Raw genomic sequence first — 57,231 nt, forward strand, 5'->3', positions numbered from 1 at the left:
GGGGACGGGTCTGTGGGGCGGTAGGGGTGTGCCGGACGTAAAGCGAAGCAGTCCGGCACACCCCTACCGCCCCACAGACCCGGCACCGCGGCCGACAAGCCCCGCGCAGCGGCACCGCAGCGGACCCGCGCCGCAGGCGCGAAAAACAGCAACCCCCGCGGCGGGGAAGCCGACAACGTGGGAGGCAGCCAGCCGCAGGCGCCAACGCCAACGCCAAAACAATTGGTTGACGACAGGCACACCCGCCTGTTCCACTGGCTCCATGCGACCTCAGCAACCGCTGGTCACCCGGGACCACATCGACTTCGGTCGCGTGTGGTCCGCCTCCTGTCGCCTCTGACGTCCCGGTGCCGCACCGGGCGGTCCTCCGCCCCCGTGCCCACCGTCATGCCCCCTGATGCCGGTTCTCCCGCGCATCCCGCATGAACATGCCTCCCGCACGGACGACGTCGCGCCCTCCGCACGTCAGTGCGTCCCGCATGATCGACGAGAAGACGAGGCCGCACCCATGCCTGTCGAGTTCCTCGGCATAGCCGCCACCCACGACGGATCCGAAGTCACCCCGCGCTCCGGCGCCTCCTTCGACAAGGACTACACCCTCAAACTCGCCCGCGCCCACGAGGATTACGGCTGGGACCGGGTCCTGTTCGCCTACGGGTCGGGCTCCCCCGACCCCTCCCCGGCCGCCGCCTACGTCGCGGCACACACCGACACGCTCCAACTGCTGGTGGCGCACCGCCCCAACGTCTCCTACCCGACCTTCGCCGCGAAGACCTTCGCCACCCTGGACCGGATCAGCGACGGCCGGCTCGCGGTGCACTTCATCACCGGCGGCAACGACCACGAGCAGCGCCGCGAGGGCGACACCCTCTCCAAGGACGAGCGCTACGCCCGCACCCGCGAGTACATCCAGATCGTCAAGCGGGCCTGGACCAGCCGGCAGCCCTTCGACCACGAGGGCACCCACTACCGCTTCTGGGACTTCGTCTCCGACACCTTCCCCGTCCGACAACCGCATCCGCAGGTGTCGTTCGGCGGCTCCTCGCCGGCGGCGTACGCGGCGGGCGGCGCCGAGGCGGACATCTACTGCCTGTGGGGCGAACCGCTGGCGCAGACCGCCGAGCAGATCGCCTCGGTCAAGGCGGCCGCCGCGGCGGCCGGCCGCACCGACGCGCCCAGGATCCAGGTGGCCTTCCGGCCGATCATCGCGCCCACCGAGGAACTGGCCTGGGAGAAGGCGCACCACACCCTGGCCCGGATCAAGGCCCGCACGGCGGGCGGCGCCCTCAGCCGCCGGCACCCGTTGACGAACCCGCAGAACGCCGGCTCCCAGCGGCTGTTGGCGGTGGCGGCGCGGGGCGAACGGCACGACCGGGCGCTGTGGACGCCGACCGCAGCGGAGACCGGCGGCGCCGGCAACTCCACCGCCCTGGTCGGCACCCCGGAGACCGTCGCCCAGGCACTCCTGGACTACTACGACCTGGGCGTGACCATCCTCTCCGCCCGCGGCTACGACCTGCTCGACGACGCCGTCGACTTCGGCCGGCACGTCATCCCGCTCGTCCGCGAGGAGGTCGCAAAGCGCGACGCGGAACGGGCCGGGAAGGCAGCCGAGGAGCAGACCGCGCAGCGCACGGCGTCCTGACCGCCGTTCGTACCGAACGCGCCGGGCCGCGCCGCCGGAACCTCCCGTTCCGACGGCGCGGCCCGGCCGCCCGTCAGCCCACCGACGAGTACGCCACGACCCCGCGCAGCACCCCGTCCATCGCCTTGCGCGCGGACCGCGCGACCGTGCCCTCGGGCGGTGCCGCCGCCGCGATCTGCCCCAGGACGTCCACCAGCTGCTTGCACCAGCGGACGAAGTCGCCGGCCGGCATGTCCGCCTCGCCGAGCACCTCGTCCAGGCCGAAACCGGAGGTCCAGCGGTACGCGGCCCAGGCGAAGCCCAGATCGGGCTCGCGCTGGCCGACGCCCTCCGCCTGACTGATCCGGTGCTGCTCCTCCAGGGCGTCCAGCCGGCCCCAGATGTGCACCATCTCCGCCAGCGCGGCCTGCGCCTTGCCGGCCGGCAGCTTCGGCGCGACCGCGTCGTCCGCCTGCCGCGCCTCGTAGACCAGCGCCGAGGCGCAGGCCGCCAGCTCCGCGGGGGTGAGCCCCTCCCAGACGCCGGCCCGCAGGCACTCGCTGGCCAGCAGGTCCAACTCGCCGTAGAGCCGGGCCAGTCGGCGGCCCTCGTCGGTGACCGTGTCGCCTTCCAGGTAGTCCAGCTCGGTCAGCAGCGCGCAGATCCGGTCGAAGGTGCGGGCGATGGTGTTCGTCCGGCCCTCGATCCGGCGCTCCAGCTGGTGGGTGTCCCGCCGCAGCCGGTGATAGCGCTCCGCCCAGCGGGCGTGGTCCTCGCGCTCGTCGCAGCCGTGGCAGGGATGGGCGCGGATGTCCTTGCGCAGCTGGTTGATCTCGCGGTCGTCGGCCGCCTCCGAACGGGGCCGGCGGTGCCGGTCGGGCACCAGATGACCGGCCTTGGTACGCAGCGCGGACGCCAGATCGCGGCGCGACTGCGGACTGCGGGCATTGAAGGTGCGCGGGATCCGCATCCGCTCCAGGGCCGTCACCGGCACCGGGAAGTCCATCGAGGCGAGCCGCTTGACCTGCCGCTCGGCGGTGAGCACCAGCGGCCGGGGGCCGTCCTGGGCGTCCGGGCCACGGTGGCGGTCGGTCCGCCCCGCCGGCATGCCCGGGTCCAGCACCAGCGCCAGCCCGGCGTACTTGCCCGTCGGCACATGGATGACATCGCCCGGCCGGAGCTTCTCCAGCGCAGCGGCGGCCGCCGCCCGCCGCTGCACCGCGCCCTGCTTGGCGAGTTCGGTCTCCCGGTCCTTGAGCTCCCGCCGCAGCCGGGAGTACTCCTCGAAGTCGCCGAGGTGGCAGACCATCGCCTCGCGGTAACCGTCCAGGCCCTCCTCGTTGCGCTGCACCTGGCGGGTGATCCCGACGACCGACTTGTCGGCCTGGAACTGCGCGAACGACATCTCCAGCAGCTCCCGCGAGCGGTGCCGCCCGAACTGCGAGACGAGGTTGACCGCCATGTTGTACGACGGCTTGAAGGAGGACCGCAGCGGGTACGTCCGCGTCCCGGCGAGACCGGCCAACGCGGCCGGATTCATCCCCCGCTGCCACAGCACCACCGCATGGCCCTCGACGTCGATGCCGCGCCGCCCGGCCCGACCGGTCAGCTGGGTGTACTCGCCGGGGGTGATGTCGGCGTGCTGCTCACCGTTCCACTTGACGAGCTTCTCCAGCACCACCGAACGCGCCGGCATGTTGATGCCCAGCGCCAGCGTCTCGGTCGCGAAGACGGCCTTGACCAGGCCCTTGACGAACAGCTCCTCGACGACCTCCTTGAACGTGGGCAGCATCCCGGCGTGGTGCGCCGCGATGCCCCGCTGGAGCCCCTCCAGCCACTCGAAGTAGCCGAGCACGTGCAGGTCGTCGTCCGGGATGCCGGCCGTGCGGGCCTCGACTATCCGGCGGACCTCCTCGCGCGCCTCGGCGTCGTTGAGCCGCAGGCCGGAGTGCAGGCACTGCTGGACGGCCGCCTCGCAGCCGGCCCGGCTGAAGATGAAGGTGATCGCCGGCAGCAGCCCCTCGTTGTCCAGCCGGTCGATCACCTCGGGCCGGCTCGGCGTCCAGATCCGGGCGCGCTGCCGCCGCTCCCGCTCCCGGTCGGCCTCGCGCAGATTGCGGCCGCGCCGCTTGTCCCGGCCGAACGTCGGCCGGCTGTTCTCCATCCGCGCCAGCCGCTCCAGATCGGGATTGACCTCCCGGCGCCCGCCGGCGGCCCCGTCCCGCTCCTCGAAGAGGTCGTAGATCCGGCGCCCCGCGAGGACGTGCTGCCACAGCGGCACCGGGCGGTGCTCCGAGACGATCACCTCGGTGTCCCCGCGGACGGTGTCCAGCCAGTCGCCGAACTCCTCGGCGTTGGAGACCGTCGCCGACAGCGACACCAGCGTCACCGAATCGGGGAGGTGAATGATCACCTCTTCCCAGACCGCACCGCGGAACCGGTCGGAGAGGTAGTGCACCTCGTCCATGACCACATAGCCCAGGCCGGCCAGCGACTGCGAACCGGCGTAGAGCATGTTCCGCAGCACCTCGGTGGTCATCACGATCACCGGGGCCTCGCCGTTGACGCTGTTGTCGCCCGTCAACAGGCCGACCTTCTCGGGGCCGTAGCGCCCCACCAGGTCCTGGAACTTCTGGTTGGACAACGCCTTGATGGGCGTGGTGTAGAAGCATTTGCGGCCCTGCGTCAGGGCCAGGTGGACGGCGAACTCGCCCACGATCGTCTTGCCGGATCCGGTGGGAGCGGCGACCAGCACACCCTTTCCGGCCTCCAGGGCCTGGCACGCCTCGACCTGGTACGGATCCAGGTCGAAGTCGTACAGCTCCCGGAACGGCGCGAGTGCGGTGGCCTGCTCGGCCGCACGGACTTTGGCGGCGGCATAGCGCTCAGCAGGGGACATGTCCTCGGTCATCGTGCTTACGAGACTACCGGCCACCTCTGACAACGACCCGATCTTTACGGCGGCCCACCGCCCGGCCGCCCGAACCGTCCCGGACATGCGGACGGCCCCCGCGCTCCATGAGCACGGGGGCCGCCAATTCCGCTTAGCGGTACGTCACTTCACGTGACCTCGCGACTACCCGCCACCTCAGGTGATGTCGTCGTAACCGCGGCGCTCACCGTCGCCGCGCTCGCCGCCGGCCTGCCCCGGCAGCATCCGCTGGGACGCGACCGGTTCGATCTCACCGACCTCGGACGGGGTCAGGTCGAGCTCGGACGCCTCGTCGTCGGCCAGCCCCCCGTCCGGATCGGACCGGCCGCGCCGGCGGTCGTTGAGGAGGCAGATGCCCACCGCGCCGAAGTACAGCGCCACGATCGGCAGGGTCAGCAGCGACATGGTCAGCGGGTCACCGCCCGGCGTCGCGAGCGCCGCGAAGATCGTGATGCCCAGCACCATGAACCGCCACCAGCTCAGGACGCGCTTGCCGGTGAGCACCCCGCCGAGGTTGAGCAGCACCAGCAACAGGGGCAGTTCGAAGGCGCAGCCGAAGACCAGCACCATCCGCGTGACGATGTCGATGAAGTCGTCGGCGGGGAAGAGGTTGGTCCAGTCCTGGGGCGTCAGCCCGACCAGTGCACCCGCGGTGGTCGGCAGCACCGCGTAGGCGAGGTAGGCACCACCGAGGAAGAGCGGTACGCCGGCGGCCACGAAGGTCAGCGCGTACTTCTTCTCGTGCCGGTGCAGGCCCGGCGCGAGGAACGCCCAGAGCTGGTAGAGCCACAGCGGACTGGAGAGCACCAGGCCCACCGTCAGCGACAGCTTGAGCATGATCGTGAACGGCGCGAACAGGCCGTTGGCGGTGATCTGCGCACATGGGTGCGGATGCGATCCGACGCCGGCGCCCCCCTTGCAGCCGACCGCGTCGACGACCGGGCCGGTGATGAAGTGGGCGATCGGCTCGTACTGCCACATGGCGAGAGCGGTGATCACGAGGATCGCCAGCACCGATTTCAGCAGCCGGTTGCGCAGCTCACGGAGATGGTCCCCGAGGGGCATCCGCCCCTCGGGGTCCTTGTGCTGCTTGCGGGCAGACTTGGGCAACCCACGTCCTCGTCTCGTGCGTCAGCCGCGCCGACGGTGTCGGTGCGGCCGGATCGGCTCGGTCAGCTCTGGTTGGTGCGGTTCGGCTCGGCCACGGGGCGCGAGCTGGTCACGTCACCGGGCGCAGCCTGAATCGTACGAGGTGCCGCCTGCGCGGCGTCGGCCGGAGCCTGGGACGCGGCGCCGCCCTCTGCCGCCTTCTCCGCCTCGCTCTCCTTCTTCATCGCCTTGGCCTCGCTCTTGAGGATGCGGGCCGACTTGCCGAGCGAACGCGCCATGTCGGGCAGCTTCTTCGCACCGAACAGCAGGAAGATCACGGCGATGATCAGCAGGATCTCGAGGGGCCTCAGGTTGGCTAGCATGTGCGACTACCTTCTCGCCTTGGGCGGCGCGTCCTGTGGTGCCTGCCGATGGGGGTCGGACCGGCGTCCTGGTGGTGCCTCGATCGTAACGTTCGGCGGTGAACGTCCGGCAATCCCCGTGCATACTCCGGATTGCCCACTCCACCGGGCCGCCTGAACCGCCCAGCAGCCTACCGTCCGGGCGCCCGCGGCAGCAGAGGTCGCGCCGCCGTCAGGTCCGATCCTGCCCCACGTCGTGCATCCGGGAGGCCAGCGGCACCGCGGCCCGCTCCAGGTCCTCCGCGGCCCGCTGGATCCGCTCGCTCGCGGTGCCGACCTCCCGGGCCAGTCGCCGCACCTCCGCGAAGACGCGGACGGACAGGACGCCGAGGACGGCGATCCCCAGGAACCCGAGGGCGACAGCGATCATGGGCCAGAGCATGGGACCGAGCCTATCCGGTCCGTCCCGATCAGCCGATGTGCAGCCGCAGCGTGCGCACCCCGCCACCGGTGAGCAGTTCCACGATCCGCTCCCCGGCCGGCCTGCGCACCGGGCACTCGCAGTCGGGGCAGGTGAAGGAGTAGAAGGTGGTGCGGCGGCTGGCGCCGATGGCCAGCCGGAAGGCGTCCGAGGCCAGTTCGAAGCGCCCACGGCACCGCGGGCAGGCCGCCTTGAAGAGCACCGGCGCGGTCATGTCCGCCAGAGTGGTCGTCGCCATCGTGGTCGTCATCCTTCGCTGCCTCCTACGGTCATCGGTGCGCCGGCCCGCCTCCAGGGCGGGCCGGTCTCACTCGCCGTACGCCGCGAGCGCCTGCCGGGCCGCCTCCCGAGCGCTCTGCGCGAGCGCCGGCGGCGACACGATCCGGCCGTCCCCGCCCAGCCGCAGCGCCAGCCGCCGCAGCGACGCCGGGTCAGGCGTGCGCAGCGTGATCCGCAGCCCCCCGTCGGGGAGTTCCTCGGCGCTGTCGTGCGGGTAGTACTCGGCGACCCACCGGCCGCCGGGCCCCACCTCGACGGAGACCTCGGGATCCTCGGCCGCCGGCTGCACCAGCCCCTCCGACAGGTCGCGCAGCTCGACCGGCGGCGGGTCGGCGGGCGCGTCCAGCAGCCTGATCTCGGCGACCCGGTCGAGCCGGAAGGTGCGCCGGGCCTCGGAGAGCCGGCACCACGCCTCCATGTAGGTGTGGCCGACGGCGAACAGCCGGATCGGGTCCACCTCGCGCTCGGTCAGCTCGTCCCGCGCCGGGGAGTAGTAGCGCAGCCACAGCCGGCGCCGCTCGGCGATGGCGCGGTCCACGTCGGCGAAGACCCCGCCCTCGGACTCGAAGGTCACCGCCAGCCGCGAGCTGGCCCCGGCCACCTCGCCGGCCGCCGCCTCCAACTTGGCGGTGGCCCGCAGCAGCGCCTGCCGGTCGCCCTCGCGCAGCCCCGGGAGGGTCGCCACCGCGCGGGCGGCGACCAGCAGCGCGGTCGCCTCGTCGGCGGCCAGCCGCAGCGGCTCGGCCACGTCGTCGGGGTTGTGCCACCAGATCCGGTCGCCGTCGGTGTCGATGTCCATCAGGTCGCCGCCGCGGAAGCTCGTCCCGCACATCGGCAGCACGTCGAGGTCGGCGATCAGCTCGTCCTCGGTGATGCCGAAGGCGCGCGCGACATCGCTGACGCGGGCGCCGGGGCGCTCGCGCAGATACGTCACCAGCGACAGCATCCGGCGGGTCTGGTCGATCGCGTTCACAGCCATGGTCCCGTTCCCCTTCAGCCCTTGGCCACCGCGCGCAGCCGGTCGACGACCTCGGTGCGCAGCTCCGCCGGCTCCAGTACGACCACATCGGGCCCGAACTCCACCAGCCAGGCGTCCAGCCCGTGGCCGTAGGGGATCTCCAACTCGTCCCAGCCGCCGTCCAGTTCGCGGACGGACAGCGCCCGGGCGCGCAGCGGATAGCCGTGCCCGGCGCGCAGCCTGATCCGCGCGGTGCCGGTCGCGGCCTCCCCCGCCCAGCGCTCGACGGTCTCCCGCACGGTGACGTGGTCGGGCACCGGAGCGGTGAACTTCCCCTGCCGGGAACGGACCTTGCCGGTGATCCGGGACAGCCTGAAGACCCGCTCGGCGCCACGGTCGCGGTCCCAGCCGGCGACGTACCAGTGGCCGCGCCAGCACTCCAGGATCCACGGTTCGAGGTGGCGCTGCTCGGGGCGGGCGGCGTTGGACTTGCGGTAGTCGAAGACGACCGGACGGCGGTCCCGGCAGGCCAGCATCAGCGGTTCGAAGGCCGCCTCGTGGGTGGGGATGCGGGGCTCCAGCGCGCTGTGCGGCTGCCCGGCCTCCACGTCGTCGCGGTCCCCGGCCAGCGGCATCCCGGCCGCCCGCAGCTTCTGCAGCGCGCCGCTGGCCGCCCCGGCCAGCCGGGCCTGCTGCCAGACCTTGGCAGCCAGCCCGAGGGCCGCGGACTCCTCGGCGTCGAGGGTGATCGGGGGCAGCCGGTTGCTGTCGCGGCGGGCGAGGTAGCCGACCTCGCCGTCGATGCCGTCGACGGTCTCGATGACCAGCCCCAGCTCGCGCAGATCGTCCTTGTCCCGCTCGAACATCCGGTTGAAGGAGTCGTCGGACGCGTTCCCCGGGCCGAACGCGTCCCGGTACGCCTCGATCGACGACCGCAGCTCGTACTTGGTCAGCGGGCGTCGCGTCCCCAGCAGGCACAGCGCCAGATTCATCAGCCGCTCGGCCTTGGCAATCGCCATCGACGCCCTCTCTCGTTAGCTCCCAACGGGTGACCGTACCGCCCTGTGTGCGTACCGCAAAAGCGGAGGGTCCGCACCGCCGGGCGGTGCGGACCCTCGGGACGTCCTGCGGGGTCGCTCAGACGGAGACCAGGTCGCAGACGAAGATCAGCGTCTCGTTGGCCGCGATCCGGCCACCGCCGGCGCCGCGCTCGCCGTAGGCGAGGTGCGGCGGGATGGTCAGCCGGCGCCGGCCGCCGACCTTCATGCCCTGCACGCCCTTGTCCCAGCCCGGAATGACCTGGCCGACACCCAGCTGGAACTGGAGCGGCTTGCCGCGGTTCCAGCTCGCGTCGAACTCCTCACCGGTGCTGTAGGAGACGCCGACGTAGTGCACGGAGACCATGTCCCCGGCCTTGGCGACCGGCCCGTCGCCCTCCCACAGGTCCACGATCTCCAGGTCGGTGGGAACCGGGCCCTCGGGGAAGTCGATCTCGGGCTTGTCGATGCTCACGTATGTGCTCCTACTTGCGAATCTTTTCGATTACCTGGTCAGTCTCGCAGATCCCGCGAGCCCCAGGTCAGACCGTGCCGACGATGTCCACCACGAAGACCAGCGTGTTCTTCGCCAGCTCGTGCTGCGGGCTGGCGCCGTAGCCCAGCTTCGGCGGGATCACGATCGCCACGCGGTCCCCGACGTGCTTGCCGACCAGTGCCTTGTCCCAGCCCTGGACGACCTGCCCGGTGCCGATCTGGAAGGCGGTCGCCCCACCGTGGTCCCACGACGAGTCGAACTTCTTCCCGTCCTCCCACTTGACGCCGGTGTACTGGGCGATCAGCCCGTCGCCGGCCTTGACCTCCGGGCCCTTGCCCTTGATCAGCACCTGCTCCTTGAGGTCGGTGGGCGCCTTCTCCCCCTCGGGGATGGTGATCGTCGCGGCCTTGTCGTCCGCGGCCTTCACCTCGGGCATGCCGTCCTCCGGCTCCGCCTGGGTGCCCTCGGCCTTCGCCTTCTTGTCCACCTTCTTCGCGCCGACCACGTCCACGACCCAGACCAGGCCGTCCTCCGGCTTGATCCCCGACTGCGGGTTGAGGCCCTCGCCGATCAGCGCCTTGGCGGTGCCCTCGACCTCGAAGCGGCTGCCGACCTTCTGCCCGACCGCGGCGGTCAGCACCTTCGGCGGCAGCATCTGCTGCGTCATCTGGTCGGTGACCTCGGTGACGACCTGGGTGCGCGCGGCCCCCGGCTTGGTGCCCGGCTGCGGCGTCCAACTGCTGCCGAGGTTCTGGCCCTTCATGGTCTGCGCGGAGAAGTCCAGGCGGACCAGGTCGCCCTTGTTGACGGCGGCGCCCTTGCCCTCGATCAGGGTCTTGGTGACGGCCTTGTCGGCCGGCTTGGCGTCCTTGGGCACGGAGATCGTCGGCTTCGCACCGGCCTGGCCCGTCACCTTGACCACGGCACCGCCGGAGCCGCTGTCGCCGTCGGAGCCGCAGGCGGCGGTGAGGAGCAGAACGGGCACGGCCAGCGCGGCAGCGGCGGCGCGACGGGTGTGCGTGGCGAACGGACGGGGGAAGCGGCCCCCGGAAGAATTCAGCATCTGTCCAACTCGGGCTCGTGGGGAAGATGGGCAATGCCCGCCACTCTACGACCTGTCCCTGTGACCGCTTCTGTTAACACAGCAGCGGTTGCCGACAGCAATGCGCCGGGAGCATTCCTGCTCCCGGCGCATCGGTGCGCATTTGCGGACGCTCACATGCCGGCGATCAGCTTCTCCACCCGATCGTCGACGGAACGGAACGGGTCCTTGCACAGGACCGTGCGCTGCGCCTGATCGTTGAGCTTCAGATGCACCCAGTCGACCGTGAAATCACGGCGCTGCTCCTGGGCCCGGCGAATGAAGTCGCCGCGCAACCGCGCCCGCGTGGTCTGCGGCGGAACGGACTTGCCCTCGAAGATCTTCACGTCGTTGCAGATCCGCGCCGCCTGCCCCTTCCGCTCCAGGAGGTAATAAAGACCTCGGCGGCGATGGATGTCGTGATACGCGAGGTCTATCTGCGCCACCCGCGGGTGGGACATGCTGATGTTGTGCTTCGCGCGATACCGCTCGATCAGCTGATGTTTCATCACCCAGTCGATCTCGGTGGCGATCCGGTCGAGTTCCTGGTCGCGAACGGATTCGAGGGTGCGGCCCCACAACTCCAGGACGCGTTCGACCAGACCGGTGCGGATTCCGCGGCGGTCGCAGAAATCGACGGCCTTTTCGTAGTATTCCTGCTGCACTTCGAGCGCGGACGCCTCGCGCCCGCTGGCCAGCCGCACCTTGCGCTGGCCGGTGGTGTCATGACTGACCTCCCGGATCGCCCGGATCGGGTTCTCCAGCGTCAGATCGCGCATGACGGTGCCCGCCTCGATCATCCGCAGCACCAGGTCGGTGGCTCCGACCTTGAGCATCATCGTGGTCTCGGACATGTTGGAGTCGCCGACGATGACGTGCAGCCGGCGGTAGCGCTCGGCGTCCGCGTGCGGTTCGTCCCGGGTGTTGATGATCGGCCGGGAGCGGGTGGTCGCCGAGGAGACGCCCTCCCAGATGTGCTCGGCGCGCTGGCTGACGCAGTAGACCGCGCCGCGCGGCGTCTGCAGCACCTTGCCTGCGCCGCACAGCAGCTGCCGGGTGACCAGGAACGGGATGAGGATGTCCGCGAGCCGGGAGAACTCACCGTGCCGGGCCACCAGATAGTTCTCGTGGCAGCCGTAGGAGTTTCCCGCCGAATCGGTGTTGTTCTTGAAGAGATAGACGTCGCCCGCGATTCCCTCCTCGTGCAGGCGGCGTTCGGCGTCGACGAGCAGACCTTCGAGAATGCGTTCGCCGGACTTGTCGTGGGTGACCAGTTCGGTCACGTTGTCGCACTCGGGAGTTGCGTATTCCGGGTGTGACCCCACGTCCAAGTACAGGCGGGCGCCGTTCCGCAGGAAGACATTGCTGCTGCGGCCCCATGACACGACACGGCGGAAGAGGTACCGCGCCACTTCGTCAGGCGACAGTCGGCGCTGTCCCCTGAACGTGCACGTGACGCCGTACTCGTTCTCCAGCCCGAAAATGCGGCGGTCCATGACTGAACATTACGCCTGATGGCCTGCTCTGAAACCGGGTTCGACAGCCCCGTTTCGATCATTTTCCGTCCCGGTGGACGCCTGCCCGGTCGCCACCGGATCCCCGAGGAATCGCTTCATCGACAAAAGCACCAGCAGCGCCGCGACCCCGGCGGCCCCCGACACCGCGAATCCCGCGGCCGGCCCGCCCCCCTGCACCGCCGGCCCGCCGGCCGAGGCACCCGCCGCCGCCCCCACCCCGAACGCCGTCACCAGCCACGAAAACGCCTCCGTCACCGTGCCCTTGGGCGCATGCCGGTCCACCACCACGAACGCGCAGGCCAGCGCCGGCGCCAGAAACAGCCCGGCGACACCCGCCAGCACCGTCATACCTGCCACCCCGGGCGTCAGGGAGAGCGGCAGATACCCCAGCGCCAGCAGGGCGACGAGCAGCCGCAGTCGGGGCTCCGGGCGTCCCGGCCACTGCCGGGCCCCGTAGACCAGGCCGCCGATCAGCGCACCCGTCGAGAGCGCCGAGAGCAGATAGCTGGCGACCCGCCCGCCGTGCCGGTCCCCGTACGCCACGGCCGACACCTCGATCGACCCCAGCGCCAGCCCGACGAAGAGGAAGGCACCGATCAGCACCAACATCCCCGGCGAACGCAGCGCCCCCAGCCAGTGCGCCTCCCTGGGCGCGCTGCGCCACTCCCGGGACGGCCTGGAGACCACCACGGACAGCGCACCGAGCACCCCGATCGCGTTGATCACCAGCAGCGCGGCCCCGGCCGACCACGCCGCGACGCACAGCGTGACCAGCAGCGGACCGGCCGCGAACATCACTTCCTGGGCCACCGCGTCCAGCGCGTACGCGGCGTGCACCTGGTCCGCCCGTCGCAGCACCCCGGGCCACAGCGCCCGCAGCCCGCCCTCCAGCGGCGGGGTGAAGAGCCCGGCGATCATCACGGCGGCACAGGCGGGCCAGCGCGGCTCCATGCCGACGGTGACGAGCAGCGCCATCCCCAGCGCGGAGAGCCCAGCGGCGGGCAGCATCACCCGCGGCTGCCCGAAGAGATCCACCGCGCGGCCGAGCAGCGGCTGGCCGATGGCGCTGCAGACGCCGTAGACCGCACAGAGCCCACCGGCCAGCACATAGCTGCCGCCCTGGGCACGGACGAAGAAGAGCACCGCCAACGACGCGGTGGCGTTCGGCAGCCTGCCGACCAGGGTCCCCAACAGGAGCCGAGCGGCGTACCGGGTCCTGAGCAACTCCGCATATCCCGCGGCCACGCCTACCCCTCTCCGTCCGGCCCACTGCCGGAAGTGTTACGTATAACGTGCGGCGTCATACGTACCATGGCGACAGTCCGCGGGTCCACCCCGCAGCGCCGGCCCCAAGGAGTGACGCACCCGGTGACCAGCAACGAGGCCACCGCGCCCGCCAGCCGTCCGACGGCCGCCCGGGCCACCAGCCGCGATGTCGCCCGCGCCGCCGGCGTCTCGCAGGCCGCCGTCTCGCTGGTCCTCGGCGACAAGTGGCGCGGCCGGGTCTCCCCCGGCAAGGCCGAGGCGGTCCGGGCGGCCGCCCGCGACCTCGGCTACCGCCCCAACCTCGCCGCCCGCAGCCTGCGCACCGGTCGCACCCGCACCGCGCTGCTCGTCGTCCCCGCGCTCACCACCGAGTTCTTCGCCCGGGTCTTCACCGGCGCCGCCCGGATCGCCGCCGCCCACGACTTCGGTGTGGTCCTCTACCCCTCCCCCGAGGGCACCGGCCCGGCCCGCGACCCCTTCGACTCCGCCTCCGCCGCACTGGACGGCGTCATCGCCTCGTCGATGGCGGCCGACGCGCTCGCCGCGCTGCGCACCGCCGGACTGCCGCTGGTGATGCTCGACAGCGACCCCGACGGCGGCGCCGCCTCGGCCGTCGTCAACCTCGATATCGCCGACGGCGTACGGCAGTTGGCCGCCCACCTCACGGGCCTGGGCCACCGCCGGATCGCCCATCTCGCGGCCGATGTGGACTCCTGGACCTTCGCCGTCCGCGCCCGGGAGCTGACCGGCGCCCTGGCCGGCGTCCCCGGCGCGGTCCTGCGCCGGCAGCCCACCGCGCTCAGCGTCGACGCCGGTCTGCACGCCGCACACGCCGCGCTGACCGCCCCGGGCCCCCGCCCCACCGCGCTGCTCTGCGACGACGACATCATCGCCGCCGGTGCCTGCAAGGCGGTGCGCCGCCTCGGGCTGCGGATCCCCGAGGACATCTCGGTCACCGGCTTCGATGACCTCGCCCTCGCGCTCGCCGTGGAGCCGGAGCTGACGACCGTTCGACTGCCCGCCGAGGAGTTCGGCGAGGCCGGGATGCGGGCCCTGATGGCCGCCCTGGACGGCACCCCGGCCGACGCCGCCACCCTCCCCGTCACCCTCGTCCCGCGCGGCTCCACGGCACCGCCGCCGGACACCGCGCACAACACCGCGCGCCCCGGCGGGCGTTGACCCACCGGGGCGCGCGGTCCGGGCGACCGGCCCGGAAGCGGTATGCCGCGTTCCTCAGTCCTCCGCGGCGCCGGACTCCGTCTCGCCGCCGTCCGCCTCCGGCGTGCCGGCGGCGTCCTTCCCCGCGGCGGCGTCCTCGCCGTTCCCGGCGGGACCCGAGGACTCCCCCTCGCCCTCGCCGGACGCGCCCTCCTCCTTCTCCGCCGCGGCGTGCTCGTCCAGCAGCCGGGCCAGCTGACGCCCCAGGATCCGCTTGAACTTCCGCTTCTGCGGACGGGTGCGGTCCAGCACCGCGACCTCGAGGTGCTCGGCGGTCAGCGTCCGCTCGCCGCCGTTGGTGTCCCGGGAGAGCGACTCGACCGCCAGCCGCAGCGCCTCCGCCAGGGACATCCCGTCGCGGTGGCGCTGGTCGAGGTAGCTGCTGATCTGGTCGGCGTTGCCGCCCACCGCGACCGAGCCGTGCTCGTCCACGATCGAGCCGTCGTGCGGCAGTCGATAGATCTGGTCGTCCTCGGGGGCGTTGCCCACCTCGGCGACGATCAGCTCGACCTCGTAGGGCTTCTCGGCCGCGCTGGAGAAGATCGTGCCGAGCGTCTGGGCGTAGACGTTGGCCAGCCCGCGGGCGGTCACGTCCTCCCGGTCGTAGGTGTAGCCGCGCAGATCGGCGTAGCGGACGCCGCCGATCCGGAGGTTCTCGAACTCGTTGTACTTGCCGACCGCCGCGAAGGCGATCCGGTCGTAGATCTCGCTGACCTTGTGCAGGGCCCGGGAGGGATTCTCGGCGACGAAGAGCACGCCGTCGGTGTACTGCAGCACCACGACGCTGCGGCCGCGCGCGATGCCCTTGCGGGCATACTCGGCGCGGTCGGCCATGGCCTGCTGGGGTGAGACATAGAACGGCGTCGACACCGGCTATCCGTCCCTTCCTGTCAAAAGCTCTCTCGCTGTCTGGGGGCGCACCACTGGAACCAACCGTCCCGTCAGAGCAGCGCGGCGCGCGGGCCGTCGGGCTGGTTGAGGCGACGTTCGTGGATGGCACGGGCGATCTCGGAGATCTCCGCCTCGGTCAGCTTGCGGCAGCCCTCTTCGGTGATCACCGTGACGATGGGGTAGATCCGCCGCGCCAGGTCCGGCCCGCCGGTCGCCGAGTCGTCGTCGGCGGCGTCGTAGAGCGCCTGGACGACGGCGGTGGCGGCCTGATGCTCCGTGAAGTCCTCCCGGAAGAGCTTCTTCAGCGCACCGCGGGCGTAGACCGAACCGGAGCCGGTGGCCGCGAAGCCGCGCTCCTCCGACCGCCCGCCGGTGACGTCGTACGAGAAGATCCGGCCCTTCTCGCGGTCGAGGTCGTAACCGGCGAACAGCGGCACCACGGCGAGGCCCTGCATGGCCATCCCGAGGTTGCTGCGGATCATCGTCGAGAGCCGGTTCGCCTTGCCCTCCAGGGAGAGTTGGGTCCCCTCGACCTTCTCGAAGTGCTCCAGCTCCAGCTGGAACAGCTTGACCATCTCCACCGCGAGCCCGGCCGTGCCCGCGATACCGACCGCCGAGTACTCGTCGGCCGGGAAGACCTTCTCCATGTCGCGCTGTGCGATGACGTTGCCCATCGTGGCCCGCCGGTCACCGGCGAGCACCACACCGCCGGGGAACGAGACCGCCAGGATGGTCGTGCCGTGCGGGGCCTCGATGACGCCCTGCACCGGCGGCAGCGAGCGCTTGCCCGGCAGCAGCTCGGGCGCGTGCTGCCCGAGGAAGTCCATGAACGACGAGGATCCAGGCGTCAGGAAGGCAGCCGGCAGACGCCCGGTGCTTGGAGTGTTGGCTTCCACACGTTTCCTTCCGGATACTCGGCCGCCCGCCCGAGGTACGTCCGGCCGAACCATGAATTGACCCGAGGCTGCGTCGCAGCCGAAGCAGAGTACGCCTCGGACCCTACCCGCCCCGGAGCTGTGATCCACATGTTGGGATCCGGTATCGAACAGACCGGGCGGCTTCCCGCCCGAAGCGACGCTCGCCGGCCGGGCGCCGCGCGCGGGAATTCCCCTTCGCACCGCGCACAGCACGCCGACCGGCGAGCGTCAGAGATAAGCGCCCGTTTTACGCTTACTGTCCGCCTTTTTGGACAAATGACCGCACGAAATCCTCGGCATTTTCTTCCAGCACATCGTCGATCTCGTCCAGGACGGAATCCACGTCGTCGGACAATTTCTCCTGGCGCTCCTTGAGGTCCGCCGAGACCTCCGCGTCCTGGGCCTGCTCCTCGACCTCTTCGGTGGACCGAGTGGCCCGCTGCTGTCCGCCGCCGGTGTCCTTGGTCGCCATATCCCTCACCCCGCTCGGTTTGCCCCGCTCGATGTGACCTTCAAGATCCGACCCTACAAGCAGGGTCCGACATCGGCCCTGCACTTGCTGCAACGCCCGGGAGTCACCTCGATGATTCCCGCACCGCGGCCGTTTCAGCCGTCGATCGGCCGTGGATTTGCCATGGACCTGCCCCGCATCAGCGCCCGGACAACGTCCTGACCAGCTCTTCTGCCGTACGGCAACGATCCAGTAGCTCCTTGACGTGCTTACGGGTCCCGCGCAGCGGCTCCAGCGTGGGCACGCGCTGCAGAGAGTCACGACCGGGCAGGTCGAAGATGACCGAATCCCACGAGGCGGCGGCCACGTCGTCGGCGTACTGCTCCAGGCAGCGCCCGCGGAAGTAGGCCCTGGTGTCCTCCGGCGGCTTCAGCTCGGCCTCCTGCACCGCCGGCTCGTCCAGCAGCCGCTGCATCCTGCCGCGCGCCACCAGGCGGTTGTACAGGCCCTTCTCGGGGCGCACATCGGCGTACTGGAGGTCGATGAGGTGCAGCCGGGCGGCGTCCCAGTCCAGGCCGTCGCGGCGGCGGTAGCCCTCCATGAGCTCCCGTTTGGCGACCCAGTCCAGCTCCCCCGACAGGCTCATCGGGTCGTTCTCCAGACGCCCCAGCACGTCCTCCCAGCGGGAGAGCACGTCCCGGGTCTGCTCGTCCGCGTCCGCGCCGTAGCGGTCCTCGACGTACTTGCGGGCCAGCTCGAAGTACTCCATCTGGAGCTGCACCGCGGTCAGTGTGCGACCGCTGCGCAGCGTGATCAGATGGTGCAGCGACGGATCGTGCGAGACCTGGTGGAGGGCGCGTACCGGCTGGTCGACGGCGAGATCGACGGCGATGAAGCCGTCCTCGATCATGGACAGCACCAGCGCGGTGGTGCCCAGCTTCAGATACGTGGAGATCTCGGAGAGGTTGGCGTCGCCGATGATCACGTGCAGCCGGCGGTACTTCTCGGCGTCCGCGTGCGGTTCGTCGCGGGTGTTGATGATGGGCCGCTTGAGCGTCGTCTCCAGGCCCACCTCCACCTCGAAGTAGTCGGCGCGCTGGCTGATCTGGAAGCCGTGCTCGTGCCCGTCCTGTCCGATACCGACCCGTCCGGCCCCGGTGACCACCTGCCGGGAGACGAAGAACGGCGTCAGGTGGCGCACGATGTCCGAAAACGGGGTCTCCCGCTTCATCAGGTAGTTCTCGTGCGTCCCGTAGGAGGCGCCCTTGTTGTCGGTGTTGTTCTTGTAGAGGTGGATGGGCTGGGCGCCGGGGACCTGGGCCGCGCGCTCGGCGGCCTCGGCCATGATCCGCTCACCGGCCTTGTCCCAGAGGACCGCGTCCCGCGGATTGGTGACCTCGGGGGCGCTGTACTCGGGGTGCGCGTGGTCGACGTAGAGCCTGGCGCCGTTGGTGAGGATGACGTTGGCCAGGCCGATGTCCTCGTCCGTGAGCTGGCTGGAGTCGGCGGCCTCGCGGGCGAGATCGAAGCCGCGGGCGTCCCGCAGCGGGTTCTCCTCCTCGAAGTCCCAGCGGGCACGTCGTGCCCGGTGCATCGCGGCCGCGTAGGCGTTGACGACCTGGGACGAGGTGAGCATGGCATTGGCGTTCGGGTGGCCGGGGACGGAGATCCCGTACTCCGTCTCGATTCCCATTACTCGCCGTACGGTCATGCGGCCCTCCTTGCCCGGCGGCGCCCCCGGATGGGGCAGGCGCTCAAAAACCGCTGCGCTTCCGGTCCGTGTGCGCTCCCCGCGTCCGCACAGCGAGACACAGCGGTACCGAAGAGCCTAGAACGCCTTTGCGGCGCTGGGGAGATCATTGCAGTCATTGCTCCAGTCCGGTTTTCCCTGATCCGTCGCCGGCTTGCCGGGGGCGGTCCGCACGCCCCGGAAAAGCAACCGGCTGCGGACGCCCCGTGCAGGACATCCGCAGCCGAAGAGCGGTGTTACAGGTATTGGCCGGTATTCGCCACCGTGTCGATGGAGCGGCCGGTATCCGCGCCCTGCTTTCCGGTGACCAGGGTACGGATGTAGACGATCCGCTCGCCCTTCTTTCCGGAGATCCGGGCCCAGTCGTCCGGGTTGGTGGTGTTGGGCAGGTCCTCGTTCTCCTTGAACTCGTCCACGCACGCCTGGAGGAGATGGGAGACCCGAAGGCCTTTCTGGTTGTGCTCGAGGAAAGCCTTGATGGCCATCTTCTTCGCACGTCCCACAATGTTTTCGATCATCGCGCCGGAGTTGAAGTCCTTGAAGTAGAGGACTTCCTTGTCACCATTGGCATAGGTGACCTCCAGGAAACGGTTTTCCTCGGATTCCGCATACATCTGCTCGACGACCGACTGGATCATTCCACTGACCGCCGCCTTGCGGGAATTCCCGTGTTCGGCGAGATCGTCGGCGTGCAGCGGGAGCTTTTCCGTCAGGTACTTCGAGAAGATGTCCTTGGCCGCCTCGGCGTCCGGACGCTCGATCTTGATCTTCACGTCGAGCCGGCCGGGACGCAGGATCGCCGGGTCGATCATGTCCTCGCGGTTCGAGGCGCCGATGACGATCACGTTCTCCAGGCCCTCGACACCGTCGATCTCGGAGAGCAGCTGCGGGACGATGGTGTTCTCCACGTCCGAGCTGACCCCGGATCCGCGGGTCCGGAAGAGCGAGTCCATCTCGTCGAAGAAGACGATGACGGGTGTGCCCTCGCTCGCCTTCTCCCGGGCGCGCTGGAAGACCAGGCGGATGTGCCGCTCCGTCTCACCGACGTACTTGTTGAGCAGCTCGGGGCCCTTGATGTTCAGGAAGAAGCTCTTCCCGGCGGGCTGCCCGGTGACCTCGGCGACCTTCTTGGCAAGGGAGTTGGCGACCGCCTTGGCGATGAGGGTCTTGCCGCAGCCGGGCGGGCCGTAGAGCAACACGCCCTTGGGCGGGCGGAGTTCGTGCTCCTTGAAGAGGTCGGGGTAGAGGTAGGGGAGCTCGACCGCGTCCCGGATCTGCTCGATCTGACCGCTCAGACCGCCGATCTTGGTGTAGTCGATGTCCGGGACCTCTTCGAGGACCAGTTCCTCGACCTCGCTCTTGGGGATGACCTCGTAGACGTAGCCGGAGCGGGAGTCGAGCAGCAGGGCGTCGCCGGGGCGGATGGTGATGTCCAGCAGCGGCTCCGCGAGCCGCACCACCCGCTCCTCGTCGGTGTGCCCGATCACCAGCGCGCGCTCGCCGTCCTCAAGGACCTCCTTGAGCGTGACGATGTCGCCGGCGGACTCGAACTCCATGGCGGCGACCACGTTGAGCGCTTCGTTGAGCATCACCTCTTGGCCGCGCCGCAGGTCCTCGGCGTCGACGCTGGGGCTCACGTTCACCCGGAGCTTGCGGCCCCCGGTGAAGATGTCGACGGTGCCGTCGTCGTTCGCCTGCAGGAAGACACCGAAGCCGGCCGGCGGCTGCGCGAGCCGGTCGACCTCCTCCTTGAGGGCGACGATCTGGTCACGGGCCTCGCGGAGCGTGTTGGCAAGGCGCTCGTTCTGAGCGGAAACGCCGGCCAGGTTGGTCTGCAGCTCGACGATCCGCTCTTCGAGAATCCTCGTGTGCCGCGGAGAGTCGGCGAGCTTGCGTCGCAGGACGGCGATCTCCTGCTCAAGATAGGCAACCTGACCGGCTGGATCTTCAGACCCGCGCCCGGGCCGGATGCCGCGGTTGATGTCGTCGTCGTGGGCTGCCACGGTCCTCACCTCCTCCAAGGAGCTGGACGCTTCCAGACCCTACCTGGGCCGGTGCAGGTTGAAACCCCTAGATCGAAAAGACTGTCGGGGTGTGTCCGATCTTCACCCTTGCGCACGTCCTCACGCCAAGGGAATACCCACCCAACAACATCGGAAAGCGAGCGGTTGTATCGTCGAGTCGGTCAACACCCGTCAGGGCTGGCGCCACTTAGACAAAAACGGTTCACGTAAGCAGGAACGGCAGGCGAGATGACCGCGCAGGACGAAGCACCGGAGCTGGAAGTCTGGATCGACCAGGATCTGTGCACCGGGGACGGGATCTGCGCGCAGTACGCGCCGGAGGTCTTCGAGCTCGACATCGACGGCCTGGCTTATGTCAAGAGCCCCGACGACGAACTGCTCCAGGAGGAGGGCGCCACAACGCCCGTGCCGCTTCCGCTGCTCAACGACGTGCGGGACTCGGCCAAGGAGTGCCCCGGCGACTGCATCCACGTGCGCCGGATCTCCGACGGCGTCGAGGTCTACGGGCCGGACGCCTGAGCGGCCGGCGGCGCTGACGCACGGTAGACGGCGCGCGGACGCGGCGTAGCTGCGGCGTAGCCGATCACCGGACACGCACACGTCGCGCGACGAATCAGGCACCTTCGGTTGCCGTAGTGGCGGGGAGTTCGCTCTGGACGAACTTCCCGCCTTGCCATTGCCACTTGACGGTCTTGTGCACGTCCGGCATGTAGCGCGGGACGTCGGGCGAGGAGTAGCCCTGGACGGTCACGGAGACCACCGGGCCCTGGACGGCGAGGTCCTGGACGGAGAGCCGCTGGGCGGGCGCCACGAGCGTCGCCACGATGCGGGGCGCGGCCTTGGGGGCGGAGGGCTGCGCGAGGACGTAGACGCCGCTGGGCGGGGTGCCGACCTCGCTGTGGCAGCGGACCACGGCGACGGTCTGGGTGCCGCCGGTGCCGTCGAGGTCTCCGGAGGCTTTCTGGACCACGTCGAGGCGGTTGGGGCCGCAGTTGACCGGGAACGTCACCCGGGCCGGATCGGGCGCGGGCGCGGCGACCGCGGTGGCCCTGGTGGTGCCGGCGGCCTTCGCGGTGGCGGTGGTGGCGGAGGGCTGGAGCAGGGACGAGACCGCGATCACGGCCGAGAGGGCGGTGGCGGTGGCGAGCCAGTGCATGGGGTGGGGCTGGGTGTGCAACAGGTCCTGGCCTGCCAAGGGCTGCACGCGGGGTAACTCCTGTGAAGTGCTGTGGCGGTGGGAGTGCCCAGCATCGTTCCACAGGCGGGGGCGGCAAGGAACCGGCGGGGCGGAGTTCACGGAGTTTTCCGCACCGGTCCTGCGCACCGTCCACTCCGCTCCGTACGACGAACGAAACGGCGCCGCCGACGGTTCCCGCTCGGGGGAACTCGTCGGCGGCGCCGGTCGGTTCGGGGTCTGCCCCAGTGGCGTCAGCCGTGCTCGGGCGAACCGTCGGTGAGGTCGGCGGCGACGTCCGCGGTGGTGGCGCCGTCGGGCTTGCCGGGGGCCTTCTTCTCGCGTCCGCCCGGTCCGGAGTAGTCCTCCCCGTAGGCGCCCTTCGCCGGACGGCGGCGGCGCAGCGGGGGCTCGACGCCGTCGGCGAGCCGACGGGCGGTGAGCAGGAAGCCGGTGTGGCCGATCATGCGGTGGTCGGGGCGGACGGCGAGGCCCTCCACGTGCCAGGTGCGGACCATGGTCTCCCAGGCCGACGGCTCGTTGAAGGTGCCGTGTTCGCGGATCGCCTCGACGGTGCGGGCCAGCTGCGTCGTCGTCGCCACGTAGGCGCAGAGGATGCCGCCGGGCACCAGTGCCTTGGAGACCGCCTCCAGGCACTCCCAGGGGGCGAGCATGTCCAGGATGACCCGGTCGACGTCGGTGTCGGAGAGGTTGTCCTGGAGGTCGCCGACGGTGAGCGTCCAGGCGGGGTGCGGACCGCCGAAGTAGCGCTCCACGTTCTGGGTGGCGATCTCGGCGAAGTCGGCGCGGCGCTCGTAGGAGTGCAGCATGCCGTCGTCGCCGATGGCGCGCAGCAGGAAGCTGCTGAGTGAGCCGGAGCCCACCCCCGCCTCGACGACGCGGGCGCCGGGGAAGATGTCGGCCATCGCCAGGATCTGCCCCGCGTCCTTGGGGTAGACCACGGCGGCACCGCGGGGCATGGACAGGACGTAGTCGGGGAGCAGGGGACGCAGCGCGAGGTAAGCGACGTTTCCGGTGGTACGGACAACACTGCCCTCGGGCGCGCCGATCAGCTCGTCGTGGGGGAAGGCTCCCTTGTGGGTGTGGAAGCTCTTGCCCTCTTCGAGCGTGAAGGTGTAGTGGCGTCCCTTGGGGTCGGTGAGCTGGACCTGGTCCCCGACCTTGAAGGGCCCGCGACGGCGGGCGGCACCGGTCGGTTCGGACATGTGACCAGCCTACCGGCCGTTCGGCGTTCGCCGTACCACGGGCGATCGGGCGGCCGCCGCGGCAGGACCGCCGGGGCCGCCCCTACGGGGCTTTCGAACGGGGCCGGGCCCCCGGCTGGGGGCTACCCGCAAAGGCGCGGAGCCATCCCCGCGGCGGCGCCCCGCACTCGGGGCGGTCGGGGCCGCCGGGCCGCGGACCACGACGAACGGGCCGCGGTTGAAGACGGTCCGGCCGCGGTTGGAGACGGTCGGGCCGCGGTCCACCAGGAACGGGCCGCGGTTCAGGACGGTCGGGCCATGGCTGCGACGAAGGCGCGTTCCACGTCGGCGGCGGCGAGGACGCCGTAGATCTCCCCGGTGTGCTCGGTGACGAGGTACTCCGTGGCGGGGGTGGCGCGGAGGTGGTCCAGGAGGTCCTCGCCGGCGAGTTCGGCGCCGACCCGCATGCCGTCCTTGAGGTCCTGGGCGAGGGAGCCGACGGCGACCCACGGGCGGCGGTGCTCGGGGATGCCGATCAGGGCGGCCTCGCGGACCAGGGCGGTGGGGAACCCCTGGCGGTCGACGACGACCAGGGCGCGGGCGCCGGCGTCGTCGGCGCGGCGCAGCGCCTCGGAGAGCGGGGTGTCGGTCTCGACCGGGATGGCGCGCCGGGTGAGCGTACGGGCGGTGAGGTCGGGGAGGCGTTCGCGCAGCCGGGCCATGCGGAGGCTGTTGCCGGCGCCGGTCCAGATGATGGCGGCGAGGATCGCGGCGAGCAGCGCGTCGGTGAGCGAGTCGGCGCCGCTGATCTCCTCGGGGGCCCGGCCGAGGGCGCCGGTGTGGGTGAGCAGCGGCAGTCCGATGAGGACGGTGACGGCCAGCGCACGGCCGACCCAGGCGGCGGCGACGGTGCCGCTCATCGGCTTGCCGGTGAGCTTCCAGACGACGGCGCGCAGCATCCGGCCGCCGTCCAGGGGCAGGCCGGGCAGCAGGTTGAAGACCGCGACGATGAGGTTGGAGATCATCAGGCCGGCGAGCAGCACGCCCGGGACGGTGTCCGGTTCGACCAGGCGCATGCCGACGTAGAAGACGCCGGCGAGGACGAGCGAGAGGAGCGGGCCGACGAAGGCCAGGACGAACTCCCGGCCGGGGGTCTCGGTCTCCTTCTCTATCTCGGAGACGCCGCCGAAGAACTGGAGCTGGATCCGGCGGACGGGCAGCTTGAAGCGGAGCGCGGCGACGGTGTGGGCGAGTTCGTGGACGAGCACCGAGGCGTAGAAGGCGACCGCGAAGAAGAGCGAGACCAGATAGCGGGCGGCGCCCAGCTCCGGGAGGACCCGCTCCAACTGGCCGCCGAAGACCCAGGTGATCAGGGCGGCGACCAGGAACCAGCTGGGCGCCACGTAGACCGGTACGCCGAAGGGGCGGCCCATGAGGATGCCGCCGCCGGGGCCTCTGGTGCCGGCGCTCCCCCGGTCGGTGCCCCGCGGTTCACCCGGTGCGCTCGGCGGCTCCTGAGGTCCGTCGGGTGCGCGCTCGGGCTGCTGGGGCGGCTGGGCCTGCCCGGACTCCTGGGGGTCCTGCGGCGGCTTTCCGCTCTCGTCCACGGCGTCCCCTCGTCGAATACGGCTTCAGCACCTGCACTGCCTGATAACTCGATCATGCAGGGCAAAGGTGCCCGACGTCGATGGTATGCGGAGCTTCCGGCCGTGATCCGTCGTGGGGCGGGCCGTCCGGGCCACGGGCGGGCGCAGGCCCCGCCGTCCGCGACCGGTCCGCGGTTGTCAGTGGCGGGCCGTAGGGTTCTGTGGCATGGGATGGAGCACGGAGAAGACCGAGGCGGACGCACCGGGTGACGGGCCCGAGCCGGCGGCGGCCGCGATCCCGGCGCAGGGTGCGGCGCCGGCCGCGGAGCTGGCGCGGGGCGGGGCGCGCCCTCCGGAGGCGCTGTCGCCGTCGCGGGCCGGCGACTTCATGCAGTGCCCGCTGCTCTACCGCTTCCGCGTGATCGACAAGCTGCCGGAGAAGCCGAGTCCGGCGGCGACCCGGGGCACGGTCGTGCACGCGGTGCTGGAGCGGCTCTTCGACGCCCCCGCGGCGGAGCGCACGGCGTCCGAGGCCCGCGCGCTGGTGCCGGTCGAGTGGGAGAAGCTGCTGGCCAAGCGCCCGGAGCTGGCCGAGCTGTTCGCCGACGACGCGGACGGCGCGCAGTTGGGGCAGTGGCTGACGCAGGCCGCGGAGCTGGTGGACCGCTGGTTCACGCTGGAGGACCCGACGCGGCTGGAGCCGGCCGACCGCGAGCTGTTCGTGGAGACGGTGCTGGACTCCGGGCTGAAGCTGCGGGGTTTCATCGACCGCGTCGACGTGGCGCCGACGGGCGAGGTGCGGCTGGTCGACTACAAGACCGGCAAGGCGCCGCGGCCGCAGTTCGCCGAGGGCGCGCTGTTCCAGATGAAGTTCTACGCGCTGGTGGTGTGGCGGCTGCGGGGCGTGGTGCCGCGCCGCCTCCAGCTGGTGTACCTGGGCAGCGGCGAGGTGCTGAGGTACGACCCGGACGAGCGCGATCTGCGGGGCGTGGAGCGGAAGTTGCTGGCGCTGTGGGAGGCGATCCGGGAGGCGACGGAGACCGGTGACTGGCGGCCGCGGCCGACGAAGCTGTGCGGCTGGTGCGATCACCAGGCGCACTGCCCGGAGTTCGGCGGCACTCCCCCGGTGTATCCGCTGCCCGTCCGGGCGGCCGCGGCCGATCCGGGCGAGGGTCCCGGCGGCGCTCCCGGGGAGATGCGGTAGCCGCCGGTGCGCCCGGCGGACGGCGCCGGGCGCACGCAGGGCAGAATGGAGCAGATCCAAGAGGTATCGAAGGATCTTCCCCCGTCGAAGGAGAGCTTGTGGCCATCCGCGTCCTGCTGGTCGACGACCAGCCCCTGCTGCGTACGGGATTCCGGATGATCCTGGAGGCCGAGCAGGATCTGGCGGTCGTCGGTGAGGCGGGTGACGGGCTCCAGGCGCTGGAGCAGGTGCGGGCACTCCAGCCGGACGTGGTGCTGATGGACATCCGGATGCCGCGGATGGACGGCGTCGAGGCGACCCGGCAGATCACCGGCCCGGAGAAGGACGGTCCGGCGAAGGTGCTGGTGCTGACCACCTTCGACCTGGACGAGTACGTCGTCGAGGCGCTGCGGGCCGGGGCCAGCGGCTTCCTGCTCAAGGACGCCCCGGCCAACGAACTGGTGCAGGCGATCCGGGTGGTGGCGGCGGGCGAGGCGATGCTCGCGCCGAGCATCACCCGCCGGCTGCTGGACAAGTACGCCGGGCATCTGCCGTCGGGCGAGGAGCCGCTGCCGGACACCCTCCACACGCTCACCGAGCGGGAGGTGGAGGTGCTGAAGCTGGTGGCCCGCGGGCTGTCGAACGCCGAGATCGCCGCGGACCTCTTCGTCAGCGAGACGACGGTCAAGACGCACGTCGGCCATGTGCTGACGAAGCTGGGGCTGCGGGACCGCGTGCAGGCGGCGGTGTACGCGTACGAGAGCGGCCTGGTGCGGCCCGGCGCGCAGTAACGGCCCCCGCGCCGCTGGACGTACGACGGCGGGGCCGGTCCGGGAGTTCCCGGTCCGGCCCCGCCGTCGTGTGCGGTGCGGTGCCCGTTCGCCCGGACCCTCAAGGGCCGGCCCGGGCGAACGGTTCCTGGGGCGCTTCTGACGGATCTCCGTGGAGGAGCGCCCTAGACGCCGGCCGACTTGCTGATCTCCCAGAAGCGGAAGACCGTCGAGGAGTCCAGGGTCCACTCCAGGCCGGAGACTCCCTGACGGGCCACCGCGTACTGCTTGCCCTGCCAGATCGGGATGACCGGCAGGTCCTTGGCGACGATGTCCTGGAGTTCGCGGAAGGCGGCCTTGGTGGCGCCGCGGTCGGGCTGGTCGGCGGTCTGCGGCAGCAGCCGGCCGGTGATGTCCGCGGAGCTGTAGTGATTGGCCAGCACGCTGTCCTTGCCGAAGAACGGCTGGGTGAAGTTGTCCGGGTCCGGGTAGTCCGGGATCCAGCCCTTGACGTAGACGCCGAACGTGCCGCCGGCCACGCCCTGGTCGTAGGCGCGGGTGGACGCGCTGCGCACCGTGGCGTCGAACAGGCCGCTGGCGTTGAGCTGTTGGGCGATCTTCTGGACGGCGGCGACGGTGCCGGGGCCGAACCGGTCGGGGGTGGCCCACAGGGTGAGCGGGGCCTTGCCCTGGATGCCGGCCTCGCGCAGGGCGGCGGCGGCCTTGGCGGGCTGCGGCCGGTCGCCGTAGCTGGCGAAGAAGGCGGTGTTGTGGCCGGTGATACCGGCCGGCACGACCGAGTAGAGCGGTTCGGCGGTGCGCTGGTAGACGTCCCGGACGAGGCTGGAGCGGTCCAGCAGGTAGGCGACGGCCTTGCGGACGCCGAGCTTGCCGGCCACCGGGTCCTTGAGGTTGAAGACCAGGTGCATGACCTCGGCGCTGCCGCCCTCGACGACCTGGGTGCCGTGCTGCTGGTGCATGGAGGCCTGGTCGAGGGCCGCGATGTCCTTCATGGCCAGGCCGCGGTAGGCGACGTCGACGCCGCCGCTCTGGACGGCCTTCTTGAGCTGGTCGGGGCCGGTGAAGAACTTCAGGGTCAGCCCGGAGTTCCGGGGCTTGGCGGGGCCCTTGTAGGACGAGTTGACGGAGAACTCGGCCTGCTCGGGGCCGTAGGAGTCCAGGGTGTAGACGCCGGAGCCGACGGCCTCGCCGTCGGTGCGCAGCCGGTCGGCGGGGTACTCGGCGTGGTCGACGATGGAGCCGGCGCCCGAGGCGATCTTCATGGGGAAGGTGGCGTCGGGCGACTTGAGGTGGAAGACCACGGTCTTGGCGTCCGGCGCCTCGACGGAGTCCAGGGACGCGAACATCACGGCGGGGCCGCGCTTGTCCTTGATGCGCTGGATGCGGTCGAAGGAGTACTTGACGTCCTCGGCGGTGAGCGGGTCGCCGTTGCTGAAGGACAGTCCGTCCTTGAGGGTGCAGCGGTAGGTCTTGCTACCGCCGGTGAAACCGCAGCTCTCGGCGGCCTCCGGTTCGGGGGTGGTGCTGCCCTTGGGGAAGCTGAGCAGCGATTGGAAGACGTTGTTGAACAGCAGCCAGGAGCCGGGGTCGTACCCCGACGCCGGGTCGGTGGCAACGACCTTGTCGGTCATGCCCATGACGACGGACTCGCCGTGGCCGGACAACCCTGAGGTGTCCGCGCTGCACCCGGCGACCGCGAGCAGGGCGGTCGCCAGCCCCGCTCCGATCGGGGCCGCGAGCCACTGGTCACGCTTCACTCGGTGGTTCCTCACGTTCTGGTGGTGCCGATCGCGCCGCGGCGGGGTGCCGCGGCGGAAGACGGAGCGGGGCGGTGCGCGCGATCAGCTGGCGACGCCGCGCCCCAGCTCCCACATCTGGAGCGCCGAGGAGGAGTTGAGCGCCCATTCGATGCCGGTGATGTTGTCGCGGGCGGCGACGTACTGCTTGCCCTGCCACAGCGGGAGGTAGGGCACGTCCTCGGCGAGGATGTCCTGGACCTGCTTGAAGCCGGTCGCGGCGGCGGTGCGGTCGGCCTGCTGGCGGGTGCCGGGGATCAGCTGCGACTCGATCTTGTCGTTGCGGTAGGGGGAGTTGAGGAAGTTCCCCTTGCCGACGAAGGGCGCGAGGTAGTTGTCCGCGTCGGGGAAGTCGGGGAACCATCCCATGCCGAACGCGGCGTACTTGTGGTTCGACTCGTCGGTGCGGAACTGCTGCCAGCGGTCGATGCCCTGGATGCGCACGTCGAACAGCTTGGTGCTGTTGAGCTGCTGCTGGAGGGCGGCGAACTCCTTGGCGATGCTGGCGCCGTAGTGGCTCTTGGGGTAGGTCAGGGTGAACTTCACCGGGGTGGTGATGTTGGCCTGCTGGAGGGTCTGCCGGGCGGCGGCGGCGTTGGGGCTGCCGTACTTGGTGAAGAAGGAGTTGATGTGCCCGCCGATGCCGGTGGGGACCAGGGAGTACAGCGGGTCAGCGGTGTAGGAGTAGACGTCGCGCACCAGCTGGGAGCGGTTGATGACCTGCGCCATCGCCTGCCGGACGGCCTTGTTGGAGACGGTCGGGTCGTTGGTGTTGAAGGCGATGTAGCGGATCTCCTGGCCGGGCATCTCCTGGAGCATCAGGTGCTTGTCCCGGGAGTTCTGCAGGCCCTTGACCTGGCCGGGCGTCAGACCGCGGGTCAGCAGGTCGATGTCGCCCTTGCGGAGCGCCTGCTCCATGTCCGCGGAGTCGTCGAAGAACCGCATCTCGACCTTGTCGTTCTTCACCGTCAGCCCGCCCTTGTACTCGGCGTTCTTGGTGAAGACGGCCTTGCTCAGGCGGTTGCCGCCGTGCTCGGTCTTGAGGGTGTACGGGCCCGAACCGACCGTCTCCCAGCCCTTGTAGAGGGCGTTGCGCGGGTAGACCTGGCTGTCGACGATGGCCGCCGCGGGGGTGGCGAGCTTCTGCGGGAAGGTGGCGTCCGGCTTGGTGAGGTGGAAGACCACCTCGGTGTCGCTGGGCGTCTCGACCCGGTCGATGTCGTCGAGCAACGACGCCGCGCCGTTGGGGTAGTTGATGCCCCGCAGCCGGTCGATGGAGAACTTCACGTCCTGCGCCGTCAGGGCGTGGCCGTTGGAGAACTTCAGACCGCTGCGCAGGGTGCACCGGTACTGCTCGTTCTGGGTGTCGCGGAAGCCGCACGACTCGGCGGCCTCGGGCACCGGAGCGGTGCCGGTCCTGGGCAGCCGCATCAGCGTCTGGAAGGTGCTGCGCAACACGTTCCAGACGTCGACGTCGTACGCCTGCGCCGGATCGAGCGGCGCGGGCGCCGCCTTGGTGGCCTCGATCTGCGAGGCGACACCGACGACGATCGGCGAGCCGCTGGAGCCCGCACCGTCGGAGTTGCCGCAAGCAGCGAGAGCTGGGACGAGGAGACCGGCCAGCGCCGGCAGCACCAAGGTCTTGCGATTCATCGTCGGCAGGTTCCTTATCAGCGCAGAGGTGTTGCTCGCGTCGAGATTAGTAGGAACCGCCAGCCCGTCATCGACGTAAGGAAGTTAGACCGATATGGCGATGCGATTACGGGCGCAGGGTGATCGATATCCGGACCGGGGAACGTTTCGCACGTTGCCCCACCAATCCGGACACTTACCCCTGGAGAATCCACCAAAGAGGGCCGCCGGAACACCCTTCACTCCCCCTGTCGACGACCGCACACGTGAGAAACGTCACGCCTCCCGGTGCCCCGGTGGCCGACGAATTACCCCCGAGTATTCGTCACGGAAAATAAGCGGATCGCTGCCGTGAGTTCCGGAGCATTCACCGCAGTACGCTCAGTGCACGCTGCCCTGGCTTTCCGTGATGAGCGCCCGGAGAAAAGGGAGATCGACTTCTTCGAGGGAACGCACCACGCTCCGCCCGGGAGCGGGCCGGATCGGCGTCACGGACGGCACCGCGACCACCCGGCAACCGGCGGCCTCCCCCGCGCGCACCCCGGTCAGGGTGTCCTCCACGACGGCGCACCGGGCCGGGTCCACGCCCAGGCGCGCCGCGGCGGTCAGATACGGGTCCGGGTGCGGTTTGGTCCGCGCCAGGTCGTCGCCGGCGACGGTGAGGGTGAAGTTCTCCGGGCCCAGGGAGTGCAGCAGTTGCTCGATGACGGTCCGGTGCGAGGCGGAGACCAGCGCGGTGGGCACCCGGTGCGCGACCAGCTCGGACAGCAGGCGGCGGGCGCCCGGCATCAGCGGGACGCCGCGGCTGATCCGGGCCACGAACGCCGCGTTGAGCAGGGTGCTCAGCTCCGTCAGGCCGATGTCGGCGCCGGTCGCCCGGAGCAGATAGCCGGCGCTGCGGGACATCGGCCCGCCGACGACCACCTCCCGGTGGCAGTCGTCGAGGACATGGCCGAGCCCGGCGAAGACCTCCGCCTCGGCCTCCCACCAGAAGCCCTCGGTGTCGACGAGGGTGCCGTCCAGATCGAGGAACACTGCCTGGAGGGTCGCGGCCTCGGCCGTACACGTGCCGACTGCGGGGATGCTGCTGGTCATCCATCCACCTCCGTCATGACGCCCCCGGAGGGACGAAAGGGCCGGCCGCCTCCCCCGGCGGGGGGAAACGACCGGCCACTACCGGATCGACCAGTGTACGACTGCGGCGGCCGGAACGCCCGGGGAGCGCACAAAACCGCTCCCCGGCCCCGGCCGCAGCGCGCTAACGCGCGTTGAAGTACTTGGCCTCCGGGTGGTGGATCACGATGGCGTCGGTGGACTGCTCGGGGTGGAGCTGGAACTCCTCGGAGAGCTCGACGCCGATCCGCTCCGGCCGGAGGAGGTCGGCGATCTTGGCGCGGTCCTCCAGGTCGGGGCAGGCGCCGTAGCCGAGGGAGAAGCGCGCGCCGCGGTACTTCAGCGCGAACATGTCCTCGACGTCGGACGGGTCCTCGCCGCCGAAGCCCAGCTCGGCGCGGACCCGGGCGTGCCAGTACTCGGCCAGCGCCTCGGCCAACTGGACGGACAGGCCGTGGAGTTCGAGGTAGTCGCGGTAGGAGTTGGCCGCGAACAGCTCGGCCGTGGCGCCGCCGATCCTGGAGCCGACGGTGACGACCTGGAGGCCGACGACGTCGGTCTCGCCGGACTCCTCGGGGCGGAAGAAGTCGGCCAGGCACAGCCGGCGGCCGCGGCGCTGGCGGGGGAAGGTGAAGCGGGTCCGCTCGGTGCCGTCCTCGCCCAGCAGGATCAGGTCGTCGCCCTTGGAGTGGCAGGGGAAGTAGCCGTGGACGACGGCCGCCTCCAGGAGATTCTCGGTCTGGAGCTTGTCCAGCCAGCCGCGCAGCCGGGGCCGGCCCTCGGTCTCCACCAGTTCCTCGTAGCTGGGGCCCTCGCCGGTGCGGGCCTGCTTGAGCCCCCACTGGCCCTTGAACAGCGCGCCCTCGTCGAGCCAGGAGGCGTAGTCGGCCAGCTGGATGCCCTTGACGACCCGGGTGCCCCAGAACGGCGGGGTGGGGACGGGGTTGTCGGTGGCGACGTCGGAGCGGGCCGCGCCCTGCTCCGGCTCGGGCTCGGCGACCTGGACGTGCCGCTTGGGCACCCGGCGCTGCTTCAGCTCGGGCAGCGCCGCACCGGGCACACCGCGCTTGACGGCGATGAGCGCGTCCATCAGCCGCAGGCCCTCGAACGCGTCCCGGGCGTAGCGGACTTCGCCCTCGTAGATCTCGTGCAGGTCCTGCTCGACGTAGGCGCGGGTGAGGGCGGCGCCGCCCAGGATGACGGGGTAGTCGGCCGCCATCTTGCGCTGGTTGAGCTCCTCCAGGTTCTCCTTCATGATCACCGTGGACTTCACCAGGAGCCCGGACATCCCGATCACGTCGGCGCGGTGCTCCTCGGCCGCCTCCAGGATCGCCGAAACCGGCTGCTTGATGCCGAGGTTGACGACGTTGTAGCCGTTGTTCGACAGGATGATGTCGACGAGGTTCTTGCCGATGTCGTGGACGTCGCCGCGGACGGTGGCCAGCACGATGGTGCCCTTGCCCTCGTCGTCGGACTTCTCCATGTGCGGCTCCAGATAGGCCACCGCGTTCTTCATCACCTCGGCGGACTGGAGCACGAACGGCAGCTGCATCTGGCCGGAACCGAACAGCTCGCCGACCACCTTCATGCCGTCCAGGAGGGTCTCGTTGACGATCTCCAGCGCCGGGCGCTCGGCGAGGGCGGCGTCGAGGTCGGCCTCCAGGCCGTTGCGCTCGCCGTCGATGATCCGGCGCTTGAGCCGCTCGTCCAGCGGCAGCGCCGCCAGCTCCTCGGTCTTGCTCGCCTTCAGCGACTTGGCGGTGGCGCCCTCGAACAGCCCCATCAGCTTCTGGAGCGGGTCGTAGCCCTCGGCGCGCCGGTCGTAGATCAGGTCCAGCGCCGTGCTGACCTGCTCCTCCTCCAGGCGGGCGATCGGCAGGATCTTCGAGGCGTGCACGATCGCGGAGTCCAGCCCGGCCTTGACGCACTCGTCCAGGAAGACGGAGTTGAGCACGATGCGGGCGGCGGGGTTGAGGCCGAAGGAGATGTTCGACAGGCCCAGGGTGGTCTGCACCTCGGGGTGGCGGCGCTTGAGCTCCCGGATCGCCTCGAGGGTGGCGATGCCGTCCTTGCGGGACTCCTCCTGGCCGGTGCAGATGGTGAAGGTCAGGCAGTCGATGAGGATGTCGGACTCGAGGATGCCCCAGTTGCCGGTCAGGTCGGCGATCAGCCGCTCGGCGATCTCGACCTTGTGCTCGGGGGTGCGGGCCTGGCCGTCCTCGTCGATGGTCAGCGCGATCAGCGCCGCACCGTGCTCGGCGGCGAGCCGGGTCACCTTCGCGAAGCGGGAGTCCGGCCCCGCGCCGTCCTCGTAGTTGACGGAGTTGAGCACCGCGCGGCCGCCGAGCTTCTCCAACCCGGCCTCCAGGACGTCGACTTCCGTGGAGTCCAGGACGATCGGGAGGGTGGAGGCGGTGGCGAACCGGCCGGCCAGCTCCGCCATGTCGGCCACGCCGTCCCGGCCCACGTAGTCCACGCACAGGTCCAGCATGTGCGCGCCCTCGCGGATCTGGTCGCGGGCCATCTCCACGCAGTCGTCCCAGCGGGCCTCCAGCATCGCCTCGCGGAACTTCTTCGACCCGTTGGCGTTGGTGCGCTCGCCGATCGCCAGATACGAGGTGTCCTGGCGGAACGGCACCGTCTGGTACAGCGACGCCGCACCCGGCTCGGGACGGGCCTGGCGGGCCGACGGGGCCACCCCGCGCACCCGCTCCACGACCTGCCGCAGGTGCTCGGGGGTGGTGCCGCAGCAGCCGCCGACCAGCGACAGCCCGTACTCGGCGACGAAGGTCTCCTGGGCGTCGGCCAACTCGGCGGCGCTCAGCGGGTAGTGGGCGCCGTCCTTGCCCAGCACCGGCAGGCCGGCGTTGGGCATACAGGACAGCGGGATGCGGGAGTGGCGGGCCAGATAGCGCAGGTGCTCGCTCATCTCGGCCGGGCCGGTGGCGCAGTTCAGACCGATCATGTCGATGCCCAGCGGCTCCAGCGCGGTCAGTGCCGCCCCGATCTCCGAGCCCAGCAGCATCGTGCCGGTGGTCTCGACGGTGACCGAGCAGATGACCGGGAGGTCGGTGCCGGTGGCCGCCAGGGCGCGGCGGGCGCCCAGCACGGCGGCCTTGGTCTGGAGCAGGTCCTGGGTGGTCTCCACCAGCAGGGCGTCCGCGCCGCCGGCGATCATGCCCTCGGCGTTGCTCTGGTAGGCGTCGCGCAGCGTGGCGTAGGCGACGTGGCCGAGGGTGGGGAGCTTGGTGCCCGGGCCCATGGAACCCAGGACGTAGCGCTGCCGGCCGGTTTCGGCGGTGAACTCGTCGGCGACCTCGCGGGCGATCCGCGCGCCCGCCTCCGACAACTCATGGACGCGGTCGGCGATGTCGTACTCGGCCAGGGCCGCGAAGTTGGCGCCGAAGGTGTTGGTCTCCACGCAGTCCACGCCCACCGCGAAGTACTCCTCGTGCACCGAGCGCACGATGTCGGGGCGGGTGAGGTTGAGGATCTCGTTGCAGCCCTCCAGCTGCTGGAAGTCCTCCATCGTCGGGTCCTGCGCCTGCAGCATCGTGCCCATGGCGCCGTCGGCGACCACGACGCGGGTGGCGAGCGCCTCGCGGAACGAGGTGACGCGGGACGGGCTGGTGGACGATGGCATGTTCGAAGCCATGGAGGTGCTCCCGTGGTTGCGACGGCTGTCGGCTTTGCACCCTCCTGCAGAGGGCGCACCCGGCCAGCGTAGCTTCCGGGCCGGGACAGGTGTTCTCCATTCCACGCCATGGACAGTCGGACCGCCGCTCGGCCGCGTCCGATATCCATGATCGTCGTTGGCCCGTACCTCTCCCCTTGGTCGGCATGGGCCGATATCGTTCAGCATTGTCGAACCAGATACTTCGGAGGTCGCCCGATGGCACGCACCATCCAGTCGCTGGAGCGAGCTGCCGCAATGCTGCGGCTGCTCGCGGGGGGAGAGCGGCGACTGAGCCTGTCCGACATCTCCTCCTCCTTGGGACTGGCCAAGGGAACCGCCCACGGGATCCTGCGCACGCTCCAGCAGGAGGGCTTCGTGGAGCAGGACCAGGCCTCGGGCCGCTACCAGCTCGGCGCCGAACTCCTGCGCCTGGGCAACAGCTACCTGGACGTCCACGAGCTGCGGGCCCGCGCCCTGGTGTGGACCGACGACCTGGCCCGCTCCAGCGGGGAGAGCGTCTACCTGGGCGTGCTGCACCAGCAGGGCGTACTGATCGTGCACCACGTCTTCCGCCCCGACGACAGCCGGCAGGTGCTGGAGGTCGGCGCGATGCACCCGCTGCACAGCACCGCGCTGGGCAAGGTGCTGTCGGCGTACGACCCGGTGGCGCACAGCGAGGCCGTGGAGGCCGAGCGGAAGGCGTTCACCGCGCGGACCACGACCACTCTGGCCGACTTCGAGGCCGTGCTGGATCTCACCCGGGCCCGCGGCTGGGCCGCGGACGTGGAGGAGACCTGGGAGGGCGTGGCCTCGATCGCAGCTCCGATCCACGACCGGCGCCGGATGCCGGTGGGCGCGGTGGGGGTCACAGGGGCCGTGGAACGGGTCTGCCGAGACGGCGAGCTGCGGCCGGAAATCGTCGCTGCTGTGAGGGATTGCGCACGTGCGGTCTCTCGTGACCTGGGCGCAGGGCGGTTTTGACCCCTTTCGCTCCAAGTGTTCACCTAAGTTTTTCGCCATAGAACCCTTGACGAGGTCTTGGAGGTAAATAAAACTGCCGTTCGTCGGTCGGCATTGCCGAACACCTAACGGCAATACGCGTTAGGGTGTGGTGTGCCGCGGGCCGACCAACGCCCTCTCGGAGGGTGCGGACCACCGGAGGGACCCGGGGTTCGCCTTCCCCTGGACGAAGGACAAAGGAGTCGCGGGTGTCCAGCTCCGACATCTTCATCAGCGAGACCATCGGTACCGCTGTTCTGATCTTGATGGGCGGTGGCGTGTGTGCCGCCGTCACCTTCAAGCGCTCCAAGGCGTTCAACGCCGGATGGGTCGCCATCGCCTTCGGGTGGGGCTTCGCCGTCCTGACGGGTGCCTACATCGCCGCCAAGTCCGGCGCGCATCTCAACCCCGCCGTGACCATCGGTCTGGCGATCAAGGGCGGCATCGAGTGGAACCAGGTGCCGGTGTACTTCGCCGGCGAGTTCCTCGGTGCCATGATCGGCGCGGTCCTGGTGTGGCTCACGTACTACGGGCAGTTCCGGGCGCATCTGACCGACCCGGAGGTGCTGGCCGGCCACAACGGCGAGGAGGGCATGGTCGACCCGGCCGCCGCTCCCAAGGCCGGCCCCGTGCTGGGCATCTTCTCCACCGGCCCGGAGATCCGGAACGTGGTGCAGAACCTCGTGACCGAGATCATCGCCACCATCGTGCTCGTGCTGGCGATCCTCACCCTCGGGCTGAGCGACAACGGCAAGGGCGTGGGTGTGATCGGCACGCTGCTGGTCGCGCTGGTCGTCACCGGCATCGGCCTCTCGCTCGGCGGCCCGACCGGATACGCGATCAACCCCGTCCGCGACCTCGGGCCGCGCATCGTGCACGCGCTGCTGCCGCTGCCGAACAAGGGTGGTTCCGACTGGGGCTACGCCTGGATCCCGGTCGTCGGCCCGCTGATCGGCGGAGCCCTCGCCGGGGGTATCTACCAGTTGGCGTTCGCCTGAGCCACCCGGCCACCCCGCCCCCGCCCGCACCGAAAACTTGGAGCACTCCATGAGCGACACCCCCCGTACGCCCTCCCACGGCCACGGCCCCTTCATCGCGGCCATCGACCAGGGCACCACGTCCAGCCGCTGCATCGTCTTCGACCGGGACGGCCGGATCGTCTCGGTCGACCAGAAGGAACACGAGCAGATCTTCCCCAAGCCGGGCTGGGTCGAACACAACGCGGTCGAAATCTGGGCCAACGTCCAGCAGGTCGTCGAGGGCGCCATCGAGAAGGCCGCCCAGAGCAACCCCGGCTTCACCTCGGCCGACGTCAAGGCGATCGGCATCACCAACCAGCGCGAGACCACTCTCCTCTGGGACAAGAACACCGGTGAGCCGGTCCACAACGCCATCGTCTGGCAGGACACCCGCACCGACGGGCTCTGCAAGGAGCTGGGCCGCAACGTCGGCCAGGACCGCTTCCGCCGGGAGACCGGTCTGCCGCTGGCCTCGTACTTCGCCGGCCCGAAGGTCCGCTGGCTGCTGGACAACGTCGAGGGCCTGCGCGAGCGCGCCGAGCGCGGCGAGATCCTCTTCGGCACCATGGACTCCTGGGTCATCTGGAACCTCACCGGTGGTGTCAACGGCGGCAAGCACGTCACCGACGTCACCAACGCCTCGCGCACCCTGCTGATGAACCTGCACACCCTCCAGTGGGACGAGCGCATCCTGGAGTCCATGGGCATCCCGGCCGCCCTGCTGCCCGAGATCCGGTCCTCCGCCGAGATCTACGGCACCACCGCCTCCGGTGTGCTCGCGGGCGTCCCGGTCGCCTCCGCGCTCGGCGACCAGCAGGCCGCGCTCTTCGGCCAGACCTGCTTCGAGCAGGGCGAGGCCAAGTCCACGTACGGCACCGGCACGTTCATGCTGATGAACACCGGTCACCAGCCGGTCAACTCCTACAACGGGCTGCTGACCACGGTCGGTTACCAGATCGGCGACGCACAGCCGGTCTACGCCCTGGAAGGCTCCATCGCCGTCACCGGCTCGCTCGTCCAGTGGATGCGCGACCAGATGGGGCTCATCAACAGCGCGGCCGAGATCGAGACGCTGGCCAGCACCGTCGAGGACAACGGCGGCGCGTACTTCGTGCCGGCCTTCTCCGGCCTGTTCGCCCCGTACTGGCGCTCCGACGCGCGCGGTGTCATCGCGGGCCTGACCCGCTACGTCACCAAGGCGCACATCGCCCGCGCCGTTCTCGAGGCCACTGCCTGGCAGACCCGCGAGATCACCGACGCCATGACCAAGGACTCCGGCGTCGACCTGACCGCACTCAAGGTCGACGGCGGCATGACCTCCAACAACCTGCTGATGCAGACCATCTCGGACTTCCTGGACGCCCCTGTGGTGCGTCCGATGGTCGCCGAGACGACCTGCCTCGGCGCTGCCTACGCGGCCGGACTGGCCGTCGGCTTCTGGTCCAGCACCGACGAACTGCGCGCCAACTGGCGCCGGGCCGCCGAATGGACCCCCCGCATGGAAGCGGCCACCCGTGACCGCGAGTACAAGAACTGGCTCAAGGCCGTCGAGCGGACCATGGGCTGGATCGACGACGAGAGCTGACGAGGAGCACATCATGAGCACCCTGCAGAGCGTCCCGGCCCTCGGGACGCACCCGGCCGCCGGTTCCCTGCCGAGCCGCGCCGAAACCCGGGAGCAGCTGTCCAAGGCGACGTACGACCTCCTGGTGATCGGCGGCGGCATCCTGGGCATCTCCACCGCCTGGCACGCCGCGCAGGCCGGACTGCGGGTTGCCCTGGTGGACGCCGGCGACTTCGCCGGCGCCACCTCCTCCGCCTCCTCCAAGCTGCTGCACGGCGGTCTGCGCTACCTGCAGACCGGTGCGGTCAAGCTGGTGGCGGAGAACCACTTCGAGCGGCGCGCGGTCTCCCGTGAGGTGGCCCCGCACCTGGCCAACCCGCTCACCTTCTACCTGCCGGTCTACAAGGGCGGCCCGCACGGCGCGGCCAAGCTCGGCGCGGGCGTCTTCGCCTACTCCGCGCTCTCCGCGTTCGGCGACGGCGTCGGCCACGTCATAAGCCCGGCCAAGGCCCAGCGCGACGTCCCGGAACTGCGCACGGAGAACCTCAAGGCCGTGGCCGTGTACGGCGACGACCAGATGAACGACTCCCGGATGGCGCTGATGACCGTCCGCGCGGCGGTCGCCGCCGGCGCCACGGTCCTCAACCACTCCGAGGTCACCGGCCTGCGCTCCACCCAGGGCCGGGTCACCGGCGCGGAGCTCAAGGACCGCCTGGACGGAGCTGAGTTCGGCGTCGACGCCCGCCTGGTCCTCAACGCCACCGGCCCCTGGGTCGACCACCTGCGCAAGATGGAGGACCCCAACGCGGCCCCCTCCATCCGCCTCTCCAAGGGCGCCCACCTGGTCCTCAAGCGCACCTCCCCCTGGAAGGCCGCGCTGGCCACCCCGATCGACAAGTACCGCATCACCTTCGCCCTCCCCTGGGAGGACATGCTGCTGCTCGGTACCACCGACGAGGAGTACGAGGGCGACCCGGCGGACGTCGCGGTCACCGAGAAGGACACCGCCCAGATCCTGGACGAGGCCGCCTTCTCCGTCCGCGACCAGCAGCTCTCCCGTGACCTGATCACCTACGCGTTCGCCGGTCTGCGGGTGCTGCCCGGCGGCCCCGGCGACACCTCCAAGGCCAAGCGCGAGACGGTGGTCACCGAGGGCAGCGGCGGGATGCTGTCGGTCGCCGGCGGCAAGTGGACCACCTTCCGGCACATCGGCCGCACGGTGATGAACAAGCTCGCCGCGCTGCCCGGCCACCCGCTGGCCGAGGACATGGAGCCGATGGCGCGGCTGCCGAAGAAGCTCCCGCTGCCCGGTATCGCCAACCCCCACGCGGTCGCCCACCGGCTGCTGGTGGACGGCGGCACCCCCGGCCCGCAGATGGCCGCCGACACCGCGCGCCACCTCGCCACGCACTACGGCTCGCTCTCCTTCGACATCGCCCGCCTGGCGAACGAGGACCCGGCGCTGGCCGAGCGGATCCACCCCGACGCCCCGGAGATCTGGGCGCAGGTCGCCTACGCCCGGGACCACGAGTGGGCGGAGACCGCCGACGACGTGCTGCGCCGCCGGACCACGCTGACCATCCGCGGCCTGGACAACGAGGACGTGCGGGCCCGCGTCGAGAAGATGCTCAAGGGCTGACATCCGGTCAGTCGACCGACAGGACAACGGTGCTGGGGCGGCCTACGGGCCGCCCCAGTGCCGTATCCGCGGCCGTCTGCGGCTCCCGCGGACGGTGGGCGACACCCGCAACGACCGTGCGGTGCGCCCGCGTTGGCGGGGTTCAGGCCGCGAATCCGCCGTCCACCGCGAGCGCGGCACCGGTGATGTACCGGCCGCCCTCGCCCGCCAGGTGGGCCACCGTCGCCGCCACGTCCGCCGGCCGCCCGTAGGCGCCGAGCGAGGTCAACCCGGCCTGGAATTCCGCGCTCTCGCCGTCCGCCGGGTTCATGTCGGTGTCGATGGGACCGGGGTGGACGAGGTTGACCGTGATGCCGCGCGGCCCGAGTTCCCGGGCCAGCGCCTTGGTCAGGCCGGTGAGCGCGGCCTTGCTGGTGGCGTAGAGGGAGCCGCCGGGGAAGGCCACCCGCTCGGCCATGCAGCTGCCGATCGAGATGATCCGGCCGCCCTCGGCGAGGTGGGCGGCCGCGGCCTGCGCAGCCAGGAACGGGCCCCGGACGTTGGTGGCCAGCACCCGGTCCACCTCGTCGAGCGCGAGCCCCTCGAAGGGGCCTATGACGCCCGCACCCGCGTTGTTGACCAGGATGTCCAGCCGCCCCCACCGGTCGGCCGCGGCGGCGACCGAGGCCCGCACCGCCTCCGGGTCCGCACCGTCGGCCCGGAGCGCGCAGGCCCGCCCGCCGGCCTCCTCGATCTCCCGGACGACCCCGGCGGCCAGGTCCTCCCGGTGCCGGTAGGTCAGCGCCACCGCCGCGCCATCGGCCGCCAGACGCAGCGCGATCGCCGCACCGATCCCCCGGCTGCCGCCGGTCACCAGGGCCGCCCTGCCGGCCAGCGGGCGGGCCGCGGATGCCATGGCCGTCGTCATCGTCATCACCGTGTCTCACCTCAACAGTCGAGAAAAAAGCACCGAGTTGAGGAGCTACGAGGTGCTTTCGGCACCTCTGCGTGCTTCCTCCGCGGTACGGCTCGATCCTCCGGCACGGCGGCTGACGGTGCTGGCGGAATCCGGACGCGGAGTCCGCGCCCGGGCCCGGCAGGCCGTCCCGTACACCTGCTCGTAAAGGGACTGCGGAACGGCGCCGCTGACGCCGTAGGCTGGGGACCGCACACAACGAAAACGGCAGCCGGCGGCCCACGCGCCCGACCGGCCGGAAGGAGGGGCTGGGTGATCGAGCTGGAGGGCGTGCCCGAGCTGATCGATCCGGTCATGGTGGCCGCGTTCGAGGGCTGGAACGACGCCGGCGACGCCGCCTCCGCCGCGGTCGCCCACCTGGACCGCGAGTGGAAGGGCGAGGTCTTCGCCGCGCTCGACGCCGAGGACTACTACGACTTCCAGGTGAACCGGCCGACGATCTTCATGGAGAACGGCGTCCGCAAGATCACCTGGCCCACGACCCGGCTCTCCGTCGTCCGGATCAGCGACGCGGACGGCAAGGGGAACCCCCGCGACCTGGTCCTGGTCCGCGGTATCGAGCCGAGTATGCGCTGGCGCTCGTTCTGCAACGAACTCCTCGGCTTCGCCCATGAGTTGGGCGTGGAGATGGTGGTGGTGCTGGGCTCGCTGCTGGGCGACACCCCGCACACCCGGCCGGTCCCGGTCAGCGGCGTCAGCTCCGACGCCGACCTGGCCCGCCGGCTGGACCTGGAGGAGTCCCGCTACGAAGGCCCCACGGGCATCGTCGGCATCCTCCAGGAGGCGTGCACCCACGCCGGCGTCCCGGCGGTCAGCCTGTGGGCCGCGGTGCCGCACTACGTCTCCCAGCCGCCCAACCCCAAGGCCACCCTGGCTCTCCTCAACCGCCTGGAGGACCTGCTCGACCTGCGGATCCCGCTCGGCGAGCTGACCGAGGACGCCCGCGCCTGGCAGCTGGGCGTGGACCAACTCGCCGCGGAGGACAGCGAGGTGGCCGAGTACGTCCAGTCGCTGGAGGAGGCCCGGGACACCGCCGAACTGCCGGAGGCGTCCGGCGAGGCCATCGCCCGCGAGTTCGAGCGGTATCTGCGCCGCCGCGATCCGCAGGCCGGCCCCGGGACGGCGACCGAGGGCGGCGTCGCCGACGGCCGGGACGGCTCGTACCGGCGCGACACCGCGGGCGGCCGCCCCCGGCTCCCCCGCACCACGCCCAAGGAGCCGCGCGAGCCACGGCCGCCGGAGGAGTCCGGCGGCCCGGAGGCCGGCGAGGGCCCCGGCAAGCCGGGCGACACCGCGGACCGCGGCCGCACCGAGGGCAGCGGCGACGGCGACGGTCCGGAGGACACCGGCAGCGAGCGCTGACGGGCCGGACGCATCCGGCCCCGGTGGTCCGCAACGACGAAAGGGGCGCCCCCGCCATCCGGCGGGGGCGCCCCTTCGTCCTGTACGTCGCTTACAGCGCCACGCCCAGCAGCGCGTCCACCGCGCGCGAGACGAGCCCGGGAGCGCTCTCGTCCGTGCCGCCGTCGGCCTGCTGGGCCGCGGCCCAGCGGTCCACCGCGGCCAGCGCGGCCGGGGCGTCGAGGTCGTCGGCGAGCGCGGTGCGGATCTCCGCCAGCAGCGCCTCGGCCGGCAGACCGTCCGGGCGGGCGACCGCGGCCCGCCAGCGGGCCAGCCGCGCCTGGGCCTCCTCCAGCACCGCCTCGGTCCACTCCCAGTCACTGCGGTAGTGGTGGGCCAGGAGCGCCAGCCGGATCGCGGCCGGATCGACGCCGTCCCGCCGCAGCGCGGAGACGAAGACCAGGTTGCCCTTGGACTTCGACATCTTCTCGCCGTTCAGGGCGACCATGCCGGCGTGCACATACGCCTTGGCGAAGGGGTGTTCACCGGTCAGCGCCTGGGCGTGCGAGGCGCCCATCTCGTGGTGCGGGAAGGCGAGGTCGGAGCCGCCGCCCTGGACGTCGAAGCCCATGCCCAGGTGCTCCAGGGCGATGGCGACGCACTCGATGTGCCAGCCGGGCCGGCCACGGCCCAGCGAGCCGCCGTCCCAGCTCGGCTCGCCGTCGCGGGCGGCCATCCACAGCATCGGGTCGAGCGGGTTCTTCTTGCCCTCGCGCTCCGGGTCGCCGCCGCGCTCCGCGGACAGCAGCCGCATGGTCTCGGCGTCCAGGCCGGAGACCTCGCCGAAGTGGGCGTCGGAGGCGACCGAGAAGTAGATGTCGCCGTCCAGCTCGTAGGCGGCGCCGGCCTCGCGCAGTCGCTCCACCAGCGGGACGATGCGGGGTATCGCCTCGACGGCGCCTATGTAGTGGCGCGGCGGCAGCATCCGCAGCGCCGTCATGTCCTCGCGGAAGAGGACGGTCTCGCGCTCGGCGAGCGCGGTCCAGTCGACACCGGTCGCCACCGCCCGCTCCAGCAGCGGGTCGTCGACGTCGGTGACGTTCTGCACGTAGTGCACCTGACGCTTCGTGTCGAGCCACACGCGCTGGACGAGGTCGAACGCGTTGTAGGTCGCCGCGTGTCCCATGTGGGTGGCGTCGTACGGCGTGATGCCGCAGACATAGAGGCGGGCGACGGGACCGGGATCGAGGGTCACCCGTCCACCGGTCGCGGTGTCGTGGATCCTCAGGTCGCGGCCCTGACCGGGCAGGGCGGGGACCTCAGAAGCGGGCCATGCATGCATGCCTTGAGCGTAACCGGACGGATGTTCCGTATACGAACCGGAGGGCCTCTCTGGCCGGAAAGGCGGTCTTGCGCTTCACCGCCGGATGTGCCGGAGGCGCAGCGGTGGTTGAGCGGCCGCCGGCGCCCCGGATCAGACCGGCGGCCAGGGGATCGCCGGCCACTCCCCGCTCGGCTCCGGGTGCCGACCGCTGCGCAGCAGCTCCTCGACCCGCGCCCGCAACGCCGTGAGCTCGGTGTCCGTGATCAGTTCGGCCATCCGGGCGGCGAGCGGCGCGGTCTTTGCCAGCCCTGCCGCCAGCCCCCGCAGCACCGCCACGGCCTCGTCGGTCAGCGGCTCCCCGGCCCAGCCCCACAGCAGCGTGCGGAGCTTGTCGGCCGAGTTGAAGGTCACACCGTGGTCGATCGCGAAGAACTCCCCGCCGGCCCCGGGCAGCAGGTGCCCGCCCTTGCGGTCACCGTTGTTGATCACCGCGTCCAGGACGGCCAGCCGCCGCAGCCGGGGGTGGTCGGCGTGCACCAGCAGCGCGGTGCGGCCCGCGCCGATGTCCGCGCGGCCGACCGCCTTCCAGCCCGGCGCCGGCTCGTCCTCGGCGACCAGCGCCAGCAGTTCGGGCACCTCGTCGCCGTCGCCGGGCGGCGCTATCCACTCCTGGACCATGCCGGTGCCGTACGGGCCGTCCCGCAGCACCGTGGTCGGGATCAGGTCCCAGCCACACGCACGGGAGACCTCGTAGGCGGCGACCTCGCGCTGGGCGAGCGTGCCGTCGGGGAAGTCCCACAGCGGGCGCTCGCCGCGGACCGGCTTGTAGACGCAGGCGGCACTGCGCCCGTCGCGTTCGACGGTGCAGTAGAGGACGGCGTTGGAGGCGTCCTGGATCTGGCCGCGGACGGTCAGCTCGCCCTCGGCGAGCAGCGCCGGGGCCAGACTCCCGACGGGCTCGCGGGCGGGCGCCGGCGGCTCCGCCGGCTCCGCGGGGCCGGGCAGCGGTTCGACGGTGGGCTCCATCGGGCTCAGGCGTCCCGCCGGTATCCGTTCTGACGCGGGCATACGTGTCCCTCCGGGTCGAGCGGCAGGCTGCACAGCGGGCACGGCGGGCGGCCGGCGTTGACCACGTCCAGCGCCCGCTTGGCGAACGCCCGGGCCATGGTGCCGGTCAGCCGCACCCGGAGCATCGGCGGGCCGTTCTCGTCGTCCTGGAGCAGCCGCTCCTCGGCGTCGGCGAGGTCCTCGTCGCTGTCGGCCTCCAGCTCGACCAGCGCCTGGGCCTCGACGATCATCCGCTCGTCCTCGCCGTCCCAGGCCAGCGCCATGGTGCCGACCCGGAACTCCTCCTCCACCGGCGCCTGGAGCGGCGCGGTGTCGGCCATCTCGGCCGGGGAGACGGCGGGCACCGGGGCGCTGCCGCCGCTGCGCCGGACCACCTCGTCCAGCAGCTCGTCGATCCGCTCGGCGAGCGCCGCCACCTGGGTCTTCTCCAGGGCGACGCTGGTGGTGCGGCCGCCCGCGGTGGCCTGGAGGAAGAAGCTACGGCGGCCAGGCAGCCCGACCGTACCGGCCACGAAGCGGTCGGGTAGGTCGTAGAAGAACACCTGACGGGACAACGTCCTGCTCCGATTGTCTCGACTGCTTGGGTCAGTGCGGTCGCTGCGTCCTCAAGGTCACTGCGCGGATCACAGGGGCGTCGCGGGCAGCGCCGTCGCACCACCCTACTGCGCCTGCTGATCACGCTGCGCCCGCACCGCCTCCGACGGCCGCGTCCCGCTCGGCCCCCGCCCCGCCGCCGTCCTCGCGGGGCACCAGCGAGGCGAGGTCACCGGTGTCGCCGAGCCGTACAAGGTAGGGACGCAGCCGGGTGTAGCGGATCACGGTCAGCGAGCACGGCTCCACGGAGATCCGCTGGAAGAGGTCGAGATGCAGGCCGAGCGCGTCGGCGACCAGGGACTTGATGATGTCACCGTGCGCGCACATGACATAGGCCGCCTCGGCGCCGGCGGTCTCCTCGACCCGGGCGTTCCAGTCGCGGACCGCGGCCACCGCGCGGGCCTGCATCGCGCGCAGCGACTCGCCGCCGGGGAAGACGGCCGCGGAAGGGTGCTGCTGGACGACCTCCATCAGCGGTTCGTCGGCCAGTTCGGCGAGCTTGCGGCCCGTCCAGTCGCCGTAGTCGCACTCGGTGATCCGCTCCTCGGTCGCAAGGCTCAGCGCGGGGCGGGCGTCCAGCAGCGGCCGCAGGGTCTCCTGGCAGCGCTGCAACGGACTGGCGACGGCCGCGGCCAGCGGGATCCCCGCGAGCCGGGCGGGCAGCGCCGCGGCCTGGGCGGCACCCCGCTCGTCGAGGGCGACGCCGGGGGTCCGGCCGGAGAGCACCCCGGCGGTGTTGGCGGTGGAGCGGCCGTGCCGCACCAGGATCAGCGTGGGCATGACTGCCACCCTAGGCCCTGCCGTCAAGCTCCCGTCCGCCGTCCGGCCCGCCCTCCGGCCAGCCGACGGGACGAGGGGGGCCGGCCCCGGCCGCTTCCCTGGCAGGGACCTGTGCCCCGGGCGAGAACGCCAGGTGTGATCGTGGACTGCGCCCTCTACCGCGAGGGCCGCCGCAAGGAGTGCGCGACGGACTTCTCCCACGCGCTGGACGCGGCGCGGGCGGAGGGCCGCTCCTTCCTGTGGCTGGGCCTGCACGAGCCCACCGAGGGCGAGTTCGACCGGGTCAGCGGCGAGTTCGGACTGCACCCGCTGGCCGCCGAGGACGCCCTCAAGGCGCACCAGCGGCCCAAGCTGGAGGTCTACGACGACTCGCTGTTCATGGTGCTCAAGCCGATCACCTACGACGTGGCGGCCGACACCGTGACCGCCTCGGAGCTGATGGTCTTCGTCGGCGACGCGTTCGTGGTCACCGTCCGGCACGGGACGGCCAGCCCGCTGGCGGTGGTCCGGCGGCGGCTGGAGCAGCACCCGGAGATCCTGCGGCACGGCCCGGGTGCGGTGCTGTACGCGGTCGGCGACGCGGTGGCGGACCACTACATCGAGCTCGCCGCCGAACTCCAGGGAGATCTGGAGGAGTTGGAGGCCGAGGCGTTCGCCCCGGTGGGCCGGGAGACCCGCCACACCGCCGCCCGGATCTATGCGTTCCAGCGGGAGATCCTCGAATTCCGGCGCGCCACCGCCCCGTTGACCGATCCCATGACGCGCCTCCAGGGCCCGGCGTGCCGTTCGTGCACGACCAGGCCCGGCCGTTCTTCCGGGACGTCGGCGACCACCTGACGCGCGCCAACGAGCAGGTGGAGGGCATGGACCGGCTGCTGTCGGACATCCTGGCCGCCCATCTGGCGCAGATGGGGGTCCAGCAGAACGACGACATGCGCAAGATCTCGGCGTGGGCGGCGCCGGCCGCGGTGCCGACCCTGATCGCGGGCGTCTACGGCATGAACTTCGCCCGCATGCCGGAGCTGAAGTGGTCGCTGGGCTACCCGGCGGTCCTGGCGGCGATGGCCGTCATCGAGGTGTCGCTGTACCGGCTTGTTCAAGCGCCGCGGCCGGCTGTGAGGGGCCGCGCCCTGCGGACGCTCAGACGAACTCCGGCGCGGAGGCGGCGGGTCCGCCCAGCGCGTTCCGCCGCTCAGGCATCCGGAGGCTGACCATCCGCCGCCAGCCGAGCAGCCGCTCGTAGCCGTAGAACGCCAGGATCCCGGCCCTGAGCAGTACGGACCTGGCCGCCGGCCACGCCAGGATGCGGCCCATGTGCGCCATCACGGCCAGGCTGACGTCCCGGTGGACGGCGATCTCGGCCAGCGCGCACTCCCGCAGGATCCGCTGGATGGTCCGCCCGTGGCCCACCCGGGCCAGCCGCAGCAGCTCCTCGTGGCAGTACGCGAGGTGGTTCTCCTCGTCGTGGCAGATCATCCGGACCGCCCTGCCCACCTCGGGGTGGTCGCCGAAGTACCCGCGCAGCAGCAGCATCTGCTCCGCCGCGCGCTGCTCGGTGACCCGGCTGTGCGCGAGGTAGGTGAGGACGTCCCGTTCGCCGAGCGGCTCGTCGCGGCGGAGCCGGTCGTGGGACAGGCCGATGCCCCGCCGCTCCAGCAGCATGGTGTAGTCGGTGGCCGCGGGGACCTCGACGGGCGTCAGACCGCGCCTGCGGAGCAGGGCGTGGAAGATGCGGCCGTGCTTGTCCTCGTCGGCGCCGTGCCGGGCGACCTTGGGCGCCAACTCCCGCTGGGACTCCGGAAGCAGTGCGGCGATCCGTCCGTTCTCCCAGCCGCCCTGGGCCTCTCCGCCGGCCGCGATGGAGCAGAAGAGGCGGTAGGCGTCGTCGTCCTCGACGATCTCCTGGAACAGGCTCCTGACCGAGAACATCAGCGTCACCTCCGAACGGACGGGCCCGTGCCGGGCAAGTCAATTCCGGTGTTCCGCCGCCGGCAACCGGGGGCGGCGCCCACCGGGACCGTTCGCCTGATCCTGCCGGGACGGGCCCCGTAACCCGCCCGCCCCTGAGGCGTTGAGTTCCGTGACGGCCGTGGCGGGGAAGACCCCCGAGCCCCCACCACGGCCGCAAGCCCCCTTCAGCCCGGCGCCGCGGCGCCGGGCTTTCGCGTCCCGCGGGACCGACCGGCTATGCCAGTCCGGCGCGCTCCAGCGCCTCGGTGCCCGCGCGCAGCGAGGCCACCCGCTCCTCCAGGGTGAAGCCGGCCGGCGCCAGCGTCAGGGTGGTCACCCCGGCCGCCGCGTACGCCTGCATCCGCTCGGCGATCCGGTCGACCGAACCCAGCAGCGTGGTCTGGTCGATCAGCCGCTCGGGGATCGCGGCGGCGGCGCCGGCCTTGTCCCCGGACAGGTACTTGTCCTGGATCTCGGCGGCCTCCTTCTCGTACCCCATCCGCTGCGCGAGCTGGTTGTAGAAGTTCTGCTTGCGGCTGCCCATGCCTCCGACGTACAGCGCGGTGTACGGGCGGAACTGGTCGGCGAGCGCGCTGACGTCCTTGTCCTCGCCGACGGCCAGCGGGAGGGTGGGGCAGACGTCGAAGCCCTCCATGGTCTTCCCGGCCGCCTCCCGGCCCTCCCGGAGGTGGGAGATCGCGGTGTCCTCCAGGTGGTCGGCGGAGGGGAAGATCAGCAGCGCGCCGTCGGCGATCTCGCCGGTCTGCTTGAGGTTCTTGGGGCCGATCGCGGCGATGTAGAGCGGGATGTGCTCGCGCTGCGGGTGGACGGTGAGCTTCAGCGGCTTGCCGGGGCCGCCGGGCAGCGGCAGCGTCCAGTGCGCGCCCTCGTAGGAGAGCCGCTCGCGGGACATGGCCTTGCGGACGATCTCCACGTACTCCCGGGTGCGGGCCAGCGGCTTGTCGAACTTCACGCCGTACCAGCCCTCGGAGACCTGCGGGCCGGAGACGCCCAGGCCGAGCCGGAAGCGGCCGCCGGAGAGCGAGTCCAGGGTCGCCGCGGTCATCGCGGTCATCGCGGGCGTACGGGCCGGGATCTGGAAGATCGCCGAGCCGACGTCGATGCGCTCGGTCTGCGCGGCCACCCAGGAGAGCACCGAGGGGGCGTCGGAACCGTACGCCTCGGCCGCCCAGCAGACCGCGTAACCGAGGCGGTCGGCCTCCTGCGCCACCGCGAGATTGTCGGAATCCATCCCGGCGCCCCAGTAGCCGAGGTTGATGCCAAGCCTCATGCCGCTCCCCTTACCCATCAGTAACGTCGCTGTTCCGGGGACTCTAGCGCGCGGGTGCGGGGGCCGTCACCAAAGGGCCGGTCCGCACACCCGCCGCCGGCGGCCCGGCCGTTGTCCACAGGTCCCCTGATCACGGGGCGTGGCGCGTAGGGTCTGGCGCATGGAGCAAAGGCACCTCGGCCGCACGGGCCTGCGCGTCTCCCGCCTCGGGCTGGGCACTTTGAACTGGGCCCGCGACACCGGCGAGCAGGACGCCGCCGAGCAGCTCAAGACCTTCTGGGAGGCCGGCGGCACGCTCGTCGACACCGCCGACATCTACGCCGGCGGCGGCGCCGAGTACCTCCTCGGCCGCCTCCTGGAAGGGCTGGTTCCGCGGCAGGACCTGGTGATCGCCACCAAGGCCGGCAGCGTGCTCGCGCCCGACCGCCGGGTCGACGGCTCGCGCCGCCATCTGCTCGCCGCCCTCGACGCCTCCCTGGCGCGCCTGGGCACCGACTACGTCGACCTGTGGCAGCTGCACGCCTTCGACCCGAGCACGCCGCTGGAGGAGACCCTCCAGGCGCTCGACCAGGCGGTGGCCACCGGCCGGGCGCGCTACGTGGGCCTGTCCAACTTCTCCGGCTGGCAGCTCGCCAAGGCCGCCACCTGGCAGCTGGCCGCCCCCGGAGTGCGCAACCGGCTGGCGAGCACGCAGATGGAATACTCCCTGCTCCAGCGCGGCGTCGAGCGGGAGGTGCTGCCCGCCGCCCGGGACCTGGGGCTCGGCCTGCTCCCGTCGTCCCCGTTGGGCCGCGGGGTGCTCACCGGCAAGTACCGCCGCGCCACCCCGATCGACTCCCGCGGCGCCTCGGAGCACCTCGCGGCCTTCGTGGCGCCCTACTTGGACGAGACCGCGCGCCGGATCGTCGACGCGGTCGCCACCGCCGCCGACGGGCTGGCCGTCACGTCCCTCCAGGTCGCGCTCTCCTGGGTCCGCGACCGCCCCGGCGTCACCGCCCCGATCCTCGGCGCCCGCACAGCGCAGCAGCTCAGAGCCTCGTTGTCAGTGGAGGCGCTTAGTCTTCCTGACGAGATCCGCCGGGCGCTGGACGATGTGTCGGCTCCGGTGCACCACTATCCCGACCACGACTGGAGCACGCTGTGAGTACCGACCGCGCCGGCGACAACCCGCCCGAGCAGGAGGCCGCCGCACCCGGTGGCCAGGCGGGCGGCGAGGCCGGCGAGGCACCGCAGCCCGGACCCGCCGCGTCCGTGGCGGCGCTGGCGGCGGCGGTGCGTGCCGTGGAGACCGGGGAGCGCTCCGCCGCCTCGTTCTTCGCCGAGGCGCCGCGGGGCGGCTCGGCCGGAGCCGCCCGCCCGGCGCGAGGCGGCGCCGACGGCCCCGGTCGGGCCCCGCAGCCCGCGCCGGCGGCTCCGGCCCCGGCGCCCGAGGCGGCCGGGCCGCGTCCCGCCGGCCCCCCGCCCCGTCCGGCCGCGCCGGACTCCGGCGCACCGCAGGCCCCGGCCGCCCCCGCGGTCCCCGCGGCCCACCCCGCCGTGGCCGCGGGCCCCGGCGTCGACGGCATCCGACGGGTGCTGGCCGCCGGCGGCGCCCCCGAGGCACTGGCGGAGCGGGCCACCGAGGCGCTCGGCCAGCAGGCCGCCCAGGTGCTGGCCGACGACCCCTGGCAGCTGCTCGCGGTGCCCGGCGTCCGCCCCGACCAGGCCGACAACTTCGCCCGCGCACTGCTCGGCGCCGCCTGCGGGCCGGGCGACGAGCGGCGCGCCCAGGCGCTGATCGGCTGGCTGCTGGAGCAGGCCGCACTCGCCGGCCACTCCGTCCTGGAGCCGTCCGCGCTCCGCGCCGCCCTCGCCCAGCGCGCCGTGCCGGATCCGGACGAGGCCCTCCAGAGCGCCATCGCCGAGGGCGCGGTGCTGGTCTTCCAGGACGCGCTGGAGACCCCGGGCCGCCCCCGCGGCACCGCGGACGACGACGAGGAGCAGCCGGTCCGCGTGCTGCTCGGCCTCGACCGGCTCGCCATGGCCGAGGAGAGCGTCGCCGACGGCCTGGCCCGGCTGCTGAACACCTTCGAGCCCCCGGTGGACGAGGCGGCGCAGAGCACCGACGACGGCGCCGCGGCGGACGACGACGGGACGGACGGCACCGACGACGGCCGGGCGCAGGACGCCGAGGCGGCCGACGGCCCGGAGGGCGAACGGCCCGAGGAGGACGGCGCAGCGGCACCGTCCCGGCCCTCCCCCGCCGCCTGGGAAGCCGCCGCGGCGGCCGCCCCCTCGCCCTCCGCCGCGGAGCTGATCCGGGCCGTCGCGGACAGCGGCCTGGTGGCGCACACCGGCGGCGAGGCGGCCCGCGCCGAGCCCGCCGCGCTGGTCGCCGCGGCCCGCGCCCTCGGGCTGCGGGCGGTCGGCGCCGCCCACACCGCCGACGGCCGCCGACGGCTCGCCGCGCACCTCGCCGAGGCCGCCCCGGAGCCCGCCGGCGCGGAGGCCGCGGTGACCGTCGCCGGCCTGCTGTCCGGCCAGGAGGGCCCGGGCCGGGACGCCGACGGCGCCCTCGCCCTCGATCTGCTCGTCGTCCTGGACGCCCCGCAGTTGGACGTGGAGACCGCCGCCCTGCTCGTCGAATCGCTGGCCGACGGCACGCGCCTGGTGCTCAGCGGCGACCCGGGCGTCCTGTGGTCCGCGGGCCCCGGCCGGCTCTTCGCCGACCTCCTCCAGGCCCGGACCTGCCCCCAAGTCGCCTCCCGTACCCCGGACTTCGGGCCGATCGGCGAGTTGGTGTCCGGCATCGGCATCGGCGAGCTGAGCCAGGTCGAGGCGCCCGGCAAGGAGGTGGTGATCGTCCCGGCGCGGGACGCCGGCGAGGCGGTGCACCGCACGGTCCAGCTGGTCGCCGACTCGGTGCCCAGGGCCCTGGGCATCCCCGCGGACCAGACGCAGGTCATCACGGTCGGCCACGGCGGCGCGGCCGGCACCCGCGCACTGAACTCCGCGCTCAAGGAACGGCTCAACCCCGGCCCCGGCCGGTTCGGCGGCTTCGACCAGGGCGACCGCATCGCCTACTCCCCGGCGCCGGGCCGTACGCTCACGGGCACCGTCACGGGTGCCGACGCCGAGGGCCTGCGCCTGGACTGCGAGGGCACCGCCGTGGTCGTCCCGCGCGAGCAGGTCGGCTCCGGCGCGGTGCGGCACGGCTGGGCGCTCACCGCCCACCAGGCGGCCGGCCGGCGCTGGCCGGCCGCGGTCGTGGTGCTCCCCGGCGACGCCGCCGGCGGCCTGACCCGCTCCTGGGCCTACACCGCCTTCGGCCGGGGCGAACGCCATCTGTCGATCGTCCAGGGCGTGGACCAGGCGCTGCCCCGCGCGATCGCCGAGGTCCCCGCGAAGGAACGCACCACCCGGCTGCGGACGCTGCTGCGCGTCCAGGCCGAGGAGCAGTCGGCGGACACCACCGCGGGCTGACCGCACCGCCCGCCCCGTCGCGCCGTGCCTCACCGACTCCGGTCGGCCGGCTCCAGCAGATCGTCGTCATCGCCGTCGTCGAGCTCCTCGTCGAAGACCGAGCTGACGTCGAAGCGGCACACCACCCGCTGCGGATCGGCCTCGTCGAACGGCGCGGCCAGCCACTCCCCCGGCTCGGCCGGTTCGTCGACGGCGGCCACCCACAGCGTGGAATCGCCCTCCTCCAGGCCGAACTCCTTGTGCCGGGAGGCGATCTCGTCCGGTTCGTACTCCCCGAAGAGCACCCCGAGCGCGGCGTAGACGCTGCTGCCCACCACCGCGGCGGCGTCGTCGGCATGGCCCGCCGCGTCATCGGCGGCGTCCGGGTCCAGGGCCGCGATGCGCTGTGCCTGATGCAGCAGCCGCTGCGGCTTGGCGACGGTGTAGTCGCGCCGGATGAGCACGCTCAGCGCGCTCGGCTCCTCGGGACCGGCATAGGCCGGTAGGCCGTCGTTCCCGGGGATCTCGAAGGGGGTGACCTCGTCGTGGGTGTCGTAGAGCAGCTCGTCATAGGCCTCAGCAGCCGCGGCGAGTTCGTCGAACGCGGCGTAGACGGCCAGGTCGTCCGGCCCCGAGCGGCGTTCGACCGCGTCGAGGTGACGGTCCAGCGCGGCTTTGACCGCCTCAGCGGCGGCACGTACCTCGGCAGCGGAAGGCTGCGCAGCATCAGACATAGTGCAGACGCTATCCGTACCGGGGCCGGTCGCGCACAATAGATGCGATGCCGGAATACGAATTCTGCGATGTGTATGTGCCGCGGGGCGTCTCGCGCAAGGCCGCCACACGCCTGCTGACCGACCATGCCGAGTACGGGCACTGGGAGTTGGACCGACTCCGCCTCAATCCCGACGGCAGTCGCCGGGTGCGGCTGCGCCGCCGGATCATCCGGCAGCCGCGCCCGACGTGGTGAGCGCCGCGCGGAGGTGAGGACAGCAGAGCGGGCCCCGTCAGGGACGGGGCCCGCTCCGTCATGCGGTCACCGAACGCCGGCGCTCACCTGCGAGCGGTACGCGCCCGCCGGTAGAGGACGGCGCCGCCCACCAGCATCCCGGCGCTGAGCGGCACCGCGAAGCCGAGCGCCCCGCCACCGGTCTGCGCGAGCTGCGGCTGCTGCCGCTCGCTGTGCCGCGCCGTGGTCACGACCCGGGCGTGCGGTGCGCCTGCGGTCTGGGTCCGCACGCCGGGGGTCTTCGGCATGACGGACTGCGGCTCGTGCGGATTGCCGGGGCGGTCCGGGTGGTGGCCCTGCTCCCGCGGGTGGCCGGGGCGGTGCGGGTAGTCCGGGCTCGTCGGCGAGACATTGGCGCAATCGTTGCCGAACGCCGGGTTCAGCAGGCCGACCACGTCGACGCTGTTGCCACAGGCGTTGACCGGGACGTCGATCGGTGCCTGGACGGCGTTGCCGGAACCGACGCCGGGCGAATGCGACGCCCCGCCCGCGGCCGTCGCGCCGCCGTGCCCACCGGACGTCTGCCGGTGGTTGCCGCCCTGGTCGTGGCCACGGCCGTCACCGCCGTGGTGACCGTGGCCGTGCCGCCCACCGGAGACGTTCGCGCAGTTGTTGCCGAACGCCGGGTTGAGCAGACCGACCACGTCGACGGTGTTGCCGCACGCGTTGATCGGGACGTTGACCGGGACCTGGACGGCGTTGCCGGACACGACGCCGGGCGAATGCGACGCCCCGCCCGCGGCCGTCGCGTCCGCGTGCGCGTAACCGGTGGCCATGGCGAGCACGCCGCCTGCGGCCGCCACGGTGATCAGGCCTTTTCTTGCGACCTGTCTCATAGTCTTCCCCTGCCTTGTGCCTTACAGGAATGCCGGCGGATGGCAATCCACGGAGGTGAGGTCACGCTCCGCGGACTGTCTCTTGGGGAGGTTCACCCGCCCGCGAAAATACCCAGAGGCTCCGGAATGCCACAGGGACGTTCCGGAGCCATACCGGGCCCGACCCTTAGTGGGTCGAATACACCATCAATAACGTCAGCGGTTCACACAGGTGTTGCCGAAGGCCGGGTTCAGCAGACCGATCAGGGAGACGGTGTTGCCGCAGACGTTCACCGGAACGTGTACCGGCACCTGGATGACGTTGCCGGAGACCACACCCGGGGAGTGCACCGCGGCACCCTGGGCTCCGGAGTCGGCAACAGCCAGGCCGGCACCGGTCATGACGAGACCACCGGCGACCGCAGCAGCGGCGACAACCTTCTTGATCATGAATCCTCCTTGTAGGCAATGCGGTCCCAGCCGCGGACCACAATCACCCCAACGAAACCGGGCCGTTGAAGCTACGAACACATCGCAACATTCACTCTTTCCAGCGAAGTCGACGAGAACGGCAGGAAATTCACGTCGACTTCGCTCTCCCGGTATGCGCGAAGCGCCCGCCGACTGCCCCGAAAAACCGTTTCACCACCGGTATTCGGCGCACCTCGGCATTCCTTGGCGACGGCCCGCAACGGGCGCGCCGACGCGGAGCGGTCAGCTCTGGTCGATGAACCGGTCGAGCACCCGCACGCCGAACTTCAGCCCGTCCACCGGCACTCGCTCGTCGACGCCGTGGAACATCCCGGCGAAGTCCAGCTCCGGCGGCAGCTTCAGCGGCGCGAACCCGAACCCGCGGATGCCGAGGTCGTCGAAGGACTTGGCGTCCGTCCCCGCGGAGAGCATGTAGGGCACGGCCCGCGCGATCGGGTCCTCGGCCTGGAGCGCCGACTGCATGGCGTCCACCAGGGCGCCGTCGAAGGTGGTCTCCAACGCCTTGTCCGCGTGCACGTCCTCGCGCCGGACCCGCGGCCCCAGGGTCCGGTCCAGGTCCGCCAGGAACTCCTCCTCGAAGCCCGGCAGGAAGCGGCCGTCCACATGCGCGGTGGCCTCGCCCGGAATCACATTGATCTTGTAACCGGCGCCCAGCTGCGTGGGGTTGGCGGTGTTCCGCAGCGAGGCGCCGATCAGCTTGGCGATGCCGCCCAGCTTGGCCAGCGTCTCGTCCATGTTCTCCGGGTCCAGCTCGGTGCCCAGCGCATCCCCGAGCTCGTCCAGGAAGGCCCGCAGCGTCTTGGTCACCCGCACCGGGAACTCGTACCGGCCCAACCGGCCGACCGCCTCGGAGAGTTCGGTGATCGCGTTGTCCCGGTGGATCATCGAACCGTGCCCGGCCGAACCGGCCACGGTCAGCTTCATCCAGTGCATGCCCTTCTGGGCCGTCTCGATCAGGTACAGCCGCAGGTTCTCGTTGACGGTGAACGAGAAGCCGCCGACCTCACTGATCGCCTCGGTCACGCCCTCGAAGAGCTCGGGGTGGTTGTCGACGAGGTAGCGGGCGCCGTAGGTGCCGCCGGCCTCCTCGTCCGCGAGGAACGCCAGCACGATGTCCCGCGGGGGCTTGCGGCCGGTGCGCAGCCGGTCGCGCACCACGGCCAGCGTCATCGCGTCCATGTCCTTCATGTCGACCGCGCCGCGGCCCCAGACGCACCCGTCCGCGATCTCCCCGGAGAACGGGTGGTGGGTCCAGTCGTCGGCGTTGGCCGGCACCACGTCGGTGTGCCCGTGGATCAGCAGGGCCGGCCGCGAGCGGTCCTCGCCCTCGATCCGCGCGACGGTCGAGGCGCGTCCCTTGTGCGACTCGAAGATCTTCGGCTCCAGGCCGACCTCGGCGAGCTTCTCCGCGACGTACTCGGCGGCGACGCGCTCCCCCGGCCCCGAGTGGTCGCCGAAGTTGCTGGTGTCGATCCTGATCAGATCGCGGCACAGATCGACGACCTCGTCCTCGCCGGTGATCGTCCGGGCCGACTGTGATTCGCTCATGCCGAAACCTCGTTTCGCCCGGCCCCGCATGTGCGGTGGCCGCACCCTTCCATGGTTCGCTCGCGCAGCTCGCTCACAGTGCCTCCTCATGGTTCAGGGCCGCGGCGCACCCGAGGGCCTCCGCGGCGGGGTCCACCGCCATCCTCCCCCTCGTGCGCGCTCCACCCAAGGCCGCAATACTCCCGACATGCCCTGGTCACAGGCCCGCGTCCAGGTCGGAGCACGCGTGATCGACCACCCCCGAACGTTTGCTATTGTTTTCCTCGTCGGAACGGCCCAGGGGCCGGAAAGACAGACACCTTGTCCGGGTGGCGGAATGGCAGACGCGCTAGCTTGAGGTGCTAGTGCCCTTTATCGGGCGTGGGGGTTCAAGTCCCCCCTCGGACACAGACGGCAGACGTTGCCCGTTCTTCGGGCGGCAGCCAACGAACAACCGCTCTCGGCCTTCGGTCGGGGGCGGTTGTTCGTTTGTGTACCCGCGGTCCGCGGGGGCGGCGGGCGTGCGTCCGGACCGGGCCGTACCGATGGCACGGCCCGGTCCGGTGGCTCCGTCGGGCGTCCGTGGTCGAGGCGGTCCGGTCTCCGTCAGGGAGACGCGGGGCCGCTCGTCGACCCGCCTCGGCGTCCCGGCCTCACAGCGCGGTGGTCATCCCGCCGTCGCACCGGAAGGCCGAACCGGTGAGGTAGTCCGCCCGCCCCGAACACAGGAAGGCCGCGAGCTCCCCGACGTCCTCCGGGGTGCCGTACCGGCCCACCGGGATGCGGCTCTCCGCGCCCTTGCGGACCTCGTCGGCTTCGATGCCCCGCTCGCGCGCACGTGCCGCGTCGACCGCGTTGACCCGGGGGGTGTCGATACGGCCGGGGATGATCGAG

The 57,231-nt window shown here is 71.5% G+C and carries 48 protein-coding genes, 1 tRNA gene and 1 pseudogene (1 of these 50 only partly in view); 15 read left to right on the forward strand and 35 right to left on the reverse strand.

The window, feature by feature from the left end; all coding sequences use genetic code 11:
- The first annotated feature begins 508 nt into the window (after positions 1-508).
- Positions 509-1,645 carry an LLM class flavin-dependent oxidoreductase gene (locus ACIQE0_RS25955; RefSeq protein ID WP_366330930.1) on the forward strand — a complete coding sequence of 379 codons (1,137 nt, stop codon included), beginning with the start codon at positions 509-511 and terminating at the stop codon, positions 1,643-1,645.
- Between the two features lie 73 nt (positions 1,646-1,718).
- On the opposite strand, the gene ACIQE0_RS25960 is transcribed toward ACIQE0_RS25955, so the two are convergent.
- The 11 genes from ACIQE0_RS25960 to ACIQE0_RS26010 all read right to left on the reverse strand — a co-directional run bounded on the left by ACIQE0_RS25960 (position 1,719) and on the right by ACIQE0_RS26010 (position 13,101).
- Entirely contained in the window at positions 1,719-4,535 is a 2,817-nt protein-coding gene (locus ACIQE0_RS25960) for a DEAD/DEAH box helicase (RefSeq protein ID WP_402336549.1), read from the reverse strand.
- Between the two features lie 177 nt (positions 4,536-4,712).
- Positions 4,713-5,666, reverse strand: a complete 954-nt coding sequence (gene tatC / locus ACIQE0_RS25965; RefSeq protein ID WP_366330928.1) for a twin-arginine translocase subunit TatC — start codon at positions 5,664-5,666, stop codon at positions 4,713-4,715.
- A gap of 62 nt (positions 5,667-5,728) precedes the next feature.
- Entirely contained in the window at positions 5,729-6,028 is a 300-nt protein-coding gene (gene tatA / locus ACIQE0_RS25970) for a Sec-independent protein translocase subunit TatA (RefSeq protein ID WP_366330927.1), read from the reverse strand.
- Between the two features lie 211 nt (positions 6,029-6,239).
- The gene (locus tag ACIQE0_RS25975; protein WP_366330926.1) at positions 6,240-6,449 is read right to left on the reverse strand and encodes a hypothetical protein; all 210 of its coding nucleotides are present in this window, start codon (positions 6,447-6,449) and stop codon (positions 6,240-6,242) included.
- 28 nt (positions 6,450-6,477) lie between these two features.
- The gene (locus tag ACIQE0_RS25980; RefSeq protein WP_366330925.1) at positions 6,478-6,726 is read right to left on the reverse strand and encodes a hypothetical protein; all 249 of its coding nucleotides are present in this window, start codon (positions 6,724-6,726) and stop codon (positions 6,478-6,480) included.
- Between the two features lie 69 nt (positions 6,727-6,795).
- The gene (locus ACIQE0_RS25985; RefSeq protein ID WP_402336554.1) at positions 6,796-7,746 is read right to left on the reverse strand and encodes a helix-turn-helix transcriptional regulator; all 951 of its coding nucleotides are present in this window, start codon (positions 7,744-7,746) and stop codon (positions 6,796-6,798) included.
- A gap of 14 nt (positions 7,747-7,760) precedes the next feature.
- Positions 7,761-8,744, reverse strand: a complete 984-nt coding sequence (locus ACIQE0_RS25990) for a WYL domain-containing protein (protein WP_366330923.1) — start codon at positions 8,742-8,744, stop codon at positions 7,761-7,763.
- Between the two features lie 118 nt (positions 8,745-8,862).
- Positions 8,863-9,237: an FKBP-type peptidyl-prolyl cis-trans isomerase gene (locus tag ACIQE0_RS25995; protein WP_366330922.1), complete on the reverse strand. Its 375-nt coding sequence runs from the start codon at positions 9,235-9,237 to the stop codon at positions 8,863-8,865.
- A 67-nt stretch (positions 9,238-9,304) separates the two neighbouring features.
- Entirely contained in the window at positions 9,305-10,321 is a 1,017-nt protein-coding gene (locus tag ACIQE0_RS26000; RefSeq protein ID WP_366330921.1) for an FKBP-type peptidyl-prolyl cis-trans isomerase, read from the reverse strand.
- 152 nt (positions 10,322-10,473) lie between these two features.
- On the reverse strand, positions 10,474-11,835 hold the full coding sequence (pafA, locus tag ACIQE0_RS26005; RefSeq protein ID WP_366330920.1) for a Pup--protein ligase: 1,362 nt from the start codon (positions 11,833-11,835) through the stop codon (positions 10,474-10,476).
- Positions 11,836-11,844: 9 nt separating this feature from the next.
- On the reverse strand, positions 11,845-13,101 hold the full coding sequence (locus tag ACIQE0_RS26010) for an MFS transporter (protein WP_402336560.1): 1,257 nt from the start codon (positions 13,099-13,101) through the stop codon (positions 11,845-11,847).
- Positions 13,102-13,224: 123 nt separating this feature from the next.
- Here ACIQE0_RS26010 and ACIQE0_RS26015 point away from each other — a divergent pair, with 123 nt between their 5' ends.
- Positions 13,225-14,301: a LacI family DNA-binding transcriptional regulator gene (locus ACIQE0_RS26015; RefSeq protein ID WP_402336563.1), complete on the forward strand. Its 1,077-nt coding sequence runs from the start codon at positions 13,225-13,227 to the stop codon at positions 14,299-14,301.
- Between the two features lie 54 nt (positions 14,302-14,355).
- Here ACIQE0_RS26015 and prcA read toward each other — a convergent pair whose 3' ends face one another.
- From prcA to arc, 5 genes are all read right to left on the reverse strand, one after another.
- Complete coding sequence (gene prcA / locus ACIQE0_RS26020; RefSeq protein WP_402336566.1) at positions 14,356-15,210, reverse strand: proteasome subunit alpha; 855 nt, start codon at positions 15,208-15,210, stop codon at positions 14,356-14,358.
- A gap of 71 nt (positions 15,211-15,281) precedes the next feature.
- Entirely contained in the window at positions 15,282-16,127 is an 846-nt protein-coding gene (gene prcB, locus ACIQE0_RS26025; RefSeq protein WP_366330916.1) for a proteasome subunit beta, read from the reverse strand.
- Positions 16,128-16,401: 274 nt separating this feature from the next.
- Positions 16,402-16,620: a ubiquitin-like protein Pup gene (locus ACIQE0_RS26030; RefSeq protein WP_366330915.1), complete on the reverse strand. Its 219-nt coding sequence runs from the start codon at positions 16,618-16,620 to the stop codon at positions 16,402-16,404.
- A gap of 178 nt (positions 16,621-16,798) precedes the next feature.
- The gene (gene dop / locus ACIQE0_RS26035; protein ID WP_366330914.1) at positions 16,799-18,310 is read right to left on the reverse strand and encodes a depupylase/deamidase Dop; all 1,512 of its coding nucleotides are present in this window, start codon (positions 18,308-18,310) and stop codon (positions 16,799-16,801) included.
- Positions 18,311-18,585: 275 nt separating this feature from the next.
- Positions 18,586-20,352, reverse strand: coding sequence for a proteasome ATPase (gene arc / locus ACIQE0_RS26040; protein WP_366330913.1), 1,767 nt, complete (start codon positions 20,350-20,352; stop codon positions 18,586-18,588).
- 249 nt (positions 20,353-20,601) lie between these two features.
- Between arc and ACIQE0_RS26045 the strand changes: the two genes are divergently transcribed.
- The gene (locus ACIQE0_RS26045; protein ID WP_366330912.1) at positions 20,602-20,892 is read left to right on the forward strand and encodes a ferredoxin; all 291 of its coding nucleotides are present in this window, start codon (positions 20,602-20,604) and stop codon (positions 20,890-20,892) included.
- A gap of 94 nt (positions 20,893-20,986) precedes the next feature.
- Here the strand turns inward: ACIQE0_RS26045 and ACIQE0_RS26050 are convergent, their stop codons facing one another.
- From ACIQE0_RS26050 to ACIQE0_RS26060, 3 genes are all read right to left on the reverse strand, one after another.
- A complete protein-coding gene (locus ACIQE0_RS26050; protein WP_402336570.1) occupies positions 20,987-21,577 on the reverse strand; it encodes a hypothetical protein in 591 nt (196 codons plus the stop codon).
- A gap of 224 nt (positions 21,578-21,801) precedes the next feature.
- Positions 21,802-22,773: a tRNA (adenine-N1)-methyltransferase gene (locus ACIQE0_RS26055; RefSeq protein ID WP_366330910.1), complete on the reverse strand. Its 972-nt coding sequence runs from the start codon at positions 22,771-22,773 to the stop codon at positions 21,802-21,804.
- 281 nt (positions 22,774-23,054) lie between these two features.
- Entirely contained in the window at positions 23,055-24,359 is a 1,305-nt protein-coding gene (locus tag ACIQE0_RS26060; protein WP_402336573.1) for a site-2 protease family protein, read from the reverse strand.
- 205 nt (positions 24,360-24,564) lie between these two features.
- Here ACIQE0_RS26060 and ACIQE0_RS26065 point away from each other — a divergent pair, with 205 nt between their 5' ends.
- Both ACIQE0_RS26065 and ACIQE0_RS26070 read left to right on the forward strand, forming a co-directional pair.
- Positions 24,565-25,542 carry a RecB family exonuclease gene (locus ACIQE0_RS26065; RefSeq protein WP_402336576.1) on the forward strand — a complete coding sequence of 326 codons (978 nt, stop codon included), beginning with the start codon at positions 24,565-24,567 and terminating at the stop codon, positions 25,540-25,542.
- A 98-nt stretch (positions 25,543-25,640) separates the two neighbouring features.
- Positions 25,641-26,312 (forward strand): response regulator transcription factor, encoded by a 672-nt coding sequence (locus ACIQE0_RS26070; protein WP_366330907.1) that lies wholly within the window; start codon positions 25,641-25,643, stop codon positions 26,310-26,312.
- A 164-nt stretch (positions 26,313-26,476) separates the two neighbouring features.
- Here the strand turns inward: ACIQE0_RS26070 and ACIQE0_RS26075 are convergent, their stop codons facing one another.
- The 4 genes from ACIQE0_RS26075 to metH form a co-directional block, all read right to left on the reverse strand.
- The gene (locus ACIQE0_RS26075; protein WP_366330906.1) at positions 26,477-28,069 is read right to left on the reverse strand and encodes an ABC transporter substrate-binding protein; all 1,593 of its coding nucleotides are present in this window, start codon (positions 28,067-28,069) and stop codon (positions 26,477-26,479) included.
- Between the two features lie 84 nt (positions 28,070-28,153).
- Positions 28,154-29,761 carry an ABC transporter substrate-binding protein gene (locus ACIQE0_RS26080; protein ID WP_366330905.1) on the reverse strand — a complete coding sequence of 536 codons (1,608 nt, stop codon included), beginning with the start codon at positions 29,759-29,761 and terminating at the stop codon, positions 28,154-28,156.
- Positions 29,762-30,121: 360 nt separating this feature from the next.
- Positions 30,122-30,835 (reverse strand): HAD family phosphatase, encoded by a 714-nt coding sequence (locus ACIQE0_RS26085; RefSeq protein ID WP_366330904.1) that lies wholly within the window; start codon positions 30,833-30,835, stop codon positions 30,122-30,124.
- Between the two features lie 163 nt (positions 30,836-30,998).
- Positions 30,999-34,508, reverse strand: a complete 3,510-nt coding sequence (gene metH / locus ACIQE0_RS26090) for a methionine synthase (RefSeq protein ID WP_402336579.1) — start codon at positions 34,506-34,508, stop codon at positions 30,999-31,001.
- A gap of 237 nt (positions 34,509-34,745) precedes the next feature.
- Between metH and ACIQE0_RS26095 the strand changes: the two genes are divergently transcribed.
- The 4 genes from ACIQE0_RS26095 to ACIQE0_RS26110 all read left to right on the forward strand — a co-directional run bounded on the left by ACIQE0_RS26095 (position 34,746) and on the right by ACIQE0_RS26110 (position 39,750).
- Positions 34,746-35,510 (forward strand): IclR family transcriptional regulator, encoded by a 765-nt coding sequence (locus tag ACIQE0_RS26095; RefSeq protein WP_402336581.1) that lies wholly within the window; start codon positions 34,746-34,748, stop codon positions 35,508-35,510.
- Positions 35,511-35,737: 227 nt separating this feature from the next.
- Entirely contained in the window at positions 35,738-36,526 is a 789-nt protein-coding gene (locus ACIQE0_RS26100; RefSeq protein ID WP_366330901.1) for an MIP/aquaporin family protein, read from the forward strand.
- Between the two features lie 49 nt (positions 36,527-36,575).
- A complete protein-coding gene (gene glpK / locus ACIQE0_RS26105; protein ID WP_366330900.1) occupies positions 36,576-38,132 on the forward strand; it encodes a glycerol kinase GlpK in 1,557 nt (518 codons plus the stop codon).
- A 13-nt stretch (positions 38,133-38,145) separates the two neighbouring features.
- On the forward strand, positions 38,146-39,750 hold the full coding sequence (locus ACIQE0_RS26110; RefSeq protein ID WP_402336584.1) for an FAD-dependent oxidoreductase: 1,605 nt from the start codon (positions 38,146-38,148) through the stop codon (positions 39,748-39,750).
- A 142-nt stretch (positions 39,751-39,892) separates the two neighbouring features.
- On the opposite strand, the gene ACIQE0_RS26115 is transcribed toward ACIQE0_RS26110, so the two are convergent.
- Positions 39,893-40,663, reverse strand: a complete 771-nt coding sequence (locus tag ACIQE0_RS26115) for an SDR family oxidoreductase (RefSeq protein WP_366330898.1) — start codon at positions 40,661-40,663, stop codon at positions 39,893-39,895.
- 294 nt (positions 40,664-40,957) lie between these two features.
- On the opposite strand from ACIQE0_RS26115, the gene ACIQE0_RS26120 reads away from it, so the two are divergent.
- Positions 40,958-42,067 carry a PAC2 family protein gene (locus tag ACIQE0_RS26120; protein WP_366330897.1) on the forward strand — a complete coding sequence of 370 codons (1,110 nt, stop codon included), beginning with the start codon at positions 40,958-40,960 and terminating at the stop codon, positions 42,065-42,067.
- Positions 42,068-42,158: 91 nt separating this feature from the next.
- Here the strand turns inward: ACIQE0_RS26120 and mshC are convergent, their stop codons facing one another.
- The 4 genes from mshC to ACIQE0_RS26140 all read right to left on the reverse strand — a co-directional run bounded on the left by mshC (position 42,159) and on the right by ACIQE0_RS26140 (position 45,812).
- On the reverse strand, positions 42,159-43,388 hold the full coding sequence (gene mshC / locus ACIQE0_RS26125) for a cysteine--1-D-myo-inosityl 2-amino-2-deoxy-alpha-D-glucopyranoside ligase (protein WP_402336589.1): 1,230 nt from the start codon (positions 43,386-43,388) through the stop codon (positions 42,159-42,161).
- Between the two features lie 132 nt (positions 43,389-43,520).
- Positions 43,521-44,396 (reverse strand): SCO1664 family protein, encoded by an 876-nt coding sequence (locus ACIQE0_RS26130; protein ID WP_402336850.1) that lies wholly within the window; start codon positions 44,394-44,396, stop codon positions 43,521-43,523.
- A gap of 5 nt (positions 44,397-44,401) precedes the next feature.
- Positions 44,402-44,992, reverse strand: a complete 591-nt coding sequence (locus ACIQE0_RS26135; RefSeq protein WP_366330894.1) for a DUF3090 domain-containing protein — start codon at positions 44,990-44,992, stop codon at positions 44,402-44,404.
- 121 nt (positions 44,993-45,113) lie between these two features.
- A complete protein-coding gene (locus ACIQE0_RS26140; protein ID WP_402336592.1) occupies positions 45,114-45,812 on the reverse strand; it encodes a histidine phosphatase family protein in 699 nt (232 codons plus the stop codon).
- A 135-nt stretch (positions 45,813-45,947) separates the two neighbouring features.
- On the opposite strand from ACIQE0_RS26140, the pseudogene ACIQE0_RS26145 reads away from it, so the two are divergent.
- Positions 45,948-46,931, forward strand: a pseudogene (locus ACIQE0_RS26145) (magnesium and cobalt transport protein CorA).
- Between the two features lie 21 nt (positions 46,932-46,952).
- On the opposite strand, the gene ACIQE0_RS26150 reads toward ACIQE0_RS26145, so the two are convergent.
- The gene (locus ACIQE0_RS26150; protein WP_366330892.1) at positions 46,953-47,741 is read right to left on the reverse strand and encodes a ferritin-like domain-containing protein; all 789 of its coding nucleotides are present in this window, start codon (positions 47,739-47,741) and stop codon (positions 46,953-46,955) included.
- Positions 47,742-47,997: 256 nt separating this feature from the next.
- Positions 47,998-49,053: an LLM class F420-dependent oxidoreductase gene (locus ACIQE0_RS26155; RefSeq protein ID WP_366330891.1), complete on the reverse strand. Its 1,056-nt coding sequence runs from the start codon at positions 49,051-49,053 to the stop codon at positions 47,998-48,000.
- Between the two features lie 160 nt (positions 49,054-49,213).
- Between ACIQE0_RS26155 and ACIQE0_RS26160 the strand changes: the two genes are divergently transcribed.
- Complete coding sequence (locus tag ACIQE0_RS26160; protein ID WP_366330890.1) at positions 49,214-50,197, forward strand: aldo/keto reductase; 984 nt, start codon at positions 49,214-49,216, stop codon at positions 50,195-50,197.
- Positions 50,194-52,515: a helix-hairpin-helix domain-containing protein gene (locus tag ACIQE0_RS26165; protein ID WP_402336596.1), complete on the forward strand. Its 2,322-nt coding sequence runs from the start codon at positions 50,194-50,196 to the stop codon at positions 52,513-52,515. Before ACIQE0_RS26160 ends, ACIQE0_RS26165 begins: the two co-directional genes overlap by 4 nt.
- 29 nt (positions 52,516-52,544) lie before the next feature.
- Here ACIQE0_RS26165 and ACIQE0_RS26170 read toward each other — a convergent pair whose 3' ends face one another.
- Positions 52,545-53,228, reverse strand: coding sequence for a hypothetical protein (locus ACIQE0_RS26170; protein ID WP_366330888.1), 684 nt, complete (start codon positions 53,226-53,228; stop codon positions 52,545-52,547).
- 47 nt (positions 53,229-53,275) lie between these two features.
- Between ACIQE0_RS26170 and ACIQE0_RS26175 the strand changes: the two genes are divergently transcribed.
- Entirely contained in the window at positions 53,276-53,464 is a 189-nt protein-coding gene (locus tag ACIQE0_RS26175) for a DUF5703 family protein (RefSeq protein WP_366330887.1), read from the forward strand.
- Positions 53,465-53,547: 83 nt separating this feature from the next.
- Here ACIQE0_RS26175 and ACIQE0_RS26180 read toward each other — a convergent pair whose 3' ends face one another.
- The 3 genes from ACIQE0_RS26180 to ACIQE0_RS26190 form a co-directional block, all read right to left on the reverse strand.
- A complete protein-coding gene (locus tag ACIQE0_RS26180) occupies positions 53,548-54,339 on the reverse strand; it encodes a chaplin (RefSeq protein ID WP_366330886.1) in 792 nt (263 codons plus the stop codon).
- A 195-nt stretch (positions 54,340-54,534) separates the two neighbouring features.
- Entirely contained in the window at positions 54,535-54,768 is a 234-nt protein-coding gene (locus ACIQE0_RS26185) for a chaplin (RefSeq protein WP_366330885.1), read from the reverse strand.
- Between the two features lie 264 nt (positions 54,769-55,032).
- The gene (locus ACIQE0_RS26190) at positions 55,033-56,358 is read right to left on the reverse strand and encodes a M20/M25/M40 family metallo-hydrolase (RefSeq protein ID WP_402336599.1); all 1,326 of its coding nucleotides are present in this window, start codon (positions 56,356-56,358) and stop codon (positions 55,033-55,035) included.
- Positions 56,359-56,660: 302 nt separating this feature from the next.
- On the opposite strand from ACIQE0_RS26190, the gene ACIQE0_RS26195 reads away from it, so the two are divergent.
- Positions 56,661-56,745, forward strand: a tRNA-Leu gene (locus ACIQE0_RS26195).
- 245 nt (positions 56,746-56,990) lie between these two features.
- Here ACIQE0_RS26195 and ACIQE0_RS26200 read toward each other — a convergent pair.
- Positions 56,991-57,231, reverse strand: partial view of an SDR family oxidoreductase gene (locus tag ACIQE0_RS26200; RefSeq protein ID WP_402336602.1) — the 3' portion only. Its footprint extends 527 nt past the window's final position; 241 of the gene's 768 nt are visible here — the last part of the coding sequence; its start codon lies beyond the right edge, outside the window — the gene reads right to left on this strand; its stop codon occupies positions 56,991-56,993.

The sequence above is a fragment of the Streptomyces sp. NPDC093097 genome (genome assembly GCF_044754325.1).
GTDB lineage: Bacteria > Actinomycetota > Actinomycetes > Streptomycetales > Streptomycetaceae > Streptomyces.

Excerpts from the sequence above, each read along its gene's own strand:
- ACIQE0_RS25955 (WP_366330930.1), top strand. The coding sequence starts at position 509 with ATGCCTGTCGAGTTCCTCGGCATAGCCGCCACCCACGACGGATCCGAA.
- ACIQE0_RS25960 (WP_402336549.1), bottom strand. The coding sequence starts at position 4,535 with ATGACCGAGGACATGTCCCCTGCTGAGCGCTATGCCGCCGCCAAAGTC.
- tatA (WP_366330927.1), bottom strand. The coding sequence starts at position 6,028 with ATGCTAGCCAACCTGAGGCCCCTCGAGATCCTGCTGATCATCGCCGTG.
- ACIQE0_RS25975 (WP_366330926.1), bottom strand. The coding sequence starts at position 6,449 with ATGCTCTGGCCCATGATCGCTGTCGCCCTCGGGTTCCTGGGGATCGCC.
- ACIQE0_RS25980 (WP_366330925.1), bottom strand. The coding sequence starts at position 6,726 with ATGGCGACGACCACTCTGGCGGACATGACCGCGCCGGTGCTCTTCAAG.
- ACIQE0_RS25985 (WP_402336554.1), bottom strand. The coding sequence starts at position 7,746 with ATGGCTGTGAACGCGATCGACCAGACCCGCCGGATGCTGTCGCTGGTG.
- ACIQE0_RS25990 (WP_366330923.1), bottom strand. The coding sequence starts at position 8,744 with ATGGCGATTGCCAAGGCCGAGCGGCTGATGAATCTGGCGCTGTGCCTG.
- ACIQE0_RS26000 (WP_366330921.1), bottom strand. The coding sequence starts at position 10,321 with ATGCTGAATTCTTCCGGGGGCCGCTTCCCCCGTCCGTTCGCCACGCAC.
- pafA (WP_366330920.1), bottom strand. The coding sequence starts at position 11,835 with ATGGACCGCCGCATTTTCGGGCTGGAGAACGAGTACGGCGTCACGTGC.
- ACIQE0_RS26030 (WP_366330915.1), bottom strand. The coding sequence starts at position 16,620 with ATGGCGACCAAGGACACCGGCGGCGGACAGCAGCGGGCCACTCGGTCC.
- dop (WP_366330914.1), bottom strand. The coding sequence starts at position 18,310 with ATGACCGTACGGCGAGTAATGGGAATCGAGACGGAGTACGGGATCTCC.
- ACIQE0_RS26045 (WP_366330912.1), top strand. The coding sequence starts at position 20,602 with ATGACCGCGCAGGACGAAGCACCGGAGCTGGAAGTCTGGATCGACCAG.
- ACIQE0_RS26055 (WP_366330910.1), bottom strand. The coding sequence starts at position 22,773 with ATGTCCGAACCGACCGGTGCCGCCCGCCGTCGCGGGCCCTTCAAGGTC.
- ACIQE0_RS26065 (WP_402336576.1), top strand. The coding sequence starts at position 24,565 with ATGGGATGGAGCACGGAGAAGACCGAGGCGGACGCACCGGGTGACGGG.
- ACIQE0_RS26080 (WP_366330905.1), bottom strand. The coding sequence starts at position 29,761 with ATGAATCGCAAGACCTTGGTGCTGCCGGCGCTGGCCGGTCTCCTCGTC.
- ACIQE0_RS26085 (WP_366330904.1), bottom strand. The coding sequence starts at position 30,835 with ATGACCAGCAGCATCCCCGCAGTCGGCACGTGTACGGCCGAGGCCGCG.
- metH (WP_402336579.1), bottom strand. The coding sequence starts at position 34,508 with ATGGCTTCGAACATGCCATCGTCCACCAGCCCGTCCCGCGTCACCTCG.
- ACIQE0_RS26095 (WP_402336581.1), top strand. The coding sequence starts at position 34,746 with ATGGCACGCACCATCCAGTCGCTGGAGCGAGCTGCCGCAATGCTGCGG.
- glpK (WP_366330900.1), top strand. The coding sequence starts at position 36,576 with ATGAGCGACACCCCCCGTACGCCCTCCCACGGCCACGGCCCCTTCATC.
- ACIQE0_RS26110 (WP_402336584.1), top strand. The coding sequence starts at position 38,146 with ATGAGCACCCTGCAGAGCGTCCCGGCCCTCGGGACGCACCCGGCCGCC.
- ACIQE0_RS26115 (WP_366330898.1), bottom strand. The coding sequence starts at position 40,663 with ATGACGATGACGACGGCCATGGCATCCGCGGCCCGCCCGCTGGCCGGC.
- mshC (WP_402336589.1), bottom strand. The coding sequence starts at position 43,388 with ATGCATGCATGGCCCGCTTCTGAGGTCCCCGCCCTGCCCGGTCAGGGC.
- ACIQE0_RS26130 (WP_402336850.1), bottom strand. The coding sequence starts at position 44,396 with ATGGAGCCCACCGTCGAACCGCTGCCCGGCCCCGCGGAGCCGGCGGAG.
- ACIQE0_RS26140 (WP_402336592.1), bottom strand. The coding sequence starts at position 45,812 with ATGCCCACGCTGATCCTGGTGCGGCACGGCCGCTCCACCGCCAACACC.
- ACIQE0_RS26150 (WP_366330892.1), bottom strand. The coding sequence starts at position 47,741 with ATGTTCTCGGTCAGGAGCCTGTTCCAGGAGATCGTCGAGGACGACGAC.
- ACIQE0_RS26155 (WP_366330891.1), bottom strand. The coding sequence starts at position 49,053 with ATGAGGCTTGGCATCAACCTCGGCTACTGGGGCGCCGGGATGGATTCC.
- ACIQE0_RS26160 (WP_366330890.1), top strand. The coding sequence starts at position 49,214 with ATGGAGCAAAGGCACCTCGGCCGCACGGGCCTGCGCGTCTCCCGCCTC.
- ACIQE0_RS26170 (WP_366330888.1), bottom strand. The coding sequence starts at position 53,228 with ATGTCTGATGCTGCGCAGCCTTCCGCTGCCGAGGTACGTGCCGCCGCT.
- ACIQE0_RS26175 (WP_366330887.1), top strand. The coding sequence starts at position 53,276 with ATGCCGGAATACGAATTCTGCGATGTGTATGTGCCGCGGGGCGTCTCG.
- ACIQE0_RS26180 (WP_366330886.1), bottom strand. The coding sequence starts at position 54,339 with ATGAGACAGGTCGCAAGAAAAGGCCTGATCACCGTGGCGGCCGCAGGC.
- ACIQE0_RS26185 (WP_366330885.1), bottom strand. The coding sequence starts at position 54,768 with ATGATCAAGAAGGTTGTCGCCGCTGCTGCGGTCGCCGGTGGTCTCGTC.
- ACIQE0_RS26190 (WP_402336599.1), bottom strand. The coding sequence starts at position 56,358 with ATGAGCGAATCACAGTCGGCCCGGACGATCACCGGCGAGGACGAGGTC.